Here is a 57,671-nt window from a genome sequence, read left to right on the forward strand (position 1 = left end):
CGCGTGTCTCGCAACTCAGCGGACTGCCGGGTGAATCTGTACCCGACAGATCGGTACCGCGCCCCCTCACGCGATGATCCTGGCCGGCGTGGCAGGTTATGCACTGCATATTCTTGCCTGCCGATGCCATGTGCACGTCGTAATCCCGATCGGGATCATTCAGCTTGTACTCAAGATCGCCACGCTTGTAATTCGGTCCGCCTCCCGAGGATGAATGGCAGCGCAGACACATGAGCCTTGTGGGCAGGGAAATGCGTTTCGCCACGGAATCGAGCCCCGCCTCGTTCTGCCACAGGATCGGTTTCCATTCGAATCCGCCCTTGCCATTGGGATACAGATCGCGACGGTAACCGGAAGCGTGACACATCAGGCAGTCTATGTTCTCGAGTTGTTCCTGCGAGACCTGTTCAGAAGGCAATTTGCCCAGTCCCGCATGGCATGCGGAACAGCCCTTGGTGATCACTTCGCCCCGCGAGTTACGTACGATGCCAATCCAATTAGCCTTGGGATTAGTGCAAAAATCATTCACGGTGTTCATCTTGCCAAGCTTCCGGCCTTTGGCATTGACGATGTTGGGAGCGTCACCGAGCCACTGATAATGCTGGGAGTGTAGAAAAGTGGACGCCTCTTTTTCGTGGCACCCGAGGCATGTCTTGGTTCCCTCGTAATGCTCGAAATAAGAGGCGTGCGAATACTTGGGCGGCTCCGAAGCGAAGCAGCCCAAGCCAGTCAGGAGGAGAAGAATTGCGGTAACCCTATGCACGGAATCTCCTAAAACCTTGTAGTCAAGCCGAGCGACAGCATGGACGCCCGATCATAGGTGGGAAAGCCCAGCACAGGTGTCGAATCCAATGCCTTCGGAGCACCAATGTGCCAGCCTGATCCCGAGTAATCGTAGAAGTACTTGATGTAATCTACTTTCAAAATGAATCGACTCTTGATGCGATGAGTGAGGTAGGTTTCGTACACGTTGCCGCGAGTGTTAGTCTTCGGAGAAATAATGTCGTCCTGGGCCTGTGCGAAATTGAACCAGTACTTCGAGCCGTGATTGAACTCGAAACCGAATTTCGTGCGGCCATCGTTCTGCGGCAGGCTGTAACGGGCGCCAACGTAAATCATGGCGCCGTCGTGATTCACGGGAGTCTCGAACGGATCGGATCCGAGTCCTCCGAATGGGGTGGTTACCAGGTTCGGACGCAATCCGCTGTAATTGCCACTGACGAAGGCGTCAACCGGACCAAAGCGATGTGTAAAGTTCAAGCCAATCAGGTTGATGTCTCCCAAGTTGGCTGACGGTGTGTAGCGCATGATTACCGGCGCACTGATCGGATCGCCTGTAATGGGGTTATTCGGGAGAACAGTCAACCCGGTAAAGCCATCGGTGACATTGAACGCACGAGCTACAGTCAACTGCAGGAAGGTTGATTCCGAGTCATAAAGATCGAAGTTGCCCCCCAGGAAAGTCGCGTTCTTGAGGCGATCCTGCGGTAGCTCGAGAATGTCGCCATTGCCGAATCCGGATTGATATCCCACGCCGTAGCAGATGCGCAGCTCGGTGTGGTCGTTCACCCGATAACCCGCCGTAATACCATCGAACTGGAAATCGATCAGCGCACCCGAAGGCGTGCCGCCACGGGGTTCGTCCTCGCGATAGTTCATCGGAGGACCACCGGTCGATGGCCGGCGGCCGATCGACAGGTACAGACCCGTGTGCGCGATTTTGCTCCAGGTGAAGAAGGCCCTCTCGACGCGAAGCATGTCGGAATTAGGCACAGTCACCGTGTTCCCATCGATGCTGAGACTGTTCGCCTGGCCATCGAAAATCTGGACGCCGCTTGAGTCACCCCAGGCCTTGTACATGCTCAGGCGAGCTGTAACGCTCAGATTATCCGCAATTTTTGAATCGAGCTTCAACCGTAGCCGATTCGTGTAAAGGATGCTGGTGTCGTTTTGGTACCTGGGGACATATGTCGCCCCCTGAAGGTAATTCATCAGAGAGGAAACCTGCTGCTGCGGCATGTTTCCTACCGCCTGCTTCAGGTCATTGAATGTGAGCTGATTGGTGTAGGCCTGGTAAGCGCTGTAGTTTCGATTTATCAAGGTGTCCAACATGCTTGCGTACTGCTGCGGCGTGTAATTCGACATGATGCTCTGATCGAACGGCATGCCCAATCCGCCCGCTGATGTTGGAGTAGCGGCAAAAAGCGTCTTGACCATCAGGTTCTGGAGCCTCATGCCATCGTAGTAGCTGGGTATGTTTCCCCAGATGCTGTGGGCCTCGAAGCGATAATCGCCGCTGAAGCGCACTTTACTGAGAGCGGCATCACGTTCGCGCGTCAGCATCCGGCGCTCGAGGTCTCTTACCGAATTAGTGAGCTCTTCGGTAGAAGATGCCGCTTTTGCCGCGGTAGTGTCGATCTGAGCCTGTTGTGTCGCCTGCGGCTGCTGTTGTTGTTTCGATTGCTCCTGGGCGTCCAATCGAGCCTTCAGGTCAGCAACCATCTTCTGCAGTTGTTCAATTTCCTGTTGTTGCCGGGTCACGATGTCCGGCGGGGTCGAGCCTGATTCCTGCGCAAACAGCATCGTTGCCCCGCAGACGCAGAGTAGGAGGAAAACAGTGATGATCCGTCTCATCCAGCGAGGGCTCCTTTAACCGCAGGTTTGCGGCTGTTCGGAGTCCGCCGCGTGATCGACGCAGAATTTATGAATGCTCTTGATTTGCTCCGGGGTGAGCAGTTCAAAAAGCTTTTTCCCGGTGTTTGGAACAACGGCTTCCTTGTGGCTTGGTATAAGCTTCGTATCGAAAAACTTGTCCCACTGATCGCCGATCAGCGACATCGGGCTGAACTCGCCGTTCGGTGATCCCTTGTCGTGGCAGACACGACAATTCTGTTTGTAGAGAGCTTTGCCGTCCGGAGGTTTCTGTCCGGCAAGGCAAGGCAGAGTCACCGCGAAGAAGAGAGCAATCGCGGCTGCAACTGTGAAGCTGAAACTTCGCATTTATTAAGTCCTCGTATGATTTAAGTCAATTTCCCAAACTTGTCTCATGGTGCGTGTTCCACTCGGACGTCGACGTGTTCGTTCTGGTCATTGCTCTTACTCGGATACCAGACCCATCCACACCGCGAACAAGTGGCATTGGCATCAAGGCTTCGTTTGGAGATTGATTCACTACAATGCGGACAACATCGCATCCACATAACTTTCACCTCGAGTCGAGCCTGTCTCTTTATTGCCCGACTCTTACATCTCAATTTCTTCAGCAGGCCCCAATCTCATGTTGCGCTGGAGAGTTATCCGTACTTTTCAGCCAGTCGTCACTGCCGCCCATTACGGCAGCCATGCTTCGCAAAGCAGTCGAGACACTCATTACGAGTGTGTGACGTGCTGCTGCCAGGAGGTTTTTGACGACCCCCGGTGATTGACCCAGGAGGACAGATGTTCCATTCACCCGAAAACCCAGGATGTCGTGTAAGACGAACGCTATCCGGAGATCGTCAGGAAGCGATTGCAGTTGCAGCCGCAGCATTCGCCGGAAGGAATCGGGCGCGACACCATCGGCCTCAATCTGGTGCGGGCGCACCGTAGATAAAAAGAGTTCAAGCACTTCGCCAGGCTCCCCATCACCGCACCATTCTTCAGCCATCGGCTCATATGCCGTTGAGTCGGCGTCCAGAAAGGGCTCGCGACGCTCAACCATATGTTGGAGGGCCCTGTTTACCACAAGATTCCTTGCCCAGGAGGAGAAGCGGGCAGGGTCTTTCACTTCGCCGAGCTTGTCCACTGCAGCACAGACAGAGTCCCGCACCATCTCCAGGGCGTCACCCGTGCCTCCCAGCAGGAGGCATGCGGTTTCGTACATCTCTTCCAGTTCACCGTCGAACAGCTGCACAGTCGCGACGTGGTTCCCCCTGGCAGCCTGAGACAGCAATCGTGCAGTTACCGTTACATCGTTCACCATCATCGCTTGCCCACCTCACGCAGGCTCACTTCGTCGATAATCGATTTCATGAGGGGATCCGCTGCTACGAGCACAACACCATACCTGGACATCTCAGCAAGTAACCTGCTGCCGGCCTCGTCGATAGAGGTGACGTGCTCGAGGTCCACCACGACGTTGGGACAGGTTTGGGTTGCTTCGTCGTAGCAACGTCGCAGTCCATCGAACCATGCTTCCGACAGTCGACCTTCCAAACGGAATGTCGTTTGGCCTTTTTCGTTCCGTATATTGATTCTTTGGAGCACGCAGGCATAAGTGCAGTCGGCTTGCCAAAACCGAAGTGCATGCGCTCAGGTCAGATAAGTGTTGAGAAAAGAGGGGATCGGCAAGGATGTGCGCCAGTTAGCGGGGGACAGCTCGCGGTGAGAATTGCCAAATGATCGGCACTGTGCCATCCGCTGGGCAGAGGAGAGTCCACGTTACAGAATGGCACGATGGTGGCACCGCCTACATATCGACGCGAGAGATGCCCAGCTTCCTCATTCGAGCCTGGAGCGTTGTCCGTTTCATGCCAAGCCGTGACGCTGGGCTCGCGGACCAGCAAGTCCGCGATTTCCTTGCGCACGCCTTCGGCTTCGAACTGTCTGAAGATCAGAGGCTTTTTTCCCCGTAAGACCCTTTCAGCGACACTGCCCTGAAATGCAAAAAACCAAATCTTCCCGAATCAAGCCGCAGCTTTTGGGGAAGTCCAACCCATGGACGCGAACCATGTCGCCATTGGGCGAGGCCGTGTGGCTCGTGGCCGTCACGTGCATCCGCCCGGAGGAGCTGGCCTTCAAATGGTCGGATCTCGACGTGGAGAAGTGCCAGCTGTGGATTCGACGTGCGGTGAATCGCAGCAAGCTTCACACGCCGAAGTATCACCGCGCCAACCGTCCGATTCAGCTTACGCCGGGAGATGTGAAGCGCCCTGCTGAAGCTGAAGAAGTGGATGAAGGCAGGTGATGACGACTGGATGTTTCCGCACAGCCGTAAGACAGGCCTGATCTGCCACGAGCAGATTAAATGGGCAAGAAGGTTCAGCCCGTCGCATGCGAACTCGGCCTTCCGGAACTGGCAGCCAAACGCCAGCCAGTAATCGAAAGTGGATTATGTAAGTGCTTGAAAAGGTTGGAGGCGCGGGGCGGAATCGAACCGCCGAATAAAGGTTTTGCAGACCTCTGCCTTACCACTTGGCTACCGCGCCGTTTGGAGGGCAGCTTCTTTGCATTATATAAGCTTTTGTGGAGGCGCGGACCGGAGTCGAACCGGTGATGGAGGTTTTGCAGACCTCTGCCTTACCAACTTGGCTACCGCGCCTTGATCGCGCAAGACAAAGAAAATGGCCGAAAACTCGGCCACTGGATTCTCTGGAGCGGGAGACGGGATTTGAACCCGCGACTTCGACCTTGGCAAGGTCGCACTCTACCGCTGAGTTACTCCCGCTCGGTATCATTTATAGTAGCAACCCAGCTAAGAGGGGTCAACTTTGCCCGGATTCGCACTTCAGGCGATCACCCCACAAAACAGAATCAACCGTACCACGGCAGAGTCGTTGCGAGAGGTCTTTGGTCCGCGCTGATCCCCGAAAATTCGTGGTCAAGGTTTCCACTGTGGATCTAGCGATGGATCCACGAGCTCGCCGTCCCGCATATGCAGGATGCGGTCGCCGAATTTCGCGGCCTCGGGGTTGTGCGTGATCATCAGCACGGTTTGCCCAAGGTCCTTGTTCGATTGCCGAAGCATGGCTAGCACCGCCTCGGAGTTCTTCGTATCGAGATTGCCGGTCGGTTCGTCCGCCAGTACGATCGAGGGTTTATTAATGAGCGCTCGTGCCAGTGCCACGCGCTGCTGCTCGCCGCCGCTCAGTTCCGACGGTCGATGATCGAGACGCTTGGCAATGCCCAGCAATTCCGTTATTCGAGTAAAGAACGCAGCATCGTCGTTCGCGTGCTCGCCTGCGATATCACGAGCGATTTCAATGTTGTCGCGAGCTGTAAGCGTTGGCAGCAGGTTGAATTTCTGGAACACGAAACCGATCTTCTGCTTACGCAGCTTGGTCCGCTCGGCATCGCTGAGCTGCGCAAAATCGGCGCCCCCCACGATCACGCGCCCTGCGTCCGCTCGCGTGAGCCCGCCCAACATGTAAAAGAGCGTCGATTTGCCGCTCCCAGACGGCCCGACTATGCTGATGAACTCGCTCGGTTCGGCCGAAAATGACACACCTCGGACGGCGGGAACATCGACCTTCCCAATCTTGTAAGTCTTGTAGACGTTCTCGACGACAATTGGCAGCATGTGAACATAACAGTCTACACGATGCGTTTTCGGCACCTGTGCGACTCCACGGCAGAGCTGCTCAATTAAGAAAGGCGCATCTCCCGATGCGCCTTCGACGAAGCCTCGCTGCTTACCAGGCAATCAGCCGCATCTTGTCGATCCAGGTCTGGTAGTCGGTCATGGTGCTGTTTCCATCCATCTGGAAAGCCGTATTCAACTCGTACGCACTCGCGCTCTTCGGATAGTAGGACCGGTTGATATAGCTCTTCTTCCCATTCAGTGTGACCGCGATGAACAGTGCTTTGCCTCCCACTGTGCGCTGGAATTCCAGCACAAGATGGTTCCACGTGTAAGCCTGCGGCGTGCTGCACGGAATCCCCGTTTTTACCCAAACGTGATTGGCCGTGTCCCACACGTCCCAATCCTTGTGGTCTTTGTAGTCGCATTGGGTTCCAAAGATGTACTTCTGCCCGTTCAGAGACTGGTTGACATCGAACTCCAATGCCTGCGAAGCCGAGGGATTCTTCAGGTAGAAGTAGAGATCGTAAACGAAGTTCCGCACCGAGCTGTTGCCGCCCAACTGCCGCCACCACAGCGCCGACGAGTACGGGTTCGATCCACCCAGAAAGAACGTTGCCGATTTGCCATCCAGGGAAGGGCTGCTCTGGTCAATGGCCATCGAATAGTCAGCGCTCGGTCCATTGCCACCTTGTCCAGCGCAAGCGTCACAAGAGGACCATCCGGTCATCTGATCAATGTTGTTGTAATAGGTGGCATTCGACGGGATTGTTGTCGAGGTGCTGGTAACCTTGATGGTTAGCGCTTGTTTCTGAACATAGCCCGTCGAATCCCATGACTGCACAACGACGTAGTGACTGCCCGTCGACGCGGATATATAGGTGTCCACCTTCGCGGCGTTGACCTTGTACTTGAGAACGTTGTCGAAATAAACCGCCATCGCTGTAATGGTATGAGTAGAACTGCTGCTTGCAACCACATGAACGGGTGAACCAACGCTTGATCCTGTGCTGGGTGATGAAACGGTGACGCTGGCAAATGACGCACACGCCAGCGTGATGATTGCGAACACAACACGAAGTGCAGTTCTCACGACTGTTCTCCGGCGGGGGAATGTGCCGACCTTCCTGAGACTATCTGCTCGGCGCAAAAGTATGCAGCCGCAATTCGGCCTAGTGAACTCCGGGTTCTGCCCTTATTTCCCATCCGGCAAACTACTTAACCCCGAACTAAACAAGAGAAGCGCAGTGCCGCAGGACGCCATGGAATACAAGGAGATAGTCACATTTTCCCGAGCCAGGTGATGTGGCTTGGGAGCTTGCCCAATGCAGGAGGGTGAAACCGGGCCTTGCACAGGCATCAGGGCTTTTACCGAGGCGCTTTGGGGATATTCGCTGCGACTGAGATTGGCTTACGAAGCAGCGCTCATGTCGCCGGACTCCGGCAAAGCACGCTTTGGTCCGCGCTTCTTGATCAGCAGAACGCGAATGCGCTCCAGCAATTCGGCCGGAGAATACATGCCCTTGGGAAGGAAGACATCGGCGACGGTGTCGCGCTCGTAGCCTTTTACCGTGCCGGAAAAGAGAATCGCCGGCGTCATCGGTGACTGCTTCTTGACCCGAGCGATCAGTTCCGCGCCATCGAGTCCCGGCATAACAAGGTCGCTGAGGATCAGGTCGATGCCACCCTGGTGGAAAATCCGCAGTGCTTCCTCCGCGTTCGTGCAGGTCACGACACGATAGCCACGCGTCTCCAGCATCACTTTTCGTATGGAGAGCGACTGCTCGTTATCGTCGACACAGAGGATCGTACGTTTAGGCTTCATCGATTTTCCTGAACTTGCCGGACGCACGCGGTGGGTTCGTGGCGTAGTTATTTGTGCGAACTGCATAGTAGCCAGAGAATCGTACTCTGGCAAGCGCCGAATGTGACTCGGAAAATAAAAAAGTAAGGTCCGAGAATTCCCGCGACGCGAGCGTTCTTATGCTATCCCCAAAACCGCTTCGCCCCGAAATACCTGCACCGCGCTTCCCCCAATGCGCACGTCTACCACGAAGTCATTCTCGCGCTTTGCGCGCATGTAAATCTTGCTCGGCCGCAGCATCTCGATGCCTTGCTCAATCATCCCCTGCTTCTCGCTCGCCAGGACTCCGTGGCGCACCGCCCAACCCGTGCAGCAGCCCGCAGCCGAACCCGTCGCTGGGTCTTCGCCGTTGTAGAAAATCATCCTCGCGTGCAATGTTGCCTCGCGATCGATTGTCTCCCGACACACCAGGTAAAAAAACTTCGCGTCGGTCCGCTTCAAATACTCCGCCGCTTTGGGCCAGTAGAGGGAAAACGTCTGCAGTGTCTTCAGCGAACGCAATGGCACGATTGCGAATGCCATGCCCGTCGAAACTGTCTGCACCGGCGCCGAAGGATCCAGTTCGCTCACTTCGAGTCCGAGGGCCTTTGCCGCCGTTTCGGGATCATGAATCTGTCCGAACACGGGGTCCTTCTGCCGCATTTCGCCGAAGACCAGTCGTCCATTGTCGCGCCGGAACTCCAGCGGAATCTTCCCCACCGGAAGGTCCAGCGTAACAGCGTCCACGCCGCGGCTCGCCGCCAGGTACCACCCCGTACCGAGCGTCGGATGCCCCGCAAATCGCAACTCCTCCTGAGTCGTGAAGATGCGCACCTTCACGCCTTCCGCGGCTTCCACTTCGGCCGCACGCGGAAGAATGAAAGTCGTCTCCGAAAGATTCGTCTCGCGGGCCAGCGCCTGCATCTCTTCCGAGGAGAGCCCGGTGGCATCGGTGAAGACCGCCAACTGGTTTCCCTCCAGCGGACGCGAAGCGAAAACATCCATCTGCACGTAAGAAAAGTGTCGGTCTGCCATCTCTTCAGACTATTCCGCGCCGGCAAGATTCTCAATCTGCAAATCTGCACCTAGACACTGACTCGCACGACGCCGTGTTCTTCCCCCCAAACCTGCGCTGACGCACTAACGTCGCCTTCACCCGATGTTGTAAATTATTTAGATCGAATGCGGAAGCGCATGGGATCCGGTGATCCTCCCGGTCTTCAAAACCGGCGCGAGGCATCTTCGCGATGTCTTGGGTGTGTTCGACTCGCACACGCTTCCGCCAAATTTCAAGGGGTTAGCTGGGGCTGCAATCAGTTCCGCAATCAGTTTGCGGCAGGGGGCTCAAGGCCAACCTAGCAACTTTTGAGCTTGCCTGTTCCATCTCGTCCGTCACCACGTCGCCGTACACGTTCATGGTGGTTCGGATGTCCGCGTGACGCATTAGCTTTTGCTGCACGGCAACAGTCGTACCCACAGCATCCAGCCAAGAGCGGTAGGTGTGCCGCATAACGTGAGTGCTCACGCCGATCACACCCGAAACCTTCCCCGCCTTCTTGTATGCATCATTGAGACTGTCAGCAGAATATGGACGGCGGCCAACACTGGCCGGTGATGCGAATACCCAATCATCGGCTGCCTTAAACTCCGTCTCTTGCTTCCACGCTTTCAGAACATCCAACATCTCCGCATCGATAGGCAAAGCCCGATCCGAGTATTCGGTCTTTGTTTCACCTACTCGCTGCCGGACGATGCTGCGTTGAATGCGAAGGGACCCATTAAGCCAATCCACGTCTGACCATTTCAACCCGAGTGTTTCCGATATTCGCAATCCGAAACATACGCAGGTCAATGCCATCGTCCGGAAAGGCTCTTCCAAGCGCTCAAGCAGTCTACGGAATTCCTCCACAGTCAGACTGCGCGGCTTACGCACCCGCTTGGATGCGCCCGGAATTGTTACAAGGCTCATGGGGTTGCGAGCCGTGGGAACATCTCCGCGCCACATTGCGAAGTCCCATAGCAGCCCAATTAAGAAGCGGATAGATGACCGGCTTCGCGGGGTGAGGTTCAATGACATTAGCCACAGCTCTACAGGCCGCGCCTGCAGCTCAGTGATCGATGAAGCACCCCAACGCGGTTGCACGTAGAGACGTAACCACACATCGTATGACCGCCGCGTGCTGTAGCGTTTCGGCATCTTCTCTGCCCGATACTGCTCTATCAATGTGGCGACGGTTGGCACTCCCGCCACGGGCTCTTTCTTAAGTGAATTTCGGAGAAGCTCTGCGGCCCGCCGCGCATCCCCTTTCTTGGGAAAGTCGCGCAGTGCGCCGATCGTTCGTGTTCTTCTGCTTCCGTTTTCGCAGAACAGGAAATTCCAGACCTTCCGACGTTTGTCGAAGACGACACTTCCTTGTTGATACCGTGCTCGCTTCACTTTTCCACTCCTTTCGTAACGAGCACAGACGGCGGAGTGGAGCATAGCACGTCTAGGTCTTGCCCCAAGAGGGCGGCATCCAAATCGGCTTTCCTAAACCTCCAGACGCGGCGCTTAGTCCCAGAGAGCGGATAGCCTCGATACTTCTTTTCTCTAACCCAAAGCAGCAATGTCCGGGGTTTTACCTTCAGGTAGCTGGCCGCTTCCTCAGCAGTCAACCATTCCTCGTCTGCCAGCCCGATAACTCTCTGCATTATTCCTGCGCTTCGCATGTCTGCGGATGCCCCTCACACTTTGTCGTAGGCTGCAGCGACAGCGTAGCCGTTGCGTGTCGTCGCGTCTCACCTAACTTCGCTTGAAAACCGCGAGAGTGGAACCGCGTTTTGGTTGCCGATTGGTGGCGTTTAGGTGGGAGTGCCTAAGACTTATTCGGCTTGGGATACTTGCTAATATAATCGCGAATGTTCTTTGCAGCTTCAGGATGCGGCTTACGCTTGCCCCTCTCCCACTCGCAGACGGCCTTGTGATCGTATCCTATCTCTTCAGCCGCTTTCCGTTGTGAATGACCAGCCCGAAGGCGGGCGGCGCGAAGTTCTTCTCTAAGACTTTCATCGGACAGAACATCCGGTGATGAATGCCCTTCGATTTCGAGTTTCTTGGCAGCAAATCTAAGAATGTCGTTGGCCCGCGCCAGATGTTCAAATCTGAAATCCAGCAGCACGTCGGTTCCATCAGGCCTGTAGGCACTTGCACTGCTGGAGGCTTCTTCGTAATCGTCCACCTTAAACTCGAAACCTTGCCGAATGCGTCGAAATTCCGAAACTGCGGCTGGAATCTTGTCTTCGAGCAGCGAAAGGCAGTATTCCGCTCTACCTATCCAGTCGTGGATTTGAGCCGAGGATGTACCCGCACTTCCATCAGAGATTTTGCTGCCTGCAGCGATCAGGTGTTCTATCTCTTTCAGCAGTTGCGCGTAAGACTTGCCGGACAACTGCGTCTCCATCGCCTCGTCTTGCGGCCCTGATTCAGGCATTCAGTAAATGAGAATAGCATTTGCCCAACCCCTCGGTCAGGTTGAAAGCAGCTTTGGCGTTTGCGTATGTTGAACCACTCGACCAAACGTGTCAATTTGTCAATTACCGCTGGAGATGCAACTGGTTGCAGCGACGACTCTCCGGCGTCTCCACTTCCCTTTAATGAAGGGTACGGAATGAGGCACAAGCATTTTGGGGGCTGGGGAAGACCTATTCTAGGTACGGAGGGGTAACGAGGATTAGTCACCAGCTGCAAACTGTGAACACAGGGCGCCCGCACGAGAATGATTGCGGTACGTTTTCCAAGTTGGCTGATAGGTATCGTCAGCCTGATTGCCCCAACACACCCACCCTTCTCGTTCGCCTCGGGCGAACAGTTCCAGATATGGACCCCGACTACACGCTTCCAGAATTCGATATTGTTCGTCAGGTTTTCGGGAATGCTCGCGCTTTCTGCTGGAGAGATAGTTGACTTGCGTCCTACCCGCCTTAAGCGTCCGAGCGTTCTTTCCGCGAATGCCAAAAAGAAGTAGTTCAGTGACATTGCGGAAATAGAATCCAACACCACGGCCATCAGACCCGCCATCTTTCCGGATCTTATGCCACACGAGATTGCTCTTGTATTGGAAGCCCCAAGCGTTCAGCACCTCGATGCCCCAAGGGAGAAGGGCATTGGGCACCCATAAATAGAGGTGGCACACTTCATCAGCAGCCTCCATTACCGGGAGGGTTTTGATCTCATCGAAGGTGAGCGTCGCGTATCGAGACAGCCGCTTATGTTCTGGCGCAATCTTGCCTGTTCTGTTCTGAAACTGCCACGGTGGGTCGACCAATATGGTTCCAAATTTCCTTCCGGCTAGAAATCTATTCAGATCGTCAGCTGCGTTCATTGTTCTTCTCCCGTCGGTTGAAACTGAAATGGCTGTTGTTGCAGTCTGGTTCTCGTCCGACGCAGTGCTTCGGCCCGGTCTGGGCGTGGCTTTCGTAGTCGCCCGGGCTCATGTCCGCTCATGTCAACATCAAACCGTGGCAGTCCGATATCTCTGATAAACGCTCCGGCGGTGTCAAGCGACGCAAATAGCCGAATCGCACCCCGAGTCGTAGCGAGAGTCCGCTCTCCAGTTGCAAACCGCAAGGAAACCGAAAACCCCTTCGCTTGGCCGGTTACGGTGGCTACTACATTTGGCGATGCCTGTATCAACTCCCGGAGGACTGGTTCTTTGATGGTGCTATTCGGTTCCATCGAGTCGGATAATAACATTGATAGCTGTGCAAAATACGAAAAGATACGCGCAAATAACGTTAACTGCTGTTATCGCCCAATCGGATCAATTCGGTTGCAGTGTGGGCGAATGAATAGCGAAAGTCAACTGGAAATGATCAGTCTGCTGGCAGCGCAGATTCCCGACATGTGATACGCATCGTCTGTTTGAGCCGCACTAGCTTTGAGGTTCTCTGGAGGTGGTCAGCTCTCAACGCCCTTCCAAATCGCGGATTCTGAGATTCTTGTGTCGGCTTGCAGCTTCCTGTACAACTCAGATTGGCCGCTCGTTCCCGGCTTAAAGCGATCTGGAGTAAAGTCATCGCTTTCAAGCTTGACTCGGTCAAATATGGCTTTGAATTCGGCTGTAGGAATGACCATATCGCGAGCCACGGTGAGATATGCTAGAGGCAAAAACCTCATCAAAGCTCTGTAACCCGTTGTACGATTTAGGACGATTCCAGTCCTCTTCAGCTCCCACGCTTCTGGCCAGCGTTGAGCGACTGCAGTGAAGTAGTTCCACATAACACGAGCAATCTCGGCATCTCGCTCCTGTACGAACAAATTGCGGAAGATCAGTTTCTTCACCCGCACAGCATCTGGCGGTATTTCAGGTAGGGTCTTACCTCTCTTGAGCAGGTCGCGATCTTCCATAGCTGTGATGTCATTGCTTGTGATGTATCGAATTAGTGGTTGAATGAACGCCGCCTGCGTGAGGCTCTCATTCGGGTGACCTGTGGCTGTGCCCAATATCATGATCCGCCTGAAAAAGGGGCTCCCTTCACGAGTATTGAGAAGTCGAGCAATGTTATGGCAGGTCTTTTGTGGGCTTCGTGTCTCCGCAAATTCATAAAGGTCGAACACAAGGGACTTACTGACCGGTGTCTGTTTCAGATTGATCGTCGCGAAGAGTAACGCTTGATCCTCCATATCCATATCAACAAACATTGTGACGTTAAGTTGAAATGTCGGACCCTCGTATGCGACTAATCCTTGAATGCGGTGTTGACCGTCGATGATTTTGGCCACATTCCCGTCATTCCTAATCCTCATCACATGGGTTCGTTCGTCATACTCCGCGTCATCAGCATTTATCGCGATGATTATTCCGGTTGGGAACGAAGCATCCACACTGTTGACATATTTTTGGAGTTCCTCAACACGCTTGTTGGAAAGTGGACGTTGTATCCCGGAAATTATCTCGATGTCCCGTTCGCCCTTCTCTATTCGTCTCCGATCCGCGAAGGAGATCCTCACGAGATCATGGCAATCGATTGCACCAATGTAGAACTTGCCGATTGGCTGCACCAATTCAATGCATGAAACGGTAATCCACTGCTCCGTCGGAGTCATTGAGGATTCTCTAAACTGTCGAAGTCATCCGACAGCTTCTTTTCCTTTTGCTTAGCTATACCCCTGACATTTGGGCTTATCCGCTGCTGATCAAGCAAAAAGACCAGAAACGAAAAAAACAGACTGAACGTCAACAATCCCAAAGAAAATCGCACGATGAACTCGTTGTTGACCGTGGCTGGCAAGCTTAGGAGATTCGCTGTCTTGATTGCCGCGTATAGTGCAATGGAACTCATCAGTGTCAAAATCGCGAAAAGGGCGAACATCTCGCGATGAACAAAAGGGAATGTTTCTGTGTCTTTGGAAATTAACCTCGTGGAAGCAGCAATCAAAGTTGCGGCGTAGATTACAAATTCGCCGTGGACCACAAAGTCATGCCAGTCGAAAGACTTGGTGGAAAGCCCCCAGACCAGCAGCAATCCAATGATCACGGGCAGAAAACCACATCCAACTGTGTATGCAAGCCACTTGCCGGAATTTCGCCAGTTCTCACGACTGCAGGTTCGTATAGCGGAAAAGAGATTCACTGGATTAACCGGTGCCATAATCTGAGTGCCGTCCTGAAGCTGCCGATACTTTAAGGACAATGAGTTCTGCTCTTGGTCCTAGCTGCTGGGATTTAAGGGGGAGCGAATTGCCAGCCGCCGCCCCTATCGATTCCGCCCGAAGGCTAAAACCCTTATAGTATCCGCTCAGCGCCATACAGGCGAGCTTTTCCCTGCTCGTGTTGCAGAAGTGCTATTCATTCCTAAATTGCCCCGGGCTCTCGTAGATCACTGTTATCAGATAGCTTAATCGCACCACATCCGCAATTCGCGTTTACAATTCAGAATTTCGCGAAGTACACTGGGCCTGTAACCATCATGTTGGAGAGGCTCAGGGAACGCGGGTTTGAAGTACAGTGCGAATCGCACGCGGCGGCGATTCTGGACCGAGATTTCCCAGCCGCTCTCACTGATATTGAACAAGCATTGCTCAACTTCGAGGTGCCCATCACCGAGATCATTGGCTCCGGCGGAGGTGAGACAAAGGGAACCCAGCGACTCCGTCGCGCTCTTACTGACTTGGGTTGGCCATACCGCAGCTACGAAATCAGAAAGACTATCAATGATGTGCCGAGGGAATCGGTTTCCCACGAAGTCGATCATGTGAAAGCATTTACGGGTGAATGGGAAGGCACAAAAGAAATTGCCCTTGAAATCGAGTGGAACAACAAAGATCCGTTCTTTGATCGCGACTTGGAGAACTTTAAGCGACTGCACGCGGAAGGGGCAATCAGCCTTGGCGTTGTAATCACACGCGGAACATCTCTGCAACGGGGGATGCGTGACATCGTACTCCGTTATGCACAGGACCGGCATATAGATACATTCGAGGATTTGGCTCGCATGGGGTTGGGACTTACGGCACCGCAACGAGCGGATGTCGAGCGTAGGTTCAGACGCACCGAAGATTTTCCTGCGTCGTGGGCGAGTGTCTTTGTTGCTAGTAAATTCGGCGAAGCAACAACGCATTGGAGAAAACTGATGGACAGAGTCAGTCGTGGCGTTGGTAGTCCCTGTCCATTACTGTTGATCGGTTTCCCCGCTCAAATCGTGACCTTCCGCGAAGCTGAACCCGCCGATGACGAAGCTGCCCCTATTGACGAGATTTTATGAACCCACTGAGTCTTCCTACTTATGTACTGTCGGGCTCCAGGTCACCCCTTAACCAGCATTTGTCAATTATGGAAATTGATTGCAGCAGCGCGCTTCCCGCAGTGTTGAAAGGGTAAGTGCAACAAGCGTTATTTCACTTCATTACGGCACGATGTCTTGTAGTGCTCTTCAAACCAACCAGCCTCATGCCTGAGTGAGCCGTCCCCATCTCTTTCAAATGTGGTCCAACTTGCAGATTCAGCCGGATTGCCATCAAGATCGAGGGTCAAGACAGAGTAGAAACGGGTGTAACCAGCATACCCACCGAAGCGGTTCTTGGAGTTGACTTCACCACAGAGGGTGTAACTGCCCACCATGTCCTCGCCTGTGTCGCAAGCGTGCGTGATCACCGCACGGAAGAGTTCGACGTTTCTGAACTGCGCGGAGTCCGGGTCTACCAATTCTCGTTTTACCCGTTCTTTCATGTAGACATCGCCGTTTTGGCCAAGCTTTTCGGCTGCTTCTACCAACTGTTGGCAGGCACTCTTCTCGTGCACTGATCCAACCTTCGGCGACTTACAACCAACCAAAGTGAAGGTGGTTGCAAATACCATGAATATGACGTAATTAGTACGATTCATCTATCCTCCTACGTCTGAATTCAAGCGTTTGTCGTCTTTGGCCGATTTATCGGCGAAAGACTACACTCCATTATTGTGGCGTGTCCACGCCAAATATCACGATGCGGTTTGGAATCCGCTTGCGGCACCTTCGCAGGAAAAACGGCTGGACTCAAGTAGTCATGGCGGACACAGTGGGTATTGATCGCAGCTACATCTCGGACATGGAGTGCGGGAAGAAGAACGTTTGCTTGCCGACACTCGAGATCATTGCGCAAGCATTTGGGATGACGATCGCACAGCTTCTGAAGGGTTTGTAAGTTGTAGTCACACAATCGAGCAATCAATAATCTTTCAGCCCCCTCTTTCGATTTTTAGAAGATCGTCATAAGAGCACTCGCCGTCGCCCGTGAAGCCTGCTGGTCTGTTGTGGTTACGTAACGCATCGTGCTGTTTATGCTTTTGTGCCCGAGTTGCCGCTGAACCAGTGCCAGGTTTGTATTGGCGGCTACCAAGTGACTGGCCAAGCTGTGTTTCGCAACGTGGGGATGTCGTTTCTCTGGTGGTAAGCCCGCTGCTTCTGCAACCGAACGGAAAATCCTGAAAAACTGGCTCCGGTCAAGCCGTCCGCCTTTCTGACTTAGAAATAGATAGTCAGACCCGTCATTCGGGCGTTCTCTCAGCCATTCCCGGAGTGCCCGGTGCTCATTCAACAGCGGCTCTCCTCGGTGCTCCGCGATAGCCTGAGTTGTGCGAAGCGAGCCTTTTAACCTTTGGATAACGATGTCACCGTTTCTGAGATCGACATCGGCCAACCGCAGATTGCAGACCTCCGATGCGCGAAGCCCGTGTTTATACGCAACCAAACACATAGCCCATTCCCGCGTTCGCTTCGCCTTTGCCGCTCGCAGAAGTGCTAAGACCTCAGCGGGTTCAAGATGGATCATCGAGTGGTTCCGACCTGTTCGGGACTCTGTCATTTGATTCCTCCGTGAAATGCAACTTTATGTAGTGGGGCCATCAGCCTATGTGCTCCCTTAATTCTTTTGGTTGGAACTTTCCAGAATCGAGGAATGCACCAGAATGGATAGTTTGTTGTATTTTCATCGGCTTTTCTCTTCAGTTGCAACCGTTTCGATTACTAGCCCATCGCGGCACCAAAACTCGGGGCGCCATTCGTCATTTGGATCAACCCTGCCGTAAAATTCAAACGCCTTGCATACGGCGTACATGTGGTGCCACATGCCCGCGAAGCGGACGTCGTCGCCTGCGCTGTGAAAACCATCCACACACCAGCGCGGGATCGGCTCAGGGTTTTTCCATCTCTCGTTCGCATCATCTAGCATTTGGGCAACCTCATTCGCCGTAACTGGCTCGATCGCATCGGCCACAGGAGTTACGCCGCCTGCCATTAACCATGCTGCTTGACAGAGGAAATTGTTGTCGCCGGATAGCGCCGACTTTGATCGGAGGTGAATGTGTGCTAAGGCTTCGGCCAGTGGATGTCGATACTTTTTCGCCAACCCCAAAATCGCTTCCGCCTGCTTCGTGCTTCCCATTCGTGCATCTGAGAGACCCATCACACCGGCCAAGGCAGTCGTCTTTTTCTTTTCTTCAAGACCTCGCTCAATGAGCTTGATCATGTTTTCAGGAGTACGTGGCAGTGCCGAGTATGCGAGTTCGCGTTGCCCGATCATGCCGGAGTAAATGTAATCGGGGCCGCCTGTTGACGGGTCCCACCAGCAAGGAACTTTGCAGATTCGGACTGCTTCAGTGGCGAGGTCAGCAACAGAAGTTTCTCCTCGCCTGCAGAGCACCCGAAAGTTGTCAGATACAGCTTCCATGACCGCAATGGAGTGCCCGTCTTCCGCCGATCCGATTAGCAGTCGTCTCGCCGTTCGGAACCGAAATTCCCGTTCGGTGAACTTGTCGAGATAGACGAGCCAGTAGACTGCATCCTCGTTGCGACGAAGCCGAAGCGACTTCACAAGGGCGCTGAGTGCCTGCGAAAAAGTCGGATGGCTACTAGGACGAAAGGCACGCACGCGATAAAGGCCGACTGCGCCCAGATGCTGGCAATTGCCACGTCCGTCGGAAAACTCCGCGCAATCACAGGTCCTGTCCGCTAGAGAGATGGTGTTCCATTCATCTCCGCTAAACGCCTTCAGGCGCAGGATGGTGCTCGATTGACGACTTCTTCCTCCGGATGGTGCAAATGGCAAGCGCTGTTGTAGCGGGCTGTAGAGCATGTAATTGTCCCTTGGGGAACCTATGCTTCAAGAAACTTTTCGATGTCAAAGGAAATTTACTTTTGCTGCGGAATGTTTTTGGCTGGAGCCTTGTCTGCCTCGTGTTGAGGTTCGTAATTCCAGAAGTTCAGTGGATGAGATTGTTTTCGTGTGCGGAGTCCGCGACTACTACGGAACGATATAGGCATCCTGTGTTTCTTCATGATTCCTTCAAGCTCATACAGCACAGTGCATTTCTCGGACTCGCCACCAGTGAACTTTTCCTTCGCTCGGTAAAGGTGCTCTTGTCCTGTGTTCTCGTCAAACCATTCTCGGTAACGATCAAAGCGTTCTCGTGAGAATACAGCCATCCCGACGAAAAGATCAGCCACTTGGATTAGGGGATATTCATGCGAGCAGCACGGTTGCAGTTGCAGAATAGAAAACTCGCGCTGAAACATGACCTTGAAGGACTCAGGGTTACGCAACATCCGAGAAGACATGCTCGCCCGATACAAGTATTCGTCCAGCCCGTTCCAGTTCACCGAATCCTGCTCGTCCGGATAAAGCCGCCAACATGCGCCCACCGGCCATTTTGTGCGTAGGACGTTGCGAAAGAGGTGATAGTACATGCGATGGAAGTTGGCCTGATCATCACGGCTCCTGACGTTGTGCCGCGAGTCCTTGGTGTCCCACGTCAACGCATCAATCCGAATAGTCCCGAGCCTACGTACGACCCACTCGATTATTCTGACCGCAGCAAACCTGTCGCGCGCTGTTCGCAGTTTGCTCCACTTGAATTCGGTCACGCCGCTCTCGGCCAACAGGTTGGAGACCTCATGCTGAGCAGGCATAAGATGCTCTGCTGGAAGCGTAATGATCCCTAATCCCCGAAAACGCCCAATGTTCTGCTGGCTCTCATCGGAGAACGCTAAGTGCGTTGGTGTCGGTATCGCCACGATCTGCATGGTACAGCGCGATCCTCAGTAAGGCACTGAATTCCTTCATGCGCGTTTCAGTCCGGAGTTCGGGAACGAAAGTCTCTTTGAATCGAACTTGTCATCACGATCCAATGTGAAGGATTTGGAAATTGATTGCACCGCTTGACAAACCCCGCCCTTGTGCGAAGCTACTGTGCCGGGGAGAGATTCTGCATGAGTCGAACTGCGAACTTTTCACGTACCCTCTGTGACACGCTGAATGGTAGCGGCACCGCATACAAATGGAGGATCGGAACGCCTCCTTATCCCTGCGACAATAAGGAATGCGTGGACGTAATCGGCGAGAACCGAGACAGGATCGTTCTGATCGAAGTGGAGCTGCGTAGAACCGCCCCGGTCACAAACATCGTAAAGATTTGGAAATGGCTGGCTGAGAAAAATCTCTATCTCGGCAAGTACGTTCTCGTCGTGCAGACGTTCTCCGCGTACTATGACGGCCAGCCATCCTTTCAACGTGACAACGCGATCTTCCTCGGCGAAGAGATGCAGCTCATTCTTGGCGAAAGCCGAGTGAGATACCTTCCCGTCAACTTCCCGTACTCGCCATACAAAAAGCGCGTCACCTCATCCGTTACGGAGGGAGGCGGCGCGATGCGCCGTGCGGCCCGTGAGCTTGCCACAACCCTTGCTTCGGCGGTTGATCGACCCCGCATCTTGACGGCTGCGACCTAAGAGGAGTCGGCAGTCCATTTCCGACAGTCAAGAAGGCAATGGCTTCTGTTATCGAGTGGACTCGATATGAGAGCTAGTGAAAAAGATGTCGATAGAGTATTGGGATAGAGCCGTAGAAGCTTCATTGGTGCTGCTGGGACGGGTTATAAGGTCTTGGCCGCCCATAGTTGGTGGGATGAGTTGAGACATTACAGGTCAATCTACAGAGTTATCCGACAAGAATTTCCGGGGATTGAGGAACTGCGACACCGCTTCTTTTGGCAATTGATTGCGCGAATTGACAAATTCACTGCAAAGGTTGACCCTCTACAATTCCGCTGAGACCTGAGTTTTTTCCGCAGCATCAAGGTCCGCCCACATCTTCTCGGCCTCTTTCTCAGTGCCGTAGAGCAGAATGTGCAGTTGTTCGACATTTGGTTTGAATGGCTTTTCCTTTGCCGTCACCGATAGTTTCGACCCGTATGCATTGTGCTCAAGAAGTTCTGCCGACCCCTGATTTGCTGTGGTGGGAGGTATGGTTTTGTCCGACGTACCCATGTACAAGTTGACTGCTACGGCGTGGTGCTTCAGCAAGAACCCGATGTGGGGGGCGGTTGGGAACGATCCCACTCCGGACATCGCTGACGCCTTCGTGGCGAATTTCCACCAGTTATTCACGGCGTACTGAATGACGTCCTTGGTCTGCGCTCCCACTTTGTCTGCGAGCATCTTCAGTTGTCCGCGGTCTCGTCCCGTCAACTGCTTTTGAAAGCCTCCGCCAACGCTCGCAATGCGAGACTGCCAGAATGAGACGAGACTTGAGAGGGGCACCGCCTCGTTCTGTAACAATTTCATCTTTTCTTCTTGCTCTTGTTGTTCGGTCTTTTCTCCCTCTTCCTCCTGCTGCTTGTTCTTGGTTTTCTCCTGTTCGTTCTTTGCGCAGTTCACTGCGCAGGTTCTTATGTCGGTAATCTCTGTTGTTATTTCTGTATATGGCTGTACCTTAGGGGTACACCCCACTGTACCCTTTAGGGTCATCTCGGTTTGTCCTTTGGCCCCTTCGCTTGCTAGCCCAAGAGCCTTCTGCAGGTTCTCCTGCAAAAGACGGGTGTGGCTCATGGCAATTCCTCCAAATTTCATGACCCGGACTTCCACGAGACCTTTCTGTTTCAACACAGACATGGCCCGCAGATACTGCTTGCGGGTGATCCCGCACTCTGTCATCCATTCTTCTCGAGTCTTCGCCACCCACAAGAAGCCCTGACGCCGGACGCGCAGTTTGCTTTTGCCCACCTTGTTTGGCTCGTGCCAAAACACGATTTGGGACAGCAAAGCTCCTACAATCAAATCGCCGCCAATTTTAATGAGTTCCGGTCTTATTACGATTGGTTGTTGCGCGATGAGGATAGCGCCAAGACTATTCGACATACTTCGTGCCTCGTTTTCGGGGAGCAAACGGTGAGTCTCGTGCAATCAGTCTGCAATCAGTTAACGTGAACCACCCTGCTCTTGCGTATACTTCCGTTGCCGTCCGTGCTCTGTAAGTACTTCTGTTTACGTTTGCAGGCGGATTCGACTCGCACACGCTTCCGCCATTTTCATCCGAGTTTCACTCTCTTCGCTGCAGTGCAGCGGCGATCACTTTCAACCCTACTGAGCCTGTCCTTTTCCGCCGCCCTCGATTTCCACATCCAGCCCCCGATTCATGGTCCCCCACAGCACAACAGGCGCCCCATCGCACACATCTCACCCGATAAATCCCAGAGGAGAGTTCCGTATGGCCCTGTTTTCCATGGATATCAACAACCTCAAAGAATTATTCATTGCGCAATTGCGAGGCCTGTATGACGGTGAGGACCAGATCATTGATGCCTTGCCGAAACTGATCGAGAAGGCGAACAGCCCTGAACTGAAGAGAGCTTTGCAGCAGCACCTCGACATCACACGTCAGCAGAAGGCCCGCCTGGACCAGATCTTCCAGGGCCTCGGCGAAAATGCCTCGGGACAGAGTTCGAAGGGACTGAAAGGCATTATCTCCGAAGGCGACAGCCTGGTGTCTGACGCCGAGAACGCTTCAGTACGCGACGCCACCATCATCGCCGCTGCACAGAGAGTCGAGCACTTCGAAATCGCCGGCTACGGGACGGTCAGAACCTACGCCCAGCAGCTGGGAAGACCGGAGTTCGCGCGGATCCTCGAACAGATCTTCAGCGAGGAGAAAGAAGCCGATCAGAAGCTGAGCGAAATCGCCGCCAGCATCAACATCGAAGCCAAGGCAGCTTAGTTAAACCAGGACCCATCCAGCAATGCCCCCGGATGGGACCATTAAAGCCAGACGGCAATCGGCTCGAACCTTTGCCGTCCGGCTGCTCTCAGACCAAACGTTAGTCTGGTCTTCCCCCGAGAAGGTGGCTACTTCTCAAAAATCTCCAGTACTGGATACATGGTCGTGGTCTCCGTAGAGATGAGTACAACCTTGTTTGGAGAAATTATGAGGAACTTCTCTTCGTATGTTCCGAACGTCGTTTGGTCTGCGCTGCCATCACCTGTTGCGCCGTTTTCAACGGCATACGAGCCGCCCACCGACTGGTCCGGGTCATTCCTCTCGTCGGGACCGGAGTAGTCCCTCATCATGTCCCAGTTTCCATCTCCGTGGAAGTTTCTGAGCCCGGCGTCATGAACAACGTTGTTGGTGGCAGAATCCGAACTGCCCCCAAAATACTCCCCATTGAGAGTTTCGTTCGTGAAGGGAGTGCCGCTCTGGGGTTCGAAGAAACCGAATCGTACGTCCCCACCCTCGGGAGTGTCATATTGGAGGATGAAGCCGGTGTTCGGGGCGACCAGGTATGCAATATACGAGGTGCCGTAAAAGATACTCAGGTCCATAGTTGTGCGACCGGAGGATTCGACTGTGGAGTAAACGCTGGTTCCGGCTCTGGCCCATTGACCGCCCCAGTTCTCCTCGTACATGCCCTGGCCTAAGCCGTTGGTCAGCGCAACTTGGGCAATTCCTGCGATGGTGCGGACAGGCGTCAGTGCCCTGCGAATACCCGTCATGTAGACGACTATCCCGCCGTTGAGCGATGCCGTTGAATACGGTTGTCCCGTTTGCTTCAAGATTGTTCCAATCAACAGAGGTGAATCAAATCCGATCGTGTCGGCCACCATCACGTAGAGCTCGCTGGCGTTTACCATGTAGAAGCTGAAGTTGATATTGGTTCCACTGGCAGAAACGGCAAATGTGCCACGTCCAGACGACATCCCGGTTGTCGAACTCATGGCCAGCGAACCGGTGAATGTCGCATGCCCGCTTGGTCCTCCCGAGCTGGACGAATCCAGGCTCGTGTTGCTGACGCCACCAGCACCATCCAGGTGACCTCGCGCAATTGCCGCGTTTCTTTCATCTCCTGACACGGCCAGTCCGGATACGCCCATGACGTAATCGCCACTCAATTTAGGAAGCGAGAAATCAGAGGACGTCTGGCGTTTGAACCACCCGGAACCGTACCGGCCCGTCTCTTCAAACAAGATGAAATGACCACGGTCGCCCGTCGAACTGAGCGCAAACCGGAACTGGAAAGATTCGGTCGTGGTCAGAGTCATTACGCCGCGGTTTTCGTCGCTATTCACCTGGTACGTTCCCGTCAGCGCCTGCTTGATCGCATGGTACGTATGCCCCGTCGCATTCATGCCGTTCATGTCGATCAGGCCCGTGATGTGCCCATTGCCGTCCGCAGTCATGCTGCCGATCGCGTCAAGCGGTTTGCCGGTCGCATCCCAGCCTGTGAACGTGAACGCATACATGCCGCTTAGTTTCAAGTTCGGATCATTGATGACGGTGACCGTCGCGGTATCTGTCCGTGACGGATCGGCAACGGCTGCCGCCTTGATCGTCACTGTGGCTGGACTTGGAACCGTCGCAGGCGCTGTGTAGAGTCCCGTCGAATTGATTGTGCCGCAACTATTGCCGGTGCAACCCGTTCCGGAGACACTCCACGTTACGTTGCTGTTCGTTCCGCCCTGCACCGTGGCGCTGAACTGTTTAGTAGTACCGATATTGACGTTGGCTGTCTTTGGCGAAACCGTCACCGTGATCGGCTTCAGAGTGACGACACCCACGTCCGCCTTCGAATTGTCCGCCACCGAAGTCGCGACCACGTTCACCGTGAACTCGCTCGAGATGGACGATGGCGCCGTGTAGAGTCCGTTCGCATCCACCGTCCCGCAGGCTCCTCCACCGCACGAAGTTCCGGAAACGCTCCAGGTAACGGTTTTGTTCACATGATTTGCGACCGTGGCGCCGAACTGATGTGTGTCTTCCGGATACAGACTCACGGTATCGGGTGAGACGCCGATTACTATGGGATCCATCGTCACAACCGACTGCGCGGTCTTCGTATTGTCGAACGCCGAGATCGCCTTGACGATCGCCGACTGATGCGTCGTCACCAGGCTGGGTGCGTGATACATCCCCGACGCAATGCTGCCCAAGCCATTCAGGTTCCAGGTGACCCCGTTCTGTCCCGTAGGTGCGTACGAAACCGTTGGCGTGAACTGCTGGGTCGCTCCCGCTTCCATCGTCATGTCGCCCGGCGCAAGTGTGACTACCGGGGCCTTCAGAGTTACCGTGACCGTTGCCTTCTTTGTACTGTCGAAGTCGGAGGTTGCGGTCACGGTGACGGTCGCGTCCGTGGTGACCTTCGCCGGAGCAGAATAAAGACCGTTGGCATCGATGGTTCCGCCACCGGTGACGCTCCAGGTGGCGGTAGTATGCCCGCTCGGTGCATCATCAACACTCACCGTGAACTGCTTAGTGTCAGCGCTGATCAGGGTCAAGCTGCTGTTCGGCGACACCGAAATAGCCACCGCCGACTGGGTCACCGTCGCGGTCCCGACAATGTTCGTGTCTTCCTGCGAAGTCGCTTTCACCGTCACCGTCGTGTCCGACGGAATCAATGCCGGGGCGGTGTACAGGCCGCTGCTGTTGATCGTTCCACAACTCGAGGTCGAGCAGGTAACGCTCCAGGCAACCGCCGAGTTCAACGCGCCCGTCACTGAAACTGTGAACTGTTGAGTCTGCCCCGCGATGACATTCGCGGTCGATGGAGAAACGGCCACGCGGACTTGGCCGCCGTCAGTCCCGCCACCACCTCCCCCACAGCTCATCACCAGCAGACCCAGGGAGAATAGAAATAAGACTGCAAGATTCTGCTTCATAGCTGTTCGCTTTCTCGCCGAATGTAGCTGTGTCTTTCAGTTCGGCGACAAATACGGTCCCCGGTACACCCAATAAGTAAGGTCCGACGAACGAGTACGAGACTCGCTCGCCGGAAAGGTTCACCTCTTGATAATCAGAACCATAGGATTCTCGTCGCCCGGGTCCACCGACAGGGCGATCTCAGAGTCGAGTCCAAGCATGTAAAGCACAATCGCGCTCCCGTCTGAGAGGTTTCCTGTCGCCCTTCCATGAAGGCCAAATGCGTACGTCCCGCCAATCGGTTCTCCAACCGACTGGCCCCCTATGTCGTGAATATCTTGTGTTCCGCTGAAATGGCCGACCCCATCCGAGTAGAGAGAACCGGAAAACATCATCATCTCCGGCGACGGTAGCGCGAATGGACCGGAAACGTAGTCTCCCGAGAACACCGAGTTGTCGTTGGGGGCGCCACCGGGAGCCATTAACCATTGGAATCCGGCGAGCACATCCGCCCCGGCGCTCGCCATCCAGACGGATCGATCACCCGTTATCAGGTAGAACGTGACAGGAGTTGTCTGTGTCGCGCTGAGCGGGAGATCGGCAGTGCCGCGGCCATTCGGAGCGATGGTGTAGTTCGCGCTGAGATTCGAACTCGATGTGATGACACCCGCTCGATTTTGGTCGAATACACCGTTCTGGAGATGTCCGGCACCATCGCTCGCAAAAGTGCCGGCCAGAACCGTAGATCCTCCGCCCGCGACTTTTCCCGCCATCGCGAAGATCCGCAGTATGTCGCCCCAGGAAGCGTTGCTGTAGTTGGCCAGGGCTATCGGGAAAGATTGATAGATCTGTCCCCTCAGCAGCGGGGTGGCGGAACTGATCGGATCCATCGAGACCATGAACATGGCCGCAGGCTCCGATGTAACAGGATAGGTTCCCGGAATATGGGACTGCCTGGTATAAACGACATAGAACGCAAAATTGATGGCACCCAGCCCCGCGATATTCATGGCAGCGGTGCCCCGGCCGTTCGAATTCACCGCGTAGGTTCCACTCCAGAGGGCGGTGCTCGGCGGGTTCGCAGAACCATCGTTGATGTCAATTAATCCGTCGCTGAAATGACCCGCAGCGTCAGAACTGACCCTTCCGACCGCCGCGATGCGCGACCCGGTCGAGCCTGCTCCCACGAGGCTTAAAACGTACTCGCCCGAAACCGTCGAGTTTGTAAAGCCCAGCGGGTCCTGCCGGGCAAACAGGCCGGAACTGCGCGTTCCAGTGTTGTCGAACTGGATCATCCGGGCTTCGCTGGCGTCGGCATTCAGCGCGAAGCGAAATTTGGCGGTCCCCAGCGAACTCGTCAGAACCAATTCGCCGCGACGATCTGCCCCGAGCGTGTACGTGCCAGTAAACGCAATTTGAGAGTGAGCCCCTGACGCACCGTTGATGTCCTGCAGTCCGTTGAGCAGATGACCATTGCCATCCGCGACGAAGCTTCCGGCTGTATGCATCGCACCGCCAGCATTAAAGCCGCTCAGCAGGAATGCATAGTGACCATTCAATTCGGCCAGAGAAGAGCCACCAATCGTGACTACTGCCGTTCCGCTCTTCGCAGAATCGGCCTGCGACGTTGCGGTGATCGTCACTGTCGCCGGGTTGGGTACCGAAGATGGTGCAGTGTATAGCCCATCCCCGGTGATCGTCCCGCAGGACGTTCCAGTGCATCCCGATCCTGTTGCAGTCCAGGTGACGGCCGTATTCGAGGTGTTTTGCACCAGAGCCGTGAATTGCTGGGTACCGCCCAGGGAAACATTGGCGCTGACGGGAGAGACCGACACTGCTATGCCGGCCAGGATCGTCACCGTTGCCGTTGCCGCCTTGGTGGAGTCGTCTTTCGACGTCGCGAGGACAGTTACAGTAGCTGGACTGGGTACAGCCGACGGCGCGGTATAGAGTCCATTTGCAATCGTGCCGCACGTAGTAGACCCGGAACAACCGGAACCGTATACGGTCCAGGTCACCCCATTGTTTACCGGGTTTTGCACCGTTGCCGTGAATTGTTGCGTCTCCCCGGTCCTCACGCTTGCCGTTGTGGGGCTCACGGTCACGGTGAAGTCCGTCGTCTTATCTTTGCCCCCACCGCCGCCGCCGTCGCTGCTGCCACCACCGCAACCCGTCAGGAAACAAAGAGACAAAAGGGAGAGAATTGCCAAACGGTTTCTCATGGCTACTCGCTTTCTGTCGGACCTCTTACTTCGAGTCCGGTATCCAAATGGCCACCTCATTGGCGCCCGTACAAAAAAGGCGACCGGAATGTCCCCCGGTCGCCTTCTCCCGTTCAGTTGCTGGAATCGACTGGCGGTTGAATCAGTCGAGGGGTCGCGCTACCTGACGAGACGTCGACCATGAGGTCGGAGTGCGGGCGGATTGGTGTTGGCCACGTCGTCCTCCCCGCATCCTTCGCCAGGATCGCCGCCATCCAGCAGACTGAAGCAAGCTAAGTTCAGCCCGACTGGCGGAGTCTTTGTTTGTCGCTGAGGTCCTGCCCGCACACAGAAAATCTCGGATTCACAACCGGGATTCGGACTGCGGCTAACTCTCTGGCCGGGAGGACGTGCCAACACCGACGCGAACTATCGCGGTGAGCAATCAGAAATACAAGTTAAAGGGGGTTACAAATCGAACCGGCTGTTTGTGTAAAACGATCAGCAACTTACGACCCCGTGGCTTGGCCGATTTAACAGTTAAACCGCCACTTGATTCTGAAGTTCTCGGAGTCTCTCAACGCAAGCGAAGTTTCTTCAGTGTTGCGATGTACCTCGGGTCAGAACGGACTGGATCGAAAATCGGATCTACCGCGATGAACGGAAGGTCAGGATCGTGGCGTGCATAGGCAAGATCGAGGTGCCGGAAGACGTTATCGAACTCGAGAAGTCCCAGAAAGATGTAGGCTTGGTAGACATCAGAGGACACCCCTGTCCCGCGGGTAGCCTCGATTTCGTTCACTAGTGTGCGGGCTTCATCCTGGCGCCCCATGATTGCGTAGAGACGCCCGAGTCTCCCAATCGAATACTGCTGGTTGGCATTGATGGCCACTGCCTCTTTGTACTCGCTGATCGCGCTCTCGCGATTTCCCTGTGCCTCATACGCGACACCGAGAATCGCGTGCGAGGAAGCCATCTTCGGATCCATGTCGAGGATTTCTCGCGCGACGCGACCCGCTTCGCCATAACGCCTTGCAAGATACTCAATAAATGCGAGTTGGTTCGCAGTGGCAAATGACAGCGGATCCAATTCCTTGGCCTGCCGCGCCTGCGACCGCGACTCATCGAACCTGCCCAGCGGTGCCAAAGCAACCGCATACCACATGTGAGCCCTTGCATCGCTGGGATTCAATTGCAGGGCGCGCTGAAAACTCTTTTCCGCAGCAACGTGATCGTAGTCGTACGAGAACTGAACCGTGGCCAGCGCAGCGTACGCTTCCGATATGCTGTCATCGAGCGCCAGTGCGTGCGTCGCGGATTCCCTTGCACATTTCATGTATTCCGCGGTGTCAGAGAATCCACTGCTTTCCCATCCCATCGTGGCGCACACATCGGCAAGCGCGGAGTATGCTGCCGCAAATTGCGGGTCCTTCTGGACAGCCCCTTCAAAGAACTCCGCACTCTTCGCGAGATTCTGTCTCCAGTTCAGAGTCCCGATCGGCTTCCGGAAGTAGGCTCCTTTCCAATAAAGAAGGTTCGCCTCCGGGTTGCCGCTGTATTGAACAGGTCGGTGTTCCGATTGCCCGTTACCGACCATTCGAAGAGCGACCGCGTTCGCAATCTTCTGAGAGACATCGTTCTGCACCATCAGCGGATCATGCCCGGTGCCTTCGAAGTTCTCCGCCCACAGATGAACCGAGTCGGACGCATTGATCAACTGGGCCGTTACCCGTATCCGGTCTCCCCACTTGCTGACGCTTCCTTCCAGGATTGCGTCCGCTTTCAACTGGCGCGCAATGGTTGCGATATCGTCTCCGCGCTTGAACCGGGAAGAAGAAGTCCGCGCAATCACGCGGAGATTCTGGTGTTTAGCCAGGTCGGTCGTCACTTCGTCCAGCAATCCAAAGCACAGGTACTCGTTCTCCGGATCGCTGCTGAGGTTTTCGAATGGCAGAACTGCAATCGTTCGAGGGATCTTGGCAGTTTCCTGCCGGGTTCGCACACCAAAGTAGGCGCTGATGCCGGTCAGCAAAGCCGTCGCTATCGGCAGCAGTATCCAGGTACGGCTCCAGTGGGATTTCCGAGCAACCGCAGTCGAATCAAGCCCACCCTTTTCCGCCCGAAACACCGGAACATATGATCCCCTCGGTAGCTCGACCCGAACGCCCTCAGACTTCCCATTGTTTTCGTAGTAATGCTCCAGCAGATCTCGAAGACGCTTCGCTTCTACTCGCACCAATGAATCCAGCCGCGGATCGTATGACGCAGGCCGCGCAAACACTTCGACCCCGATCGTGTATTCCTTTAACCGTTCGCTTCGCCCGGAAAGGGCTTCATTCACAACGAACGTCAAAAAACGCTGCAGTTGTGGAGAGCGAGAGAATTCCACCGAAGTGACGATTCGCTGTAGCGCGGCGCGAACGTGGGGTGCAGTGACATCGGCCTGTTCCGTGAACGGCTGCATCGTCCTGGCCTCAAGCACGTCACAGGGCCCATTTGTGTGAAAGCTTAGGAGGATTCAGCTTCTGAATGCAAGGACTCTTTCTTCCGAACCACCGGCGGACCTGTTTTCGCTAAAATAGTAAAAGGACGGTTTGCAGACATGCGCCCCGAGCTGGCACAGGCAACGCGATTATTGCAAGGCAACAAATCCGCCGATCTTGAGCAAGCGCTCAAGCTTATACAAAACACCGTCTTCTCCTTCAGCATGAGAGTCTGCGGCCACCCCGAAGACGCCGAGGACACCATGCAGGACGTCCTCATCAAGTCGTTGCCCTATCTTCGCAAGATCGAAAGCCCGCAGGCGCTCGCCGTGTGGCTCTACAAGGTAACCCGCAACCGCTGCTGGATGAGCCGCCGCCGCAGCAAGTTCGCCCCCGAAGTCACCCTGTCTCTCGAAGAACTCATGCCGGACAGCGAAGAACTGGCATCGCTCACCTCCCACGACGCGGCCAGCCCCGAGCGTCAGGTTGTAGAGAAGCATGAGGCCGAACGGGTGCAGCAGGCGGTCCTCCGTATTCCGCCGAAATATCGCCTCGTACTGGTTCTCCACGACATGGAAGACCTCGACACCGACGAGGTCTCGCGGATTACCGGCCTGCGTCCCGGGACGGTTCGGGTTCGGCTGCATCGCGCCCGGTTGTTCGTTCGCCGCGAACTCTCGGCCGCGAATTCCAGGCCCAAAGGACAGTCTCGTCGGAAAAACCGCAAGCCCGTCAGTTGCCGCCAGATGTTCGCCGGCCTCTCCGAATATATTGACAGGCGCGTCGACGACCTTGAGTGCGAGCGCGTTCAGCAGCACCTGCTGGGCTGCCCCGCGTGCATGGCCTTCGTCAACGATCTCGCCCGTGCCGTCGAACGTTGCAAAGCCTTGGAAACCCCCTGCCAGCCCAAAACCGCCGACAAGCTTCGTAAGTTATTGATGCAAGAGTATCAACGATACTCCGAGACCCCCGCCCACTAGGCCGTCCGGCCGAACCGGAAACCCCTTCCCAAGACCGGAATGTTGCATTTTGTAACATCGCTCTTTGTCACTGCATTTATGGGGTGGAAGTCAGAATATTTCCCCTATGCAGATGAACGGGATTAAGCTAATTCGGCACTTGTCGCTCGCGCTGGCCGTCGCTATTTCCGCAAGTGCATTTGCACAGCAGGCGCCGCCCCTCACTAAGGCGCAGGCTGTGGCCATCGCGCTTGAGAAAAACCCTTTCCGCAAAATGGCCCTCGCCGACGAACGCGCGGCCAATGCCGGGATCGGCATGGCACAAAGCTCGCTCTTCCCACGCGTCACTTTTTCCGAAACCGCGACCGATGGCAACGATGCGGTGTACGCCTTCGGCACGCGGTTGCGCCAGGCAAGGTTCACGCAGGCCGACTTTGCCATTGACCGACTGAACTATCCCGACGCGATCGGCAACTTCTCCAGCAAATTAGGCGGCGAGTGGAACATCTTCAATTCGTTCCAGACCTCGCGCGAGATCAGCCGTGCGCGCAATCTTCACCTTGCGGCCCAGCAGGCGCTTTCGCGCGCCGACCAGGAAGTGATCTACCGCGTGCTCGACTCCTATTACGGTGTGCTGCTCGCACAGAAGCAGGTAGAACTCGCCGAGCAAACCCTTAAGACTGCGCAAGCCCTTGTCGATGCCAGCTCTTCACGAGTGCAGGCGGGTACCTCCGTCGAAGCCGATCTGCTTTCGGCGAAGTTCAACCTCGCCTCGCGCCAGCAGGATCTCATTCGTGCCCGCAGTAACGCCAAACTCTCCCGCACCCGCCTGGAGACGGCTCTCGGTACGCGTCTTGCTCCCGGCCAATTACCCAGCGAACCATTACAGGACCGCACGTTTCCCGAGACCGCCTCAGTCGACGAAATCGAATCGCGCGCGCTCAGCCATCGCCCCGATATTCAGGCCGTGACCTCGCAGTTGATGGCACAACAGAACGGAGTGAAAGCGGCGCAATCGGCTCTTGGTCCCCAGGTCAACCTCTTCGGTTCCTGGGAGGCCGACAATCCCCACTTCACTGGCGGTGGAAACAACAACTGGATGGCTGGAGTCGAGGTTCGCTTCGACCTGTTCTCGCGCGACAAGTACGCCAAGGTATCTGTCGAGAAGGCCCAGCTTAGCCGCGCCGAGGCAGCCAAGCAGGTCGCTGAAGACAACGTTCGTCTGGATGCACGTCGCGCTTACTTCGATTATGACGCCGCTCGCCAGATGCTCGACGTCTCGCGCAGCGCCGTAGCGCAAGCCGAAGAGAGCCTGCGCATCATGCGCGACCGCTACGACAGCGGTTTGGTGACCATCACCGAATTGCTTCGCGCCGAAGACGCCGATCGCGCCGGCCGCACCAACTACTGGGAATCGGTTTACAAGGACGCCATCAGCTACGCGGCCCTCCAACTTGCAACCGGGGACTTGAATCCACAAAGCCCGGCGGTGACCCAATGAAGAAATATCTCATCATCGTTTTCGCCACTGCAGTTTTCTTCCTGAGCATGAGCTGTTCCTCCAAAAAGGGAAGCGAGCCCCAGAAACCTGAGAACGCCGGCAAGGTCTCGGTCGTGAAGGTTTCCAACTCGACCATTCCCGATGTCCTGACCGCGGTCGGCACCGTTCAGGCCGCCGAGACTGCGCAACTTGCGCCGCAGATCATGGGAACCGTCATGGCCGTGCACGTTCGCGAAGGCGATCCCGTTCGCGCCGGACAGGTCCTCGTCAGCATCGATCCCGCACAGTCTAAGGCATCGCTCGAAGGCGCTCAGGCTGCACTCGCGGCTTCCGATCATCAACTCTCCGCCGCGCAGACACAGCAGAAACTTGCCGAGGAAACCCTCGCGCGCTACAACACACTGCTCCAGCGAAAGTCCGTCAGTCCGCAGGAGTACGACGAAGTGAAGGCGCGTGCTCAGTCTGCTGCCGCTGCGGCCGAAACCGCCCGCGCACAACGCCTGCAGGCAAAAGCCGCCGTTGCGCAGGCCCAATCCGGTTTTAACTACACTTCAATTCGCGCACCGTTCAATGGGGTCGTCATAGAACGGCGCGTCGACCCGGGCGCGCTCGCCTCCCCCGGCGCGCCCGTTTTGACTGTCGAGTCCACCGGCCGCTTCCGTCTCGAAGCCACCGTCGACGAAGCCAGCCTTCGCTACGTTCATATGGGCGAAACGGTCCCCGTTTCCCTCGACGCCTATCCGGGCGAATCGCTGAATGGCCGAGTGACGCAGATCGTTCCCGCCGCCGATCCCACCAGCCGTACGTTTCTCGTGAAACTGGAATTGCCGTCGTCTAAATTTGTTCGTTCCGGCCTGTTCGGCCGCGCCCAGTTTTCCCGCGGTGAACGCACGGCGATCCTCATCCCCAACACCTCTGTCGTCCACCGAGGCGCTCTCGTCGGCGTTTTCACCGTAGGACAGAACCAGTTGGCGGAATTGCGCTATGTGACACTGGGGAACTCCGTTGGCGATCGCGTCGAAGTCCTCTCCGGACTTTCTCCGAATGACGTCGTGGTTTCCTCGCCCGGTGATCGTGAACTCGGCGGGAAACAGGTCGAGGTGCAGTGATGAACCGCTCCTACGGACTTGCCGGAAGAATCGCGCACGGCTTCGTCAATTCCAAGCTGACGCCACTCATCATCGGCGCGTCCATCCTGCTCGGCGCCTTCGCCGTGTGGCAGACACCGCGCGAAGAAGAGCCGCAGATCATCGTTCCCATGCTCGACGTCATGGTCTCGATGCCGGGGGCGACACCGAAAGAAGTCGAAGAACGCGTCAGCATCCCCATGGAAAAGCTGCTCCGGCAGGTTCCGAACGTCGAGTACGTCTATTCCATCTCGCGCCCCGGCGCCAGCCTCGTCATCGTTCGCTTCAAGGTCGGCACCAAGGAAGAAGACGCGATCGTTAAGACCTACAACAAGCTCTACTCGAACTTCAATGAGATACCGCCCGGCGTTTCGCAGCCAATCATCAAAGTTCACTCGATCGATGACGTTCCGATTCTCGCTCTGACGCTGTGGGGGCCGAACTATGACTCCTACCGTCTCCGTCAGATCGCCGCCGAACTCGAACACACCATCAAGCAGACCGATGACGTCTCCGAGACGCACCTGATCGGCGGCTTACCCCGCGCGGTCCGCGTCGTGCTCGACTCCAGCCGCCTTGCAGCCTATGGAGTCCCCGCCGGACAGGTTGTCTCTAGCCTGCAGGGCGCCAACACTCGTGCCATCGCCGGCAGCTACGCTGAATCCAACACCGAATTCCAGGTCGAAGCCGGACGTTTCCTCGGCACCGCGCAGGATCTCGCGCAAGTCGTCGTCGGCGTGAAGAACAATCGCCCCGTATATCTGCGAGACGTCGCGACCAGTATCACTGACGGGCCTTCCGAGCCGACCGATTACGTCATGTTCAGTTCGGCCGCGGGATCTCCCAACGCGCGGCCCGGCGACTATCCCGCCGTCACCATCACCGTCGCCAAGCGCAAGGGAACCAACGCCACCATCATCGCGGAAAAGATCCTGGAGCGTGTGCACGAACTCCGTGGCAACACCATTCCCGCCGATCTCAACATCACAACCACCCGCAACTACGGCAAAACCGCGGAAGAGAAGTCCAACGAATTGCTGAAACACCTGTTACTGGCAACCTTGTCCGTCACGCTGCTGATCGCAATAGCGCTCGGTTGGCGTGAATCCGGCGTCGTGCTGCTGGCGGTGCCAGTCACCCTCGCGCTTACGCTCGCGGTCTTCTATCTATACGGCTACACACTCAACCGCGTCACCCTCTTCGCGCTCATCTTTAGCATAGGCATCCTCGTCGACGACGCCATCGTCGTCGTCGAAAACATCGTTCGCCACTTCCGCTTGCCGCAAAATCGCGGCCGCTCCCTCATCGATGTCGCCGTCGAAGCTGTCGACGAAGTCGGCAACCCGACCATCCTCGCCACCTTCGCCGTCATCGGCGCAATCCTGCCCATGGCCTTTGTTCGCGGCCTCATGGGTCCGTACATGCGGCCGATTCCGGTGGGCGCATCGGCCGCCATGTTGTTCTCGCTGATCGTGGCCTTCGTCGTCTCGCCCTGGGCGGCGCTGCGCCTTCTGCGTCATTACGCGGACTCAGACGGCAGCCATCATCACGAAACCGAGGGCTGGACCACGAAGCTTTACCGTCGCGTGATGACCCCACTCATCTCGGACGCCAAGCACCGGTGGTTTTTCCTTGGTGGAGTCGTCGTCCTCCTGCTCGCTGCGATCACGTTCGTCCCGCTCAAATGGGTAAAAGTGAAGATGCTCCCCTTCGACAACAAGAGCGAGTTCCAAGTCATCGTCAATATGCCCGACGGAACTCCACTCGAGCAGACGACCCGCGTCGCACAAGCGCTGGGTGGCTATCTCGCCAAGCAACCTGAGATTGCAAACTACCAGATCTATTCGGGAACATCAGGCCCTTACAACTTCAACGGACTCGTCCGTCATTACTACCTGCGCAATCAACCCAACCAGGCCGACATTCAGGTCAACCTGCTGCCGCAGGGCAAGCGCAGCGAACAGAGCCACGCCATCGCGCGACGCATCCGTCCGGAACTGGACAAGATCGCCGAACCCTACGGCGCTCGCATCGAGGTGAGCGAAGTGCCCCCTGGACCGCCGGTACTGCAAACACTCGTTGCTGAGGTCTACGGTCCCGACCTCAACGGCCAGATGAAGATCGCCGGCCAGATCAAGCAGATCTTTAAACAAACGCCGGGTGTGGTTGACGTCGACTGGTACGTTGAGGATCCGCAAATCAAGTACGACCTCGTCGTCGATCTCGACAAAGCTGCGCTTCATAGCGTCTCTGCCGCCGACGTTACCCGGACTGTGCAAATCGCTCTTCGTGGAGCCGACGCCGGTCTGCTGCACACGACATCAGACCGCGAGGATGTCCCGATTAATGTCCGCCTCAGCCGCGCCGACCGCTCCAGCATCCAGCAACTCCAGGCGATCAAGCTGCCGACTGCCACCGGCGGCCAGGTCTCGCTGGGCGAAGTTACAACACTGAAAAAGACCACCATCAACAAGAGCATCTATCGCAAGAACATGGAGCGCGTCGTTTACGTCACGGGCGATGTCGCGGGCGGGGAAGAGAGTCCGGTCTACGCCATCCTCAAAATGAACAAACAACTGGACAAACTGATCGTGCCCGGCGGCTACCACCTCGCACGATACAACGCCGTCCAACCCGCATCGACCGATCGGTACTCGATGAAGTGGGACGGCGAGTGGCAGATCACAATCGAGGTCTTCCGCGACCTCGGGCTGGCCTTCGCCGCCGTGCTCGTCCTTATATATGTGCTCGTGGTCGGCTGGTTCCGTTCGTTTATCACGCCCCTGGTGATCATGGCGCCGATCCCGCTGACCCTTGTCGGCATTCTCCCGGCGCACGCCATGCTCGGCGCGTTCTTCACCGCGACCTCGATGATCGGCTTCATCGCCGGCGCCGGGATCATCGTGCGCAACTCCATCATCCTCGTCGACTTCATCGAATTGCGCCGCGCGCAGGGGATGCCGCTCGAAGAAGCCGTGGTCGATGCCGGAGCGGTGCGCTTCCGCCCGATGCTGCTGACCGCCGCTGCCGTCGTCGTCGGCGCCAGTGTTATCCTGTTTGACCCGATTTTCCAAGGCTTGGCCGTGTCGCTGATGGCTGGAGAAGTAGCGTCAACCCTGCTCTCCCGCATGGCCGTGCCGGTCCTGTATTACATGGTGCAAAAGCGCCTGGGCCCCGTGGAACCACACATTCACTCGCCAGAGAACGTCGCAGCCTGCGAAACGCCGGTGTGCGACGTCCCTGAGCAGAGCAAAGCTTGAGAGGGAATTTATGACCGTAGAACGTGGACTTCGATTGATGGCCGGGACCTTCATCCTGCTCTCGGTAGCCCTGGGCTACTGGGTTAGCCCCTACTGGTATCTCTTCACCGCCTTCGTCGGCCTCAACCTGCTTCAGTCCGGATTCACCAACTGGTGTCCCGCCATGTGGATGTTGCGCAAGGCCGGCCTTCAGGACGCGGTCTGCGCCCCTAAGATAGTCTCCAAAAGCGCTTGACCCCGTCTCCGCTCCCGCATCTGTCGTAGTGAACAGATGTGGGGCTTTCGCTTCGCTTACCACGGCCGGGCACTAGCGTGTCCTAAATTTCCGTTGACGCGAGTCCCGGCCGGGCATACCGTAAATATTGGGCCACAAAGAAAACGAGTGTTCGTTTTTTATTATCTATGCCCAAGCTTACTGAACGCGTCCTCGAAAAAAATCAGGTCCACATCGAAGAAGCCGCCCTCCGCGTCTTCACCCGGCAGGGATTCCACGGTACCTCTGTCCGCGAAATCGCCGCCGAAGCCGGCGTCTCCCTCGGCAATCTCTACAACTACTACAAGACTAAAGAGGACATCTTCGAGAGCCTGGTCAAGCGTTTCGACCAGCGCATGGCCCGCATCATGGCCACGCGCCTGGCGCCGCTCATCGGTTCTCTCGATCCCGCAAATCTCCACAACCTCTCCGGCGTAGTCCGCGAAATCGTGCGCGACCATCCTGACTACTGGCGTCTCATGTACATCGACGTCGTCGAGTTCGGGAACCGGCATTTCGAGCACATCTTCCGCGATCTCGTCCCCATTCTTCGCCGGCTCAACCCGCAACTCTCGCAGAAGAAGGTGAGTGGAGGCATCGATCCGACCGTCGCATTCGCGGCGATCTACCTTCAATTCTTCACCTATTACCTGGTTGAAACCTTATTTGGTGGCAAACAGCACCTCGGCTTGCCCGAAGACGAAGCCATCGGTCAACTCATCCGGCTCTTCACCGCCGGACTGGGCAGCAACGGCAACGGCAAGCAGGCGCCCGCGAGGCGCAGGAGAAAATGAAATGAAGAAGCTATTAGTCGCATTGGCCGCTGCGATGTTGCTGTTCTCCTCAGTAGGCCTCTTCGCGCAGACCTCGACGACGGGCCAGATTGCGGGCACCGTCCTCGATCCCACCGGCGCCCTCGTCCCCGGCGCCAAACTCGTCCTCACCAGCGACGCCGGCGTCCAACGCACCATCGATTCCGACGTCTCGGGACATTACACCTTCCCGCTCCTGCCCCCCGGGCGGTATACGCTCGAAGTGAACGCACCCGGCTTCGCCGTCGCCAACTTTACCGGCGTGGTGGCGAACATCACCGAGACGACTACTCTGGACGTCGCGCTCAAGGTGAAATCCGCCACCGGCGAGAGCATCGAAGTCAGCGCCGCTCCTCCGCTCGTGCAGTCGGAGAACGCCACCCAGGGCCGCGTCATCCAGCAGGAGACAATTCGCCAGCTGCCGCTCCCGACCCGAAACTTCCAGCAACTGCTGACACTTACCCCCGGCACAACCGGTTCTTTGCAGAACTCCTCTGAACTGGGCCGTGGCGACGCCGTTATCAGTGTCAACGGCCAGCGCACTACGTCGAACTCGGTCGTCATCAACGGCATGGACGCCGCCGCAATCGGCACCGGCGGCACACCGAACCTCGCCGTTCCGGCCACCGACTCCTTGCAGGAATTCATCGTGCAGACCAGCCTCTATGACGCCTCCACCGGCCGCAGTACCGGCGGTGTCGTCGCAGCCGTCACCAAGAGCGGCACCAATCACTGGCACGGTAACATCTACGAATTCCTCCGCAATAAATCACTCAACGCCAACAACTTCTTCCTGAAGCGACAGGGAACCGAGCGCCCCGACTACAAGCGCAACCAGTTCGGCGGCACCCTCGGCGGCGCAATCGTGAAGGACAAGTTCTTCGTATTCATGTCCTACCAGGGTACGCGCGAAACCAACGGCACCTCGCTCACGAACTCACTCTCGACCGTCTTCGTTCCCGGATGCCTGACCAACGATCGGTCGACCGCGGCGCTGTACAAACTGACGGCCACAGTTGCGAATGGTGGCTGTGGCATGGGCATTCTCGGGGCCTACTTCCCCAATGGCTACTTTGATCCAGTCGCGCTAAAAATTTTCCAGGCGCAACTGCCCAACGGTCAGTACCTGATTCCATCACCGGTTTCCTCGACCAACAGCGCCACCCCGGTCCCGGTGACAATCCCGACCATCTCCAAATTTCAGGAAGACCAGTTCAACTTCAATCTCGATTACAAGCTCAGCCAGAACAACACGGTTAGCGGAAAGTTCTTCTGGGCGGACAACCCAACGACGCAAGGACTTTACAGTTTCGCTGGTGTGCAGAACGCGATCCAGGCTCCGGGTGCCGCAACGCAGGTCAACCTGAAGAACCGCGTTCTCTCCATCAGTGAAATGTGGGTCATCAGTCCGACGATGATCAACGACTTCCGCGCTGGCGGAAATGTCATCACCGTCGACAGCATTCCCGACCAACCCTTCACCACGGCGGAGTGGGGCATCACGAATCCCCTCGGGTTCACCCCCGCGCCAAGCATCAACGTCTCCAACGCGATCGACCTGAATGCGTCCCCACTGGCTTCGAACTTCAGCCAGAACAAAACCTATACCTTCGGCGACACGCTGACATGGACAAAAGGGAAGCACACTCTGAAGTTTGGCGGCGAATACAAGCGCCAGGTCATCAACTTGCGGTATGACGCCTACAACAATGGCCAGCTCTTCTATCTCGATTACGGTACGATGATGAGCGGTTATCCGCTGCTTTCCATTCTCGGAACTGGCGATCCGTATCGCGCCATTCGTGCCAATGATTTCAACCTGTTCATCCAGGACGACTGGCGTGTCAGTAATCGATTGACCATCAATGCGGGTTTGCGCTGGGACGTTTACGGCGCCTTTACAGAAGAGAAGGGCCGCTTCGTGGCCTTCGATCCTCGCCTCGCGGAAACCGCCGCTCTTCCGAATCCTGCGCAGTATCTTCCCTACGGCGGTGTAGCCGTAACTGCCGGATTCGTGCAGGCGGGAAACGGCAACGTTCCGGGAATTCCCAAGGTGCAGGACGGATTGGTGGACACGCCCTACAAGAACTTCGGGCCGCGCATTGGTTTCGCATTCCGCCCGAACCCCGACAACGATACAGTGGTGATCCGCGGTGGATACGGCATCTATTACGACCGTATCAACGCTCGCAGTTTCAATAGCCAGGTCTTCAATCCACCGTACAATCTCGTCGGCCTCAACTTATCTAACTTCGTGACCCATCTCATTTCGCCGGCGAACCCGTACGTCCAGGTTCCCGCGCCGAGTGAGTTTCCAATCGCCTTCAACAACACAACCTACTTCCCGAATGGCGGCCCGCCGTTCTTTCTCCCCGTCGGAGCCTCGGCAACCACCAGCGCTGTTCCTGTGAACGGCATCTATCCCGATCGCAGCAATTTCGTCACCCCCTACGTGCAGCAGTACAACTTCGGCGTTCAGTGGGAGGCGCTGAAGAACACGCTGCTGGACGTCAGCTATGTCGGTTCCATGTCCCACAAGTTGACTCGCCTCTGGAATCTGAATCAATCGACACTTCCGACCAACGTCTACTACGGACCTTACAGCGGCCCGTATCCGTATGGACTTTCCGGATTGGCCTCTGCCCCTCTCGGTACCTTCGTCCAGCAGACGAGCGGGCAGTCCAGTTACAACTCGTTGCAGGCCAGCGTTACCAGGCGCTACGCGAACGGCCTGCAGTTTCTCACGAGTTACACCTGGTCCCACTCCATCGATGATTTCTCCGGCGGTGCCGTCAACGACCTGACCGGCGTCATCGGCGACACTCACCAGAACTATTTCGGCTCGTCGGACTTCGACCGCCGGCACCGCTTCGTCGTCAGCTTCGTCTACGACTTGCCCAAGGCGTACCGCGGCGGCGCCGGTTTCCCGAAGCAGGTCCTGAACAACTGGCAGTTGGCCGGAGTCGGCACCTGGCAGAGCGGCGTGCCGTTCAGCATCATCGGCAACGCCTCGGCATTCGTCGCCGTCTATGCCGATTTCAAACCCGGCGAGACGGTTGGTTCGGCAACCAAGAGTGGCGATGTCGTGTCGCGGCTGAACAGCTACTTCAACCCGGCCTCGTTCCAGCAGCCCACGGGCGCCAGTTGGGGCAATGTCCCGCGTAACGCTTTCGTCGGTCCCGGGCAGAAGAACCTCGACCTCTCTCTCGTGAAGTTCTTCCCAATTCGCGAGCAGCAAAAAGTCGAGTTCCGCTCGGAATTCTTCAACGTCTTCAACCACACCAACTTCGCAAACCCCGTGAACGTCCTTGCATCTGCGCAATTCGGCCAGATTCTCGCTACGAGCACCGGTCCACGCGTAATCCAGTTCGCGCTGAAGTACAGCTTTTAATCTCAACCCGTCCGGGCGGTCGCATCACGCGGCCGCCCAGGCGGAGCATTCGTGCGTGTTCATAAAGAGATCACAATGAAAGACACTGGGCTCAGGAACAAAGCTGTAATCGTCACCGGTGCTTCCGCCGGAATCGGCCGTGCCACTGCCCTCCGCTTTGCCGAAGAGGGTGCACGCGTTGCCGCCTGGGACATCTCCGGTCGCGATTCCGCCGCACTCGTAAAAGACATCGAATCCGCCGGCGGTTCCGCGATTTTCGGCACCGTAAACGTCGCTGACGTCGCCTCCGTCGAAGCCGCAGTTCGCGAAGTTCGGGAAAAATGGGGCCGCATCGATGTCCTCATCAACAACGCCGGCATCACTCGCGACGCCCAACTAGCAAAGTGGAAAGACGGTGCCCTCGCCGCGGCGATGACCGACGAGCAGTGGGACGCTGTCATTGGCGTAAACCTGAAGGGCGTCTTCAACTGCACCCGCGCCGTGGTTCCGCATATGATCCAGGGCGGCGGTGGCGTCATTCTCTCCGCGTCCTCTGTCGTCGGCCTCTACGGAAATTTCGGCCAGACGAACTATGTCGCCACCAAGGCCGGCGTCATTGGCATGACCCGCACGTGGGCGCGCGAACTCGGCAAGTACAAAATTCGCGTGAACGCCGTAGCGCCAGGTTTCATCGGCACAGAAATGGTTCGCGCCATGCCGCCAAAAATTGTTGAAGGCATGGTCGGCCACACGCCGCTCGGTCGTCTCGGCGATCCCGCCGACATCGCCAACGCCTACGTCTGGCTCGCATCCGACCAAGCCTCTTTCGTCCACGGAACCGTTATCTCCATCGATGGCGGCCTGATCATGGGAACCTAGCAATGACTCGATATGCAAAAATCATCTCAACCGGCCGTTACCTGCCCGAAATCTGCGTGCCCAACGATGTCTTTCGCGAACGCCTGAAAGCCTTCGCGCCCGACTTCGTCGACAAGATGGAAGCAGGCACGGGCATCCGCCAGCGTTACTACGCGCCCGACAACTGGGCGACCTCAGACGTCGCGTTACCCGCAGCGAAACAAGCCCTCGAGCGCGCAGGGCGCAAGCCGGAAGACGTGGACCTGATCATCCTCGGTACCGATTCTCCTGACTACATCACGCCTGCAACTTCGGTCGTACTGCAGGGGAAACTCGGCGCGAAGAACGCCGGCACCTTCGACGTGGGCTGCGCCTGCGCATCGTTCCCAACGGGACTGAGCATAGCCGCCGGGATGATCGCCACCAACCCGAGCATCAAGACCGTTCTCGTCCTCGGCGTCTATCTCATGCACAAACTCGCCGACCCCAATGATCCGATGACCTTCTTCTACGGTGACGGCGCGGGTGCTGCCGTACTCGAGGCCAGCGATACTCCGGGCTTTGTCGCCTCGGCGTTTCTCGCCGACGGTACCTACGCCGACGCCTGGGGAATTTATTCCGGCGGCACCGCCGAGCCCGCCAGCGAAGAATCACTCAAAACTGGCAGGACGAAAGTGAAGATGACGCGCCGGTATCCCCCCGAAATCAACGACGAGGGATGGCCCAAGCTGGTGCGCATGGTCGCCGAACGCGGCAACTTCAAACTCAGTGAAATCGATCAACTCATCTTCACGCAGGTACGCAAGCCCACGATCGAACTCGTAATGGAAAAACTCGGCCTGCCGATGTGCAAAACGCACACCATCATGGAAGACTATGGTTACACCGGCTCCGCTTGCGTCGGCATGGCGCTCGACTCAGCTATCGAACACAAGAAGATCAAGCCCGGCGACCTCGTCGTCCTGGTCGGGTCCGGCGTCGGCTACAACCAGGCCGCATGCGCATTCCGCATGTGAACGAATAGTTCGTCGGTGCCTCATAACTGCATTTTCCGTGCCCCACATCTGCCGCAGTTAGCAGATGTGGGTCTTCGAGATCAATATGAAACTCGTGATCATCGCGATTGGCCTTGTCCTCTTCGTAGCGCTCGTCTTCGCCTGCGTCATCTTCTTCCGGTATCCCATGGCACTCTTCAACTGGCAGAATCGCCGAGCCCTGAAGTCCGCCGGCTTCGTCGAGAAGTCGATTGCGAGCCCGGTCGGAAAACAGACCGTCTGGGAGAAGGGAAGCGGACCCATTCTCGTCCTGCTGCACGGTGCAGGCGATCACGCCGGCTCCTGGTCGAAAGTCGCACCGCAGCTTGCCGAGAGCTATGACGTCGTGATCCCGGATCTCGCTGGTCACGGCCGCAGCGATCCAGAAACCGGGCCCCTCACTATCGACACCATGCTTAGTGGCCTCGACTCAGTCATCTCGGCGAAAGCCCCGAGCCAGAAAGTCATCATCGCCGGAAATTCGCTCGGCGCCTGGCTCGCTTTTCTCTACGCGAAAGATCATCCAAATAAAGTCAATCGCATCATTGCCATTGATGGCGGCCCGATTCGCGGCGAACGCCCCGACCTGGTTCCGCTCCCTACCAATCGCGAACAGGCTGCCAAGCTCTTCGACGCCATTCTCGATCCCGGCAGCCCTCATCCGCCCGGCTTCGTTCTCGACGACGTAGTTCGCGCCTCGCACAATGGCCCCATCGGTCGCATGGTCGCCGCCGGTGCCGCGGACATGTCGAAGCATCTCCTCGATGGAAAGCTCGCTGCTTTCACAACTCCAGTCGACTTGATTTGGGGCGGGTCCGACCGCCTGATACCGCTCTCCTACGCGCAGCGCATGGACGCCGAACTACCAAACGTCCGTCTCACCACTCTGCCCCGCTGCGGGCACATTCCGCAGCAGGAGTGCCCCATCGCGCTCACCAAGACATTGACCGATGCACTGCATCAGCCACCGCCGGCCGCGAAGCCGCCCCTCGCATCTGCCGCCTCGAAGGAAGAGAACAAATGATTGCCGGAGAGATTCTCGGCGAGCGGGTGCGGATTACACCGAACAAGGTCGCGCTCGTCTATGTCCCAACGGGTGAGCGCTTCACCTACTCCGAACTGAACGCACATGCGACTGCCTGCGCCGCCCATTTCTCTCAACTCGGAATTCAGAAACGCGAGCGCGTCGGCATCCTCGCCCAGAACTGCGTCGAATACATCGTTGCATTTTTCGCGGCAGGAAAATCCGGCGTCATCCTCGTCCCGCTCAACTACCGTCTCACTCCGCACGAACTCGAAGGCATTGCGCGCGACGCCGGCCTGAAGGCGCTCCTCTTTGAAAAGCAATACGCAGAAACCGCCAATCTTCTTCGTCAACGCTGCGGAATCGCCAAACTCATCTCGCTGGAAGATCTCCTTGCGACCCAGGTCGGTTCAGCCGCTGAGCAACCCTGTGCCCCCGAAGACCCATGGTGTCTCCTTTACACCAGCGGTACTACTGGCAAACCCAAGGGCGTCGTCATTCCGCACCGCCAGATTCTCGCCAATGCACGCAACACCGCCGAAAGCTGGCACCTGCGCGACACCGACATTGCCCCCATCATCACGCCGCTCTGCCACGCCGGCGGCCTCGCCGTTTTCCTCACACCGCTATTCCTTGTCGGCGGCACCATCGTCCTCCATCGCGGCTTCGACGCTTCCGAAGTCTGGCGTACCCTCGAGCGTGAAAAGTGCACGGTCTTAATGGCTGTTCCAACCATCTTCAAGATGATGATGGAGGCGCCAGAGTTCGCAACTACCGACATCAGCAATGTCCGATGGATGATTTCCGGCGGCGCGCCCCTGCCCCTCTACATCGCCGAGACCTATCAACGCCGCGGCATTCTCTTCAAACTGGGTTACGGACTCACCGAAGTCGGTGTGAACTGCTTCGCCATCTCTGACGAAGATGCTCTCCGCAAGCCCGGTTCCATCGGCAAACCCATCATGTTCACGGAAGGCAAACTTATCAACGCCGAGGGCGGAGAAGTTGGCCCGAACGAAATCTGCGAACTTTGCCTTCGCGGCGATCACGTTTGCGCCGGGTACTGGAACAATCCCGAAGCTACCGCCGCCGCTCTCGATTCCGAAGGCTGGTGGCACACCGGCGACACCGCCCGTCGCGACGAACAAGGCTTCTACTACGTCACCGGCCGCGCCAAGGACATGTTCATCTCCGGCGGCGTAAACGTTTATCCCGCCGAAATCGAATCCGAGTTGCTCCAGCACCCGGCAGTGCAAGATGCCGCCGTCATCGGAGTCCCCGACTCAAAGTGGGGAGATCAAGGGGTGGCATTCATCGTCCCGAGACCCGCCCAAAACTCTCTCACGGCGAGTGACTTAATCTCCTTCCTTGAGGGCCGTCTGGCGCGTTATAAGGTTCCGAGGGATTTTGTCTTCACCGACGCACTTCCACGAACGCCCTACGGAAAAGTCGTGAAGGGAGAGTTGGAGGAGAAGTATCGAGTTCTTCACTCACTCAAAGCAGGAACAGTTCGCAAAGAGTGACCGTTGTTCCCTCGGCCCCATCGCATCATTGATATCGAAGAGAGGAATCATGAAAAAGATCTACATAGCTGGTTATCATCAGTCGAAATTCGGCAAGCTCATGGCTATGACTGTTCCCGAGATCATGAAAGCTGCGGTCGAGGGCGCCTGCAAGGAAGCAAACACCACTCCCGAAATGCTCGACGTCGGCTCGGTTGGTGCCGCCTGCAACATTTCGCTCAACGAGCAAGGCCTGGTCTCCGGCCTCGCAGCCATCGTTCCGGGCTTGGAGGGCAAACCGATCGAGTCGGTCGAAAACGCCTGTGCCTCTGGCGGACAGGCCATCCTCTCCGTCATTCAGAAACTTCAATGTGGCTGGGGCGACACCGGCATCGCTCTCGGCTACGAAAAAATGCGCGACGCCGACGGCAAAATGGATGGCAAACTCGTCGGCAAAGCTCTCGGCGTTTTCTCGCACCCTCGCGATCGCGAGGGCAAAGTCTACATCTTCCCGCACATCTTCGCCGAGGTCATGCAGTGCTACATGTCGCACCACGGCGTCACCGAAGCCGACCTCGCTCACATCGCGGTTCGGGAGTACTGCAACGCACGCTTCAATCCCTACGCGCAAATGCGCAATGTCGAACTATCCATCGATGGCGCAACCAAGATTGAAGGCATCAATCGTTACATCGTCGACGGCCTGCCGCTAAAGACCTACGACTGCTCCCAGATCACCGATGGCTACGCCGCTATGATTCTTGCGACGGAGGAAGGACTAAGGAAACTCGGCGTCGCCAAGTCCGACTGCGTCGAAATCGCCGGCTATTGGCAGGCTACCGACCCGCTGCTCAAAGAAGGCCGCGACGTTCTGCGTCCGGTCGGAGCGCACAAAGCCATGCGCAAGGCATACGAAATGGCTGGCGCTATACCGCACGACGTCAACGTCGCCGAAGTCCACGACTGCTTCACCGTCATGGGCGCGATTGGTACCGAGGTGATCGGCAAGGCTCCGATCGGCAAGGGAGCGCAATATTGGGTCGATGGGAAATCGAAGGTAGATGGCGAGTGCGGAATCAATCTCTCCGGCGGTCTCGTCGCCAAGGGTCACCCCATCGGCGCGACCGGAGTCGCCATGCTCGGGTGGTGCTACTGGCAACTGCTGGGAAAGGCGCCGAAGGAATTGCAGGTCCGCAATCCCAAAGTCGCCGCAACCTTCAACATTGGCGGCCCCATTTGCGCCAGCGTCTGCACCGTCCTCAAGCACGCGTAAATCACTTCCGGAATTGTGCCCTACCCTTGTCGCGAAGCGACAGGGTGGGGCTTTTTAATCTTTTCAAGAAGTTACAAGAGAAGTTCTAGACCCCGTACCGCTTCCACAGTCGGAACCAGGGATTATCGGCGAGCAGCTTATCGTGCCTTTGGTTCGCCGCTTCGCGGTCGCGCACCTGCAACGGGCGCTTATCCGGAAGGCTGAAGATCCGCTCCAGCCACTCGATTTCCGAGATAGTCTTCTCCAAATCCATAGCCGTCAGTTAATGGATGCAGATTGCCCATTCAACGATACCGTTGAATACTGCGGAAAATGGAGGATAATCTTCACAACCTTTTTTTGGAACGCCTCTTGACATTCGGCATCTTACGAATCAGAGGTTCTGGTTATGAGCACCGCCGGTAGGGACATTGAGCAGGAGATGAGCGTTGTTCCCCTGCAGCACGCCGTTTTTTGCGTCAATTGTGAAAACGTCAGCAACAGCCCTCATGACATCTGTGAGGTATGCGGCAGCCATTCGCTGGTCAGCCTCTTCCGAATGCTGGGCGGAACCCTGCGCGGAAAAAACCATGTTCCGGAACTGGTCAAGTACAACCTCGAACTCAGCATACGCGTAAGCGAACTCTCCGCGGCCGATCTTAACCATGCTATTGAGGTGCTCACGACTCTTGCGCAAGTCAGCAAGGGTCTCCAGACGCTTCACATGAACGTAGAGTCGGTCTTCGATGCCCGGCCGCAGCACGTCCTCGAAGCCGCGGCCTGATGCGAAGCAGGTAAAACCGCGCCCAGCTTGACCGCGACACTTCCCCGGACACGATGCGCCCAAGCTTATTCTCCTTTCGGCGACTCCCCCGGCGGGAACGCATCGGTAATATTCCGGATCCGCATCGCTCTCTTGATTTCGTCGAGCCCCATTTTGCTCTTCAGAGTAATCGTGACCGGCTCGCTAGGGAGCAGATCGAAATAGTTATCGGACAGCGTAACGTCGGCATCCCCAAAGCTAAGATACACATGCCGCGCCAGCACCGCCGATTGCAGCTTTAACGAATACTCGCCATTCCCGCCCGCAATCTCCGACTGAATCTTTGGGACCGGCAGCGCCAGGTTCCGCGTGATATCGAACATCATCAGGTTGCGCGACACTACCTTTCCGCCGACGCTCAAATCGAACGCCGCGAACGCATGTTGCGCATCCGTGCCCTTCAGTAAGTCCTCGCGCTTGAACGTCGCATAGATTTTGCTCGACAGGTCCGGCACAGTAATCGTCTGCTTGTTTTCGAACAACTGCTTGCCTGAGAAATCCATCACGCGAATGCGAAGTTCCGCCGGCGTCGCCTGCAATTTGTCCGAGACCACGAACGTCGATACGATCCCGTCCACCTCGAACGGCGAGACCAGCAGGTCGTTATAGAACCGCCGCGCGTAGTACTGCAGCGCCTTCCATCGCCCGTAATAATCAATGCTCGACCACGATGCCACCGGCCAGCAATCGTTCAGTTGCCAGTAGAGCGAGCCCATCACCCGCGGCATCTGCCGTCGCAGATGCTCCGCCCCAACCTTGATCGCCTCCGCCTGCAGCACCTGGCTTACATAAATGAACGACTCGAAATCCTTCGGCTCGTGATATTCACGCAACATGTACGTCCGTATGCGCTCGTTCCCGCCAACGTTCTTCTGATGCTCCTGCATCACCGCCGACAGTAGGTCCAAATCCTTCGGTCCGGCGAACTGCCTTATCGTCCTCATCTCCGGGAACGACTGGAACCCGTACTCGGACATAAACCGCGGGAACTGCTTTGTGTAATCGTCGATCGGCGCCAGAGCGTGCCACACCGCCCAGTAGTGCATGTCGCCGTTGCTCTGCCCATCCGGGTTTGGTTCGAAATTCGACGATGGCGAACTCGGCCAGTACGGGGTCCCATCGCCGTATTCCGTCACCACGCTCTTGATAATGTCGTGGAACATAATTAAGTAGTCCTGCCAGACCCGCTCGCGCTCCGTCGGCGAAATCGATTCCTTGAACGCCTGCCTGTCGCCCCAATACTTCCATCCTGTCTCGACCTCGTTGTTACCGTTCCACAGCGCCAGTGACGGATGATCGCGCAACCGCTTCACCTGCTCGATAGTTTCTTCGCGCACGTTCTTCTGGTACGGCAGATCTCCCGGCACCATCGCTCCACCGAAAATAAAGTCCTGCCACACCATGATTCCGAGTTCATCACAGATATCGTAGAAGTCATCCGTCTCGTAATATCCGCCGCCCCATGCCCGAACCATGTTCATATGCGCATCTTTTGCCGCCTGCAGAATTCTGCGATGCACCTCCGGCGTGACGCTCGGCGCGAAGCTGTCGAACGGAATCACATTCGCGCCCTTCGCGAAGATCGGAATCCCGTTCACGACAAACTCAAAGCTCTTCCCCCACTGGTCCACCTGTCGCCGAAGTTCCAGGGACCGCAACCCCGTCCGAACCTGCGCATGATCCGCGCTCGTTTTTCCGCGCCGCACCGTCGCCGTGAATTTATACAGCGCCTGCGCCCCATATCCGTTCGGATACCACCGGTCCGGCTTCGCAATTTCGAATGGAATCGCCACGTGATTCATGCCTGCATCGAGATGAACCTTCTGCTGTGCTCCACCCTTATCGTCCGCTTTCGGCGATAGGGTGGGGTTGTTCTCTTCTGCGTACCCGATACTCACATCCACATCCACCGGAGCCTCCGCCAAGATATCCAGCTCCGCCGAGAGCTTCGCCTTCGCCTCGGTCACCTTGGCCTGATGAATATGGAAGTTGTCGATCCGCACATCATCCCACGCATATAACTCCACCGGCTGCCATATCCCCTCGGTCACATACCGCGGCCCCCAATCCCACCCATAGTTGTACGGCGCTTTTCTCGTATACGGATCCGTCGCAATCCCCTCCTCGGTCACCGTCAACACCTGGCTCACCGTCGGCAGCCGATAGGGAAGCGCCTTCACCTTCGGCAGCATGTACATCACTGGCGAATGGAACACGATGCGCAGCGTATTGCTCCCCGCGTGCAGCTTGTCTTTTACCGGCACCCGCCAGTGCCGAAACATATTGTCTGCGCTCAAAATCGGTACATCATTCAAGAAAACGTCGGCATAGGTATCCAGCCCGGCAAACAGCAATTCCAGGTGCCCTCTCTGCAGCATCGCCGGCGTGACCTCGAACTCGGTCTCGTACTCCCAGTCCGTCAGCCCAATCCACTGCAGCGTTGGCTCGTTGTCTCCGTAGAACGGATCCGGGATCAGCTTGTTGTGTAGCAGATCGGTCTGCACCACCCCCGGAACCTCCGCCTGGTGCCACTGCTCTACCTCTGGATGTCCTTTGTCGTTGATGGCGCGAAAACGCCATCCCTTATCGATCACAATTGAAGTGGATTCCATCCCCAAAGCGCTCGGTATAAAGGAGAGAAGTAAGAAAGTGACGGCGGGAACAATCGAAACTACGCGAAGAATTGCTTCAGAGGATCGAAGATGCATTGGTACCCCCGGCAGGCAGACCATTCGGGCTGCCGAAGCTTCGCGGCGGATTATACGGCCCCGGGCGCTGAAACGCAGTATTCGGGACAGCGCTAGTCGTTTTCTTGAAAAACAAATAGGCTGGCCGCACGCTGTGTCGCTAGAATGGGACGATTCTGTTACATTTCATGCTCTTATATCGGCCGTTTTCTGAGCGCTTCTTCCGACAGGTCGAAAGGATGAGCGCTGGAGGGGTAAATGAATAAGGTGGAGTTGGTCGGGGGAAGGCCCGGCGGTTACAAGACAATTGTTTACGTGATCTGTTCGGTCGCGGCATTGGGCGGACTGCTCTTCGGCCTCGACCAGGGATTCATTGCCAACTCTCTTGAGACCATCGAGGCGCACTATCACCTCGGAACTCAGGGTGCCGAGCATTATTCCGCCATATTGGCCACCGGCGGTATCGTCGGCGCACTTCTCTCCGGCATCTTCGCTCGCTTCCTCGGGCGCAAGAAGAGCCTCCTTTTTGCCGGCTTCCTCTTCACTGCCGCCTCCGCCATCTCGGCTCTGCTCCCGCCGCTTTCGGTGCTCTCGTCATGCCGTTTTGCCCTCGGTTTCGCGGTCGGCGTAGCGTCCTTCGTCGTTCCGCTTTTTCTCTCCGAGACGGCCCCAGCATCCATCCGTGGCTCCATGGGTACGCTCTTCCAACTGATGATCACGATCGGCATTTTCCTCATCTCGCTGACCAACGTCATGATTGCAAGGGCCTTCACAAAAGCCACCACCTCTCTGCCGCTTATGTTCCTGACTATCACTTTGTTCGCGGCTCTCATGTTCCTTGGCGGCTTTATCCTGCCCGAAAGCCCGCGCTGGCTCATGCTCAAGGGGCGGAAGGAACAGGCGATCGAGGTCCTGCGCCGCACCATGAATACACAGCACGAAATCGACGAAGAGATCGCGGAAATCGAGCAGGCCTTGCACGGGCCACAGGGCGCTGGCTTCGGAATCGTGACCCGCGGTTACTTCTTCAAGGTACTGATGGTCGGCGTTTTTCTGCAGATGTTCCAGCAACTCGTCGGCATTAACATGATGATCTACTATTCGCCAACCATTTTCGGCTATGCGGGAATGAAGGGTCTGCTCGCTTCAATGACCGTTCCAACCGTGAACATGCTGTTTACCTTCCCGGCGATTCGCCTGGTCGAGAAGTGGGGACGCAAGAAGTTGCTCTACGTCGGCGCGGTCGCGATGCTTGTCACCATGGTCGCCGCTGGGGTCGCATTCCAAACCATTGGGTCCGCTGCCAACCCTGCAATGATCAGTGGTACTGCGAAGTCTGTGCTGCTCGTATCGGCGATTCTCTACATCTTCGGCTTCGCCGTCTCCTGGGGACCGGTCGCCTGGCTGGTATGTTCGGAGATATTCCCGCTTGAGGGCCGCGAAGTCGGCATGACGATCACGACGATGGTTAACTGGACCTTCGCGGGCTTCGTGATGGCCAACGCCCTCTCCTTTATGCAGGCGCACGGAAACGCTTCGATCTTCTATGTGTTCGCCGGTTTCTGCGTCCTTGCGATTGCGTTCGTCGCCCTGTTCGTGCCGGAGACCAAGGGAATCACTCTCGAAGAAATGGAGTTCAACCTCAAGAACGGCGTCCGGGTTCGAGACCTTGGCAATCGCGTACCCGCAAAGCCAAACCCGGTCTCCCAAAGCTAAATATCGTTAACATAGTGCCCCAGGTTCGCCGTCCTCTTTTGGACGGTTAACCTGGGTCTTTTCTTTCGGCTCTGCGCGAATCCGCGAAAACCCGCGGTCTGCCTTTCCCCTTGCCCCGCCTTCAACCGCTATATAGCATTATTCTGAACGGATTCATCTCGAAAGGTTCCCCATGCCGGCCGCCGTTCCCAGCCAACTCAAAGTCATCATCCTCGCCGCCGGAAAAGACGCCATCACTCCCGACGGTCATCCCCTCGTCCTGCAAAAACTCGGTGATCAGAGCATCCTGCAATGCGTCGTGCACAATGCCGAGCAGTTGGCCTCGCCTGACGACATCTACATCGTCGTCGGTTACCGCGAGGATGAAGTCCGTGCCCACCTCGGCACCGACTACCAATATGTCGTCCAGCAGAACCCCAATGGCACCGGCGCCGCCGTCCGCGAGGTCACCAACCGTCTTCAAGGCTTTCATGGCAATCTCCTCATCCTTTACGGCGATACTCCCCTTTTCCGTCCCGGCTCCATTCGCGGCCTGCTGAACCGTCATCGTCTTCGCAACGCTCACCTGACATTGCTCTCTGCCATCGTCGATCGCCGTCTCCCCTACGGCCGGATCATCCGCGATGCCGCTGGACAGATCATAGACATCATCGAGGACACCGAAGCCTCTCCTGAAGTCCGCGCAATTCGCGAACTCAACGTTGGCGCCTACGTCGTGAACGCCGACACCATTTCCGCCGCCCTCGCCAAGCTCTCGCCCTCACCCGTCGATGGCGACTTCCGCCTAACCGACAGTGTGCACGAACTCATCCGCTCCGGCCTGCGCGTTGAAAGCTACCAACTCTTCGATCAGGACGAAGTGCAGGGAATCAACAGCATCCAGGATTTGGAGCACGCGCAATTCATCATCGAAAAGCGCCTCTATCGTCCCCGCCGCCAGGAAGAACAGAACCTCATCGCCTTCGGCACCGGCGGTTGGCGCGCGCTCATCGGCGAAGGCTTCACCCTGCACAACGTTCGCCGCCTCTCACAGGCGTTGGCGAACGAGATCACGCGTCAGAGCCTCGAAAAGCGGGGCGTCATCATCGGCTACGACCGCCGCTTCCTCTCCCGCCAGGCTGCCGAAGCCTCCGCCGAGGTCTTCGCCGGAAACAACATCCCGACCATTCTTCTTCCTGAAGATGCGCCCACTCCGCTCATAACCTACGCGACCGCCATCCAGGGTTCAGCCTACGGTCTGGCCTTCACCGCCAGCCACAATCCGCCCGAGTGGAACGGCCTCAAGGTCTTCCACGGCGACGGGTCGCTCCTGCTCGACAACGAAACCCGCCAGATCGAGAAGGAAACCAACCAGCTCACCGCGAACGACGTCATCAAGCTCGAGCTCGACATCGCCCTCGAAGCCGGCATCGTCGAGAAGCGCGACTTCACCAACGCCTACGTCGACGCAGTCGAAAAGCTCATCGACATGACCGCCATCCGCAACGCCAGCCTCCGCGTCATCGTCGATCCCATGTACGGCGTCGGCCAACTCACGCTCGGAACCGTCCTCACCGAAGCACGCTGCCGCGTAACCTTCATCCACGAGCGCCACAATCCGCTCTTCGGCGGACGCTCCCCCGCGCCCAACCAGGAAGCCCTGCGCCTGCTGAGCTCCGAAATGCACGAATCCAATTACGATCTCGGTCTCGCCATGGACGGCGATGCCGACCGCGTCGCCATCGTAGACGAACACGGCCGCTATATCTCCATTAACGACATCCTGCTTCTGTTGTATTGGTACTTGCACGAGATTCGCGGCGAGCGCGGCGGCGTGGTCCGCAATCTTTCCACCAGCCACCTGCTCGACCGCCTCGCCAACAAATTAGGCGAACAGTGCTACGAAACTCCGGTAGGCTTCAAGCACATTGTGTCCGGCATGTTGGAGCACAACGCTCTACTCGGCGGCGAATCCTCCGGCGGCCTCACCATCCGCGGCCACATTCTCGGCAAGGACGGCATCTTCGCCTGCGCCCTCGTCGTCGAAATGCTCGCCCGCACCGGCCAGAAAGTCTCCGAACTCCTCGATCGCATCTACGCCCTCACAGGCCGGCTTTATTTTGTCGAAGAGAGCCTGCCCGCAACACCCGAGATGCGCATCGCCGTCCCCAAAAAGATGAAGGAAGCCCCGAGCACCGCAATCGGACCGTATCACGTCGTCAACATCTCGCACATCGACGGAACCAAACTCTATCTGGAAAACGACAACTGGGCGCTGCTTCGCTTTTCCGGCACCGAACCCGTCCTCCGCCTCACCGTCGAAGCCGATACCCAGCAAAAAGCCGAAGAACTCCTCGACTGGCTCCGCCAATTCGTCACCGCCGAGAACGGAAAATCCGCGAAGACAATGGCGTCTGGAGATGAAAATCGCTAGACGACCAAACTCTTGAGCATTACCGTTTTACGAAGAACGAAGAACTAGCTCCCCCTCACTAATATCGCCACCCCACATCTCACCTCTAGCAGATGCCTCGCCGCCGCAATCTTCTCCGCGAGCCTGCTGTCGTCCTTCAATCCTTCTGCATGCACAAGGATTCCATTCTCTGAACGCGTGACCTCGATCCGCTGAATCGCCCCTTCATGAGTCGCATCGAGCGCGTTGGCCAACCGAAGCACGCCGCCAATTTTCTGTGCGTTCCGTACCGACCCGGCGTGCAAACCGCCAAGCTCCGCTCGCGGCACGGCGCTCCAATCGCCGCGATGGTACCGTGCAATGAGCGAGATCATCTTCAACTGCTCATCCGTCCATCCATATGGCCGCTCCAGCTTCTGAATCTTCCTCTGTGTCCGCCTCTGGTGCCCCTTGTCGCCCTTCCTCTTTCCGACATCGTGCATCACCGCCGCCGCCATCAGCCATCGACGCGCCGCGCTGCCGTTTGCCGGGATTACTCCCACCCTCGCCAGCCCGTCGTACAACTGCACTGCCAGCTTCGACACCCTCCGCGTATGCGCGAAATCTGGGTCCAGCACCGAAGCCCAAGCCTGCAACCGCCGTATCGTCGCCCGCTCCGCCCGCTCCTCATCTGGCAGCATCGCTCGCCACTTCCGCCAGATCGACTCCGCCCCTTGCGCCCGTTGCCGATATTGCTCAACCCGCGCCCGCCGTTCCGACGCAGTCCGTTCCGCCCATCGCAGCCGCTCTTCCGGCGTCTCGAACGCGTGTATTTGCACCGCCGTATCCCACAATACATCCAGGTCGTGCACTTCTCCGAGAACATCCTGCACGCCCTTCAACTCGTCGCCAATCTGCTCGTGAATTCTCGGCAGAAAATTCTCGACCACGTACCTAAACTTCTTCACCCCAATCCGCAACCGGTGCATCGCAACCTTGCTGCGACCGCGCATTGCCGCACGATGCAACTCCCGCGCATGCTCCCACCGCTCCAGCGCGATCCCCTGGAAGATCTCACCATCCGGCCGAAACCGCCGTACACGCCTCTCCAGCGAAGTTGCCCACTTTTCCCACGACTTGATATCAAACTTCGACAGCGAATCCGCAGCAGAGGCCTTCAGCGTCTGTTCGAGGGTTGTCGCATCCGCAAGCAGCTTTTGCCCAGCCGGCTCGCCCGGTTCACTCAGCTTCTTGATCCAATCCATCATCACTTGGCAATCGCGCAGATCGCCCAGGCTGCTGAAGACGCGTTCCCCCTCTCTCCGCATCTTCTTCCACTCCGGCACCGGATCCACCCGCAGCAGAACCTGGCCCATCGACCGGCATCGCCGCAGCGCGACGCGCAAATCATGCACCGCATCCGGATCGAACCCCTGCTCCGCCTTCGCAGCTTCCTTCAACACCTGCTGCATCCAGTAGCCGATCCCAGACTTCTTCCCCCGCGCGACATTTCCATTCGCAGCCATATCAGGTGATAGCAATTTTAAGTTGTTTTATGTGGAAGGGTGTTGATTTTGCTTTTTCGATCCGTGCCAATCCGCGAAATCCGCGGTTACGCCGTGCGTCTCTTCCGCCCCAGCATCTCCACCGCGTGATCCACCACTCGCGCAAACTCCCGCTGATATTTCGGCCGCCTCCGCCTCGACAACCGCCGTTTCGCCTCCTGCGGGCGAAACCACCTCGGGTTTCGATACCGCTCTTCCGGATCGGTCATTTCGTGAACATGCATCAGGAACGCCGCAATCGCAATTTCGCGTTCCGCCGCGTGGTAGCAGTCGCGATTCTCCTGAAAGTAGATCGTGAAATGTTCGTCTGAGACGCGCCCCACCACCCCAGCCTCTTCCCGAGCCTCCAGCGCCGCCGAATCTCGCGGCCCAAGATGCCGCTCCACCGTGCCCTTCGGAAACGTCCACCGTCCCGACCCCGTCCTGACCAGCAGAAACTCGAGCGAGTCGCCATTCTTGCGATAGCACACCGCCGCCACCTTACGCGGGAACGATACCTTCGGGAACGAAGCCGGGCGCCGATTCTGGACCGGAGATGCCATTCAGAGTTGCACCATTTCTGATGCACCACTCTATGAAATATAGACGCCGCAAAGCAATGCTCCACGTCACTACGTAATCAACTTTTCACGATTTTTTCATCCGACGCCAACATCCCACCTGCTAATCAGCTTTCACCAGTGTCCAGCCGCCGAGGTATTCAACGCCTCAAGCCGTAGCCACTTACGCGGCTCCCGTCGACGTCGGTCCGTCGCACACAAACCGGGCCCGCATCTTTGCCATCAACTTTTTCAGGGGCGTCGTCACCGGAATTCCCCAGTTCCAGTCATGGCTGGGCGCGTTCTATGTGCTGGAACACAAGCACGAGGGCTACGCCCGCATCTCCGTGCGCGTCGGCGTGATGGTCGGTGTCATCGCGACCATCTCCCAGATCTTTCCATCCTCTACGAACTGTGTTCCTGGCTGATCAGCTCCGAGGCCGAGCACAGCTCGCCTGAAGTTGGAAAATTATCTTGGGCTATTGTTCGAGCACCAGCCTCATACTCTTGTGATCAATGATGACCCGCGAAAACTTCTTCAAGAAATCTTGGCCGACTAGTCCATCGACCTTGCCATAGATCTTACGGACGTCTTTCATTTCCATCACAAGGACTGTTAGCTCTACCGAGACCGACTCTCCCACCTGGAGAGCTACGCGCGCCAGAACAGCGTCACCCCGCATGCCGGGCCCGGAACGGTGAAGCAGAGCCACTTCGATGTCAACCGGGTTTATCCCGCTCGCTTCTTTGGAGACGACCGTCCTGTCGGCGCCGGTGTCCAATATGAATTGGTAT

At 56.8% G+C, this 57,671-nt stretch carries 46 protein-coding genes and 4 tRNA genes (2 of these 50 cut by a window edge); 21 read left to right on the top strand and 29 right to left on the bottom strand.

Features of this window, described 5'->3' with window-relative positions; genetic code table 11:
* From ROO76_22920 to ROO76_22940, 5 genes are all read right to left on the bottom strand, one after another.
* A protein-coding gene (locus tag ROO76_22920) for a hypothetical protein (protein ID MDT8071023.1) crosses the window boundary here: on the bottom strand, nucleotides 1–763 show its 5' portion. It extends 659 nt beyond the left edge of the window; 763 of the gene's 1,422 nt are visible here — the first part of the coding sequence; the start codon lies at nucleotides 761–763; the stop codon falls past the left edge of the window.
* Between the two features lie 8 nt (nucleotides 764–771).
* Nucleotides 772–2,634 carry a DUF3373 family protein gene (locus tag ROO76_22925; protein ID MDT8071024.1) on the bottom strand — a complete coding sequence of 621 codons (1,863 nt, stop codon included), beginning with the start codon at nucleotides 2,632–2,634 and terminating at the stop codon, nucleotides 772–774.
* Nucleotides 2,635–2,649: 15 nt separating this feature from the next.
* Nucleotides 2,650–3,000 carry a cytochrome c gene (locus ROO76_22930; protein MDT8071025.1) on the bottom strand — a complete coding sequence of 117 codons (351 nt, stop codon included), beginning with the start codon at nucleotides 2,998–3,000 and terminating at the stop codon, nucleotides 2,650–2,652.
* A 259-nt stretch (nucleotides 3,001–3,259) separates the two neighbouring features.
* On the bottom strand, nucleotides 3,260–3,964 hold the full coding sequence (locus tag ROO76_22935) for a sigma factor-like helix-turn-helix DNA-binding protein (GenBank protein MDT8071026.1): 705 nt from the start codon (nucleotides 3,962–3,964) through the stop codon (nucleotides 3,260–3,262).
* Entirely contained in the window at nucleotides 3,961–4,245 is a 285-nt protein-coding gene (locus tag ROO76_22940) for an STAS domain-containing protein (GenBank protein ID MDT8071027.1), read from the bottom strand. The genes ROO76_22935 and ROO76_22940 overlap by 4 nt, the downstream gene beginning before the upstream one ends.
* A gap of 463 nt (nucleotides 4,246–4,708) precedes the next feature.
* On the opposite strand from ROO76_22940, the gene ROO76_22945 reads away from it, so the two are divergent.
* Nucleotides 4,709–4,945, top strand: a complete 237-nt coding sequence (locus ROO76_22945; GenBank protein ID MDT8071028.1) for a hypothetical protein — start codon at nucleotides 4,709–4,711, stop codon at nucleotides 4,943–4,945.
* 166 nt (nucleotides 4,946–5,111) lie between these two features.
* Here the strand turns inward: ROO76_22945 and ROO76_22950 are convergent.
* From ROO76_22950 to ROO76_22980, 7 genes are all read right to left on the bottom strand, one after another.
* Nucleotides 5,112–5,186: transfer RNA gene (locus ROO76_22950), tRNA-Cys, on the bottom strand.
* 38 nt (nucleotides 5,187–5,224) lie between these two features.
* Nucleotides 5,225–5,299: transfer RNA gene (locus tag ROO76_22955), tRNA-Cys, on the bottom strand.
* A gap of 51 nt (nucleotides 5,300–5,350) precedes the next feature.
* Nucleotides 5,351–5,425 (bottom strand) — tRNA-Gly (locus ROO76_22960).
* Nucleotides 5,426–5,578: 153 nt separating this feature from the next.
* Complete coding sequence (locus tag ROO76_22965) at nucleotides 5,579–6,277, bottom strand: ABC transporter ATP-binding protein (GenBank protein MDT8071029.1); 699 nt, start codon at nucleotides 6,275–6,277, stop codon at nucleotides 5,579–5,581.
* Between the two features lie 112 nt (nucleotides 6,278–6,389).
* Nucleotides 6,390–7,370 (bottom strand): hypothetical protein, encoded by a 981-nt coding sequence (locus ROO76_22970; protein ID MDT8071030.1) that lies wholly within the window; start codon nucleotides 7,368–7,370, stop codon nucleotides 6,390–6,392.
* A gap of 318 nt (nucleotides 7,371–7,688) precedes the next feature.
* Nucleotides 7,689–8,102, bottom strand: a complete 414-nt coding sequence (locus tag ROO76_22975) for a response regulator (protein ID MDT8071031.1) — start codon at nucleotides 8,100–8,102, stop codon at nucleotides 7,689–7,691.
* Between the two features lie 156 nt (nucleotides 8,103–8,258).
* Nucleotides 8,259–9,155, bottom strand: coding sequence for a PhzF family phenazine biosynthesis protein (locus ROO76_22980; protein MDT8071032.1), 897 nt, complete (start codon nucleotides 9,153–9,155; stop codon nucleotides 8,259–8,261).
* Nucleotides 9,156–9,306: 151 nt separating this feature from the next.
* On the opposite strand from ROO76_22980, the gene ROO76_22985 reads away from it, so the two are divergent.
* A tRNA-Sec gene (locus ROO76_22985) sits at nucleotides 9,307–9,405 on the top strand.
* Nucleotides 9,406–9,417: 12 nt separating this feature from the next.
* On the opposite strand, the gene ROO76_22990 is transcribed toward ROO76_22985, so the two are convergent.
* The 5 genes from ROO76_22990 to ROO76_23010 form a co-directional block, all read right to left on the bottom strand.
* Nucleotides 9,418–10,557: a site-specific integrase gene (locus tag ROO76_22990; GenBank protein MDT8071033.1), complete on the bottom strand. Its 1,140-nt coding sequence runs from the start codon at nucleotides 10,555–10,557 to the stop codon at nucleotides 9,418–9,420.
* A gap of 418 nt (nucleotides 10,558–10,975) precedes the next feature.
* On the bottom strand, nucleotides 10,976–11,548 hold the full coding sequence (locus tag ROO76_22995; GenBank protein MDT8071034.1) for a helix-turn-helix transcriptional regulator: 573 nt from the start codon (nucleotides 11,546–11,548) through the stop codon (nucleotides 10,976–10,978).
* A 282-nt stretch (nucleotides 11,549–11,830) separates the two neighbouring features.
* The gene (locus ROO76_23000) at nucleotides 11,831–12,481 is read right to left on the bottom strand and encodes an MT-A70 family methyltransferase (protein ID MDT8071035.1); all 651 of its coding nucleotides are present in this window, start codon (nucleotides 12,479–12,481) and stop codon (nucleotides 11,831–11,833) included.
* Between the two features lie 575 nt (nucleotides 12,482–13,056).
* On the bottom strand, nucleotides 13,057–14,205 hold the full coding sequence (locus tag ROO76_23005; GenBank protein ID MDT8071036.1) for a DGQHR domain-containing protein: 1,149 nt from the start codon (nucleotides 14,203–14,205) through the stop codon (nucleotides 13,057–13,059).
* Nucleotides 14,202–14,792, bottom strand: a complete 591-nt coding sequence (locus tag ROO76_23010; GenBank protein MDT8071037.1) for a hypothetical protein — start codon at nucleotides 14,790–14,792, stop codon at nucleotides 14,202–14,204. The genes ROO76_23005 and ROO76_23010 overlap by 4 nt, the downstream gene beginning before the upstream one ends.
* Nucleotides 14,793–15,068: 276 nt before the next feature.
* Here ROO76_23010 and ROO76_23015 point away from each other — a divergent pair, with 276 nt between their 5' ends.
* On the top strand, nucleotides 15,069–15,863 hold the full coding sequence (locus ROO76_23015) for a BglII/BstYI family type II restriction endonuclease (GenBank protein MDT8071038.1): 795 nt from the start codon (nucleotides 15,069–15,071) through the stop codon (nucleotides 15,861–15,863).
* 128 nt (nucleotides 15,864–15,991) lie between these two features.
* Here the strand turns inward: ROO76_23015 and ROO76_23020 are convergent, their stop codons facing one another.
* Complete coding sequence (locus ROO76_23020; GenBank protein MDT8071039.1) at nucleotides 15,992–16,483, bottom strand: hypothetical protein; 492 nt, start codon at nucleotides 16,481–16,483, stop codon at nucleotides 15,992–15,994.
* Between the two features lie 101 nt (nucleotides 16,484–16,584).
* Here ROO76_23020 and ROO76_23025 point away from each other — a divergent pair, with 101 nt between their 5' ends.
* Nucleotides 16,585–16,782 carry a helix-turn-helix transcriptional regulator gene (locus ROO76_23025; protein MDT8071040.1) on the top strand — a complete coding sequence of 66 codons (198 nt, stop codon included), beginning with the start codon at nucleotides 16,585–16,587 and terminating at the stop codon, nucleotides 16,780–16,782.
* A gap of 783 nt (nucleotides 16,783–17,565) precedes the next feature.
* On the opposite strand, the gene ROO76_23030 is transcribed toward ROO76_23025, so the two are convergent.
* Both ROO76_23030 and ROO76_23035 read right to left on the bottom strand, forming a co-directional pair.
* Nucleotides 17,566–18,711 (bottom strand): hypothetical protein, encoded by a 1,146-nt coding sequence (locus ROO76_23030; protein ID MDT8071041.1) that lies wholly within the window; start codon nucleotides 18,709–18,711, stop codon nucleotides 17,566–17,568.
* A gap of 56 nt (nucleotides 18,712–18,767) precedes the next feature.
* Nucleotides 18,768–19,658, bottom strand: coding sequence for a DUF3800 domain-containing protein (locus tag ROO76_23035; protein MDT8071042.1), 891 nt, complete (start codon nucleotides 19,656–19,658; stop codon nucleotides 18,768–18,770).
* A gap of 186 nt (nucleotides 19,659–19,844) precedes the next feature.
* On the opposite strand from ROO76_23035, the gene ROO76_23040 reads away from it, so the two are divergent.
* A complete protein-coding gene (locus ROO76_23040) occupies nucleotides 19,845–20,363 on the top strand; it encodes a hypothetical protein (GenBank protein ID MDT8071043.1) in 519 nt (172 codons plus the stop codon).
* Between the two features lie 306 nt (nucleotides 20,364–20,669).
* On the opposite strand, the gene ROO76_23045 is transcribed toward ROO76_23040, so the two are convergent.
* Entirely contained in the window at nucleotides 20,670–21,770 is a 1,101-nt protein-coding gene (locus ROO76_23045) for a hypothetical protein (GenBank protein ID MDT8071044.1), read from the bottom strand.
* A gap of 349 nt (nucleotides 21,771–22,119) precedes the next feature.
* Here ROO76_23045 and ROO76_23050 point away from each other — a divergent pair, with 349 nt between their 5' ends.
* Entirely contained in the window at nucleotides 22,120–22,626 is a 507-nt protein-coding gene (locus tag ROO76_23050; protein MDT8071045.1) for a ferritin-like domain-containing protein, read from the top strand.
* Between the two features lie 128 nt (nucleotides 22,627–22,754).
* Here the strand turns inward: ROO76_23050 and ROO76_23055 are convergent, their stop codons facing one another.
* The 3 genes from ROO76_23055 to ROO76_23065 all read right to left on the bottom strand — a co-directional run bounded on the left by ROO76_23055 (nucleotide 22,755) and on the right by ROO76_23065 (nucleotide 30,204).
* On the bottom strand, nucleotides 22,755–25,559 hold the full coding sequence (locus ROO76_23055) for a hypothetical protein (protein MDT8071046.1): 2,805 nt from the start codon (nucleotides 25,557–25,559) through the stop codon (nucleotides 22,755–22,757).
* A 120-nt stretch (nucleotides 25,560–25,679) separates the two neighbouring features.
* Nucleotides 25,680–27,761, bottom strand: coding sequence for a hypothetical protein (locus ROO76_23060; GenBank protein MDT8071047.1), 2,082 nt, complete (start codon nucleotides 27,759–27,761; stop codon nucleotides 25,680–25,682).
* Between the two features lie 556 nt (nucleotides 27,762–28,317).
* Entirely contained in the window at nucleotides 28,318–30,204 is a 1,887-nt protein-coding gene (locus ROO76_23065; GenBank protein MDT8071048.1) for a tetratricopeptide repeat protein, read from the bottom strand.
* 138 nt (nucleotides 30,205–30,342) lie between these two features.
* Between ROO76_23065 and ROO76_23070 the strand changes: the two genes are divergently transcribed.
* From ROO76_23070 to ROO76_23125, 12 genes are all read left to right on the top strand, one after another.
* Complete coding sequence (locus ROO76_23070) at nucleotides 30,343–31,203, top strand: sigma-70 family RNA polymerase sigma factor (protein MDT8071049.1); 861 nt, start codon at nucleotides 30,343–30,345, stop codon at nucleotides 31,201–31,203.
* Nucleotides 31,204–31,309: 106 nt separating this feature from the next.
* Complete coding sequence (locus ROO76_23075; GenBank protein MDT8071050.1) at nucleotides 31,310–32,683, top strand: TolC family protein; 1,374 nt, start codon at nucleotides 31,310–31,312, stop codon at nucleotides 32,681–32,683.
* A complete protein-coding gene (locus tag ROO76_23080; protein ID MDT8071051.1) occupies nucleotides 32,680–33,792 on the top strand; it encodes an efflux RND transporter periplasmic adaptor subunit in 1,113 nt (370 codons plus the stop codon). Before ROO76_23075 ends, ROO76_23080 begins: the two co-directional genes overlap by 4 nt.
* Nucleotides 33,792–37,070 (top strand): efflux RND transporter permease subunit, encoded by a 3,279-nt coding sequence (locus tag ROO76_23085; protein ID MDT8071052.1) that lies wholly within the window; start codon nucleotides 33,792–33,794, stop codon nucleotides 37,068–37,070. Before ROO76_23080 ends, ROO76_23085 begins: the two co-directional genes overlap by 1 nt.
* A gap of 10 nt (nucleotides 37,071–37,080) precedes the next feature.
* Entirely contained in the window at nucleotides 37,081–37,305 is a 225-nt protein-coding gene (locus ROO76_23090; protein ID MDT8071053.1) for a DUF2892 domain-containing protein, read from the top strand.
* Between the two features lie 167 nt (nucleotides 37,306–37,472).
* Nucleotides 37,473–38,117 (top strand): TetR/AcrR family transcriptional regulator, encoded by a 645-nt coding sequence (locus tag ROO76_23095; protein ID MDT8071054.1) that lies wholly within the window; start codon nucleotides 37,473–37,475, stop codon nucleotides 38,115–38,117.
* Nucleotide 38,118: 1 nt separating this feature from the next.
* On the top strand, nucleotides 38,119–41,526 hold the full coding sequence (locus tag ROO76_23100) for a carboxypeptidase regulatory-like domain-containing protein (protein ID MDT8071055.1): 3,408 nt from the start codon (nucleotides 38,119–38,121) through the stop codon (nucleotides 41,524–41,526).
* A 75-nt stretch (nucleotides 41,527–41,601) separates the two neighbouring features.
* Nucleotides 41,602–42,384, top strand: coding sequence for a beta-ketoacyl-ACP reductase (locus ROO76_23105; protein MDT8071056.1), 783 nt, complete (start codon nucleotides 41,602–41,604; stop codon nucleotides 42,382–42,384).
* 2 nt (nucleotides 42,385–42,386) lie between these two features.
* On the top strand, nucleotides 42,387–43,379 hold the full coding sequence (locus ROO76_23110; GenBank protein MDT8071057.1) for a ketoacyl-ACP synthase III: 993 nt from the start codon (nucleotides 42,387–42,389) through the stop codon (nucleotides 43,377–43,379).
* Nucleotides 43,380–43,464: 85 nt separating this feature from the next.
* Nucleotides 43,465–44,421 (top strand): alpha/beta hydrolase, encoded by a 957-nt coding sequence (locus ROO76_23115; protein ID MDT8071058.1) that lies wholly within the window; start codon nucleotides 43,465–43,467, stop codon nucleotides 44,419–44,421.
* A complete protein-coding gene (locus ROO76_23120; GenBank protein ID MDT8071059.1) occupies nucleotides 44,418–45,944 on the top strand; it encodes a long-chain fatty acid--CoA ligase in 1,527 nt (508 codons plus the stop codon). The genes ROO76_23115 and ROO76_23120 overlap by 4 nt, the downstream gene beginning before the upstream one ends.
* Before the next feature lie 49 nt (nucleotides 45,945–45,993).
* Nucleotides 45,994–47,196 carry a thiolase family protein gene (locus ROO76_23125; GenBank protein MDT8071060.1) on the top strand — a complete coding sequence of 401 codons (1,203 nt, stop codon included), beginning with the start codon at nucleotides 45,994–45,996 and terminating at the stop codon, nucleotides 47,194–47,196.
* 85 nt (nucleotides 47,197–47,281) lie between these two features.
* Here ROO76_23125 and ROO76_23130 read toward each other — a convergent pair whose 3' ends face one another.
* Nucleotides 47,282–47,443: a hypothetical protein gene (locus ROO76_23130; GenBank protein ID MDT8071061.1), complete on the bottom strand. Its 162-nt coding sequence runs from the start codon at nucleotides 47,441–47,443 to the stop codon at nucleotides 47,282–47,284.
* Nucleotides 47,444–47,584: 141 nt separating this feature from the next.
* On the opposite strand from ROO76_23130, the gene ROO76_23135 reads away from it, so the two are divergent.
* The gene (locus ROO76_23135; protein MDT8071062.1) at nucleotides 47,585–47,959 is read left to right on the top strand and encodes a hypothetical protein; all 375 of its coding nucleotides are present in this window, start codon (nucleotides 47,585–47,587) and stop codon (nucleotides 47,957–47,959) included.
* A 65-nt stretch (nucleotides 47,960–48,024) separates the two neighbouring features.
* Here ROO76_23135 and ROO76_23140 read toward each other — a convergent pair whose 3' ends face one another.
* The gene (locus ROO76_23140; protein ID MDT8071063.1) at nucleotides 48,025–50,610 is read right to left on the bottom strand and encodes a glycoside hydrolase family 2 protein; all 2,586 of its coding nucleotides are present in this window, start codon (nucleotides 50,608–50,610) and stop codon (nucleotides 48,025–48,027) included.
* 333 nt (nucleotides 50,611–50,943) lie between these two features.
* On the opposite strand from ROO76_23140, the gene ROO76_23145 reads away from it, so the two are divergent.
* Together ROO76_23145 and ROO76_23150 are read left to right on the top strand one after the other, a co-directional pair.
* Nucleotides 50,944–52,401: a sugar porter family MFS transporter gene (locus ROO76_23145; GenBank protein MDT8071064.1), complete on the top strand. Its 1,458-nt coding sequence runs from the start codon at nucleotides 50,944–50,946 to the stop codon at nucleotides 52,399–52,401.
* 172 nt (nucleotides 52,402–52,573) lie between these two features.
* Entirely contained in the window at nucleotides 52,574–54,814 is a 2,241-nt protein-coding gene (locus ROO76_23150; GenBank protein ID MDT8071065.1) for an NTP transferase domain-containing protein, read from the top strand.
* A 44-nt stretch (nucleotides 54,815–54,858) separates the two neighbouring features.
* Here the strand turns inward: ROO76_23150 and ROO76_23155 are convergent, their stop codons facing one another.
* The 3 genes from ROO76_23155 to ROO76_23165 all read right to left on the bottom strand — a co-directional run.
* Nucleotides 54,859–56,298, bottom strand: a complete 1,440-nt coding sequence (locus tag ROO76_23155; GenBank protein ID MDT8071066.1) for a CHAD domain-containing protein — start codon at nucleotides 56,296–56,298, stop codon at nucleotides 54,859–54,861.
* Nucleotides 56,299–56,384: 86 nt separating this feature from the next.
* Nucleotides 56,385–56,879 (bottom strand): NUDIX domain-containing protein, encoded by a 495-nt coding sequence (locus tag ROO76_23160; GenBank protein ID MDT8071067.1) that lies wholly within the window; start codon nucleotides 56,877–56,879, stop codon nucleotides 56,385–56,387.
* 476 nt (nucleotides 56,880–57,355) lie between these two features.
* Nucleotides 57,356–57,671 carry the 3' portion of a retropepsin-like aspartic protease gene (locus tag ROO76_23165; protein ID MDT8071068.1) on the bottom strand. Its footprint extends 173 nt past the window's final position, so the window shows 316 of its 489 coding nt (coding positions 174–489); its start codon lies beyond the right edge, outside the window; it ends in the stop codon at nucleotides 57,356–57,358.

This window comes from Terriglobia bacterium, from assembly GCA_032252755.1.
Lineage (GTDB): Bacteria > Acidobacteriota > Terriglobia > Terriglobales > Acidobacteriaceae > JAVUPY01.

Excerpts from the sequence above, each read along its gene's own strand:
- ROO76_22925 (MDT8071024.1), bottom strand. The coding sequence starts at position 2,634 with ATGAGACGGATCATCACTGTTTTCCTCCTACTCTGCGTCTGCGGGGCA.
- ROO76_22930 (MDT8071025.1), bottom strand. The coding sequence starts at position 3,000 with ATGCGAAGTTTCAGCTTCACAGTTGCAGCCGCGATTGCTCTCTTCTTC.
- ROO76_22935 (MDT8071026.1), bottom strand. The coding sequence starts at position 3,964 with ATGATGGTGAACGATGTAACGGTAACTGCACGATTGCTGTCTCAGGCT.
- ROO76_22945 (MDT8071028.1), top strand. The coding sequence starts at position 4,709 with ATGTCGCCATTGGGCGAGGCCGTGTGGCTCGTGGCCGTCACGTGCATC.
- ROO76_22965 (MDT8071029.1), bottom strand. The coding sequence starts at position 6,277 with ATGCTGCCAATTGTCGTCGAGAACGTCTACAAGACTTACAAGATTGGG.
- ROO76_22975 (MDT8071031.1), bottom strand. The coding sequence starts at position 8,102 with ATGAAGCCTAAACGTACGATCCTCTGTGTCGACGATAACGAGCAGTCG.
- ROO76_22980 (MDT8071032.1), bottom strand. The coding sequence starts at position 9,155 with ATGGCAGACCGACACTTTTCTTACGTGCAGATGGATGTTTTCGCTTCG.
- ROO76_23000 (MDT8071035.1), bottom strand. The coding sequence starts at position 12,481 with ATGAACGCAGCTGACGATCTGAATAGATTTCTAGCCGGAAGGAAATTT.
- ROO76_23005 (MDT8071036.1), bottom strand. The coding sequence starts at position 14,205 with ATGACTCCGACGGAGCAGTGGATTACCGTTTCATGCATTGAATTGGTG.
- ROO76_23015 (MDT8071038.1), top strand. The coding sequence starts at position 15,069 with ATGTTGGAGAGGCTCAGGGAACGCGGGTTTGAAGTACAGTGCGAATCG.
- ROO76_23020 (MDT8071039.1), bottom strand. The coding sequence starts at position 16,483 with ATGAATCGTACTAATTACGTCATATTCATGGTATTTGCAACCACCTTC.
- ROO76_23025 (MDT8071040.1), top strand. The coding sequence starts at position 16,585 with ATGCGGTTTGGAATCCGCTTGCGGCACCTTCGCAGGAAAAACGGCTGG.
- ROO76_23030 (MDT8071041.1), bottom strand. The coding sequence starts at position 18,711 with ATGCTCTACAGCCCGCTACAACAGCGCTTGCCATTTGCACCATCCGGA.
- ROO76_23035 (MDT8071042.1), bottom strand. The coding sequence starts at position 19,658 with ATGCAGATCGTGGCGATACCGACACCAACGCACTTAGCGTTCTCCGAT.
- ROO76_23040 (MDT8071043.1), top strand. The coding sequence starts at position 19,845 with ATGAGTCGAACTGCGAACTTTTCACGTACCCTCTGTGACACGCTGAAT.
- ROO76_23045 (MDT8071044.1), bottom strand. The coding sequence starts at position 21,770 with ATGTCGAATAGTCTTGGCGCTATCCTCATCGCGCAACAACCAATCGTA.
- ROO76_23050 (MDT8071045.1), top strand. The coding sequence starts at position 22,120 with ATGGCCCTGTTTTCCATGGATATCAACAACCTCAAAGAATTATTCATT.
- ROO76_23055 (MDT8071046.1), bottom strand. The coding sequence starts at position 25,559 with ATGAAGCAGAATCTTGCAGTCTTATTTCTATTCTCCCTGGGTCTGCTG.
- ROO76_23060 (MDT8071047.1), bottom strand. The coding sequence starts at position 27,761 with ATGAGAAACCGTTTGGCAATTCTCTCCCTTTTGTCTCTTTGTTTCCTG.
- ROO76_23065 (MDT8071048.1), bottom strand. The coding sequence starts at position 30,204 with ATGCAGCCGTTCACGGAACAGGCCGATGTCACTGCACCCCACGTTCGC.
- ROO76_23070 (MDT8071049.1), top strand. The coding sequence starts at position 30,343 with ATGCGCCCCGAGCTGGCACAGGCAACGCGATTATTGCAAGGCAACAAA.
- ROO76_23075 (MDT8071050.1), top strand. The coding sequence starts at position 31,310 with ATGCAGATGAACGGGATTAAGCTAATTCGGCACTTGTCGCTCGCGCTG.
- ROO76_23080 (MDT8071051.1), top strand. The coding sequence starts at position 32,680 with ATGAAGAAATATCTCATCATCGTTTTCGCCACTGCAGTTTTCTTCCTG.
- ROO76_23085 (MDT8071052.1), top strand. The coding sequence starts at position 33,792 with ATGAACCGCTCCTACGGACTTGCCGGAAGAATCGCGCACGGCTTCGTC.
- ROO76_23090 (MDT8071053.1), top strand. The coding sequence starts at position 37,081 with ATGACCGTAGAACGTGGACTTCGATTGATGGCCGGGACCTTCATCCTG.
- ROO76_23095 (MDT8071054.1), top strand. The coding sequence starts at position 37,473 with ATGCCCAAGCTTACTGAACGCGTCCTCGAAAAAAATCAGGTCCACATC.
- ROO76_23100 (MDT8071055.1), top strand. The coding sequence starts at position 38,119 with ATGAAGAAGCTATTAGTCGCATTGGCCGCTGCGATGTTGCTGTTCTCC.
- ROO76_23105 (MDT8071056.1), top strand. The coding sequence starts at position 41,602 with ATGAAAGACACTGGGCTCAGGAACAAAGCTGTAATCGTCACCGGTGCT.
- ROO76_23110 (MDT8071057.1), top strand. The coding sequence starts at position 42,387 with ATGACTCGATATGCAAAAATCATCTCAACCGGCCGTTACCTGCCCGAA.
- ROO76_23115 (MDT8071058.1), top strand. The coding sequence starts at position 43,465 with ATGAAACTCGTGATCATCGCGATTGGCCTTGTCCTCTTCGTAGCGCTC.
- ROO76_23120 (MDT8071059.1), top strand. The coding sequence starts at position 44,418 with ATGATTGCCGGAGAGATTCTCGGCGAGCGGGTGCGGATTACACCGAAC.
- ROO76_23125 (MDT8071060.1), top strand. The coding sequence starts at position 45,994 with ATGAAAAAGATCTACATAGCTGGTTATCATCAGTCGAAATTCGGCAAG.
- ROO76_23135 (MDT8071062.1), top strand. The coding sequence starts at position 47,585 with ATGAGCACCGCCGGTAGGGACATTGAGCAGGAGATGAGCGTTGTTCCC.
- ROO76_23140 (MDT8071063.1), bottom strand. The coding sequence starts at position 50,610 with ATGGAATCCACTTCAATTGTGATCGATAAGGGATGGCGTTTTCGCGCC.
- ROO76_23145 (MDT8071064.1), top strand. The coding sequence starts at position 50,944 with ATGAATAAGGTGGAGTTGGTCGGGGGAAGGCCCGGCGGTTACAAGACA.
- ROO76_23150 (MDT8071065.1), top strand. The coding sequence starts at position 52,574 with ATGCCGGCCGCCGTTCCCAGCCAACTCAAAGTCATCATCCTCGCCGCC.
- ROO76_23155 (MDT8071066.1), bottom strand. The coding sequence starts at position 56,298 with ATGGCTGCGAATGGAAATGTCGCGCGGGGGAAGAAGTCTGGGATCGGC.
- ROO76_23160 (MDT8071067.1), bottom strand. The coding sequence starts at position 56,879 with ATGGCATCTCCGGTCCAGAATCGGCGCCCGGCTTCGTTCCCGAAGGTA.